The sequence below is a fragment of the Flavobacterium sp. LHD-85 genome (assembly GCF_030929595.1).
Taxonomy (GTDB): Bacteria; Bacteroidota; Bacteroidia; order Flavobacteriales; family Flavobacteriaceae; genus Flavobacterium.
This window is the reverse complement of sequence record NZ_JAVFVR010000020.1, coordinates 1-44,713: the sequence shown is the minus strand read 5'-3', so window position 1 is coordinate 44,713 and position 44,713 is coordinate 1. Positions and strand designations below refer to the sequence as shown.

Here is a 44,713-nt window from a genome sequence, read left to right as displayed (position 1 = left end):
GGCGCGACAAGCGTTTCTAACGCCTCCACGGCAAACAGCCTGACCACTACTGTAAACGGCGTTACGGGAGCCGGCGTGAATATGGTCAACAGCAATGCTTCGTCATTGAGCGGATCCAGTCTGGTTACTACTGTAAACGGCATTGCAAGCGCAGCTTTGGATTTGACTCCGGCAATAGCCGCATCAGAAACCACAACAACACTTGCGCAGAGCACCAGCACGGGAGGGATCACTTATACCAATGAGGACGGGACAGCCCAGACTGCGTCAGTTAGAAGTTCGGATTCAGGCAATATCATCACTGTTGGCACAGACGGAGGAAATTTTATTAATGCGGCAGTTATTAAAGCAAATGAAACGCTAACTACATTAGTGATAAATTCGACAACAGGGACACTAGACTATCGAGATGAAGCTAATGTTTTAAGATCATTGAATTTAAGCTCGGCTGTAAAAGAGCCTTGGTACAGTACGGCTACAAATACGGGTGCAACGCTAAATACTGAAAATATTTATACTGGTGGCTGGGTTGGGGTTGGGTTTACGGCTCCATCGGCAGTTCCAAATGAAAAATTGAGGGTAAATGGAGCAATAACGACGGTTAATAGTTATTATGCTGATTATGTTTTTGAAGATTATTTTAATGGATTCTCCAAAATTAAAAAGGATTATAAATTTATGCTTTTATCTGATATAGAGGAGTTTATTAAAAAGAATAAGCATCTTCCTGGCATAACTCCAATAAATGAACTTGAAAAAACAAAGGATGGTTACTCATTTAATATCTCAGAGTTGTCAATTCAGCTGTTAGAAAAAACGGAAGAAATTTATCTTTATATTATAGAGCAAAATCGAAAAATGATGGAGCAAAATAAAGAAATTGAGGCTAAGGGCATGAAAATAAAAGAACTAGAGAAGTCTTCTGAAGATCTGAATTTACGTCTTGTAAAACTTGAGAAAATAATATTAGGAAATAAATAAATTAAGTAAGTGTATTTAGAGGCATGATTCTTATCGCGAGGGAGGCAATTATTAGTGGGAGTAAAACTGAAACAAAAAGGAGTAAGTTAATAGAATGTTTTAATATGCTTATTATTTAAAGAACCCAAACCATAGAATTTTGGAAGTGTTAACATAGCGCAGAGTTTTAAGTTAAGGGTATAAATATCGATCAAGGTGTATGGGGCTGGCAGCATTACCATAAAAAGAATTTAAAATGCAGTAATGTTTGGTATATAGAAATAAAAGATTAATCTGATTTTAAGAAAAAAAATGAAAAAGATAGATATAAAAGCATGCATTTTATCCATTTTTTTGATGGGTAATGTATCAGCCCAAACCGTAAATTTAGGTGATTTATCAATAGGACCTGATACGGAGTTCGCAACGCTGTTTGATTTTGATAATAAAGCTGGTGGAGATTTGTTAAATGACGGTAGTTTTTTTGCTTATGGAAACTTCAAAAACGACGGATTAGTTACTTATAGTAATTTAAGTAGAGGAAACACTTCTTTTATTGGCAATAAATTACAGTTAATTGAAGGGGTTGAAATTGCTCATTTTCAGAACATTGTTTTCGATAATACATCAGCATTAGTTCCTTTTCATTTATCTACTACAATTGAGATAGGTAATAATTCAGCATTTAAAAATGGAATTATTGATGCGGAGAGTTTTAATGGGAAGATGATTTTTGATCAGGATGCTTTTCATACAGATGCCAGTAATTTAAGCTTTGTTGATGGGAAAGTGGAAAATATTGGAAATTTAAATTTTGAATTCCCTGTTGGAGATGATGTATATTTTAGACCATCTTTACATGATAAGGCTGCCGATGTAAAAAATATTTATACAACACAATATTTGTTTAAAGGTTTGGGATCTACAAATCCTTACACAAGCAAGGAGCAAACGATTTTATCTATTGACGAAAAAGAATATTGGAATGTAACCCAAGATCAAGGGAGTGAAAAAATTGTGCTGAGTCTTACCCTTAATAGTAATACAACCCCAGAATTATTTTTTAAAGAAGACCCTTCGGCAAAATTAGCGATAGTGCGCTGGGATGAAACCACGGCAAAGTGGATTAATGAAAATGGCGAAACTGCCGATTTGCTCCAAGGTGCAAATTATACAAAAATGGTGACAACCCAAGTTAGCGGATACGGAATTTTTACAATAGCAGTGGTCGAGAAAGATGATCCTGTACCTCCAACAGGGGATTTAATAATATATAATGCTATTTCACCTAACGGGGATGGTGTAAATGATAGTTTTCATATAAAAGGAATTGATAAATATCCAGATAACAGAGTGGAGATATACAATCGTTGGGGAATAAAAGTATTTGCGGCTGATTCTTATAATGAAAGCGATATGATGTTCAGAGGATATTCCGATGGGAGGGCTACTCTTAAAAGAGATGCCGGGCTTCCATCGGGCACTTATTATTATATTCTAACCTATAAAAAAGGTGAAGAAAAAATTAAAAAAGCTGGGTATCTATATATTAATAATGACTAAGTTGACCCAAAAAACAACGATTTAAGATTAGAATAATAAATTTCTACTATGAGAACAAAATTCTTTTTCTTCGTCTTTATGTTTGCAGCTTTAGCAGGTTATGCGCAGCAGGATGCACAGTATACCCAGTATATGTACAATGCGATAAATATAAATCCCGCCTATGCAGGATCTCGTGGAGCTCTAAGTGTTTTTGGTCTGTACCGTACCCAATGGGTTGGTCTGGATGGAGCACCAGAAACCAGCAGTTTCTCTATCAACACACCAATAAATAATAGTAATTTGGGTATAGGGCTTTCGCTGGTCAATGATAAAATAGGCCCTACTAATGAAAACAACATCTCTGCCGATTTATCATACTCCATACAAACTTCGCCAGATTTTAAACTCTCTTTTGGAATTAAAGGAACGGCTAATTTGTTTAATTTAGATATTAATAAACTCAATCCAGAGCATCAAGGCGATCCACAGTTTCAAGATCTAAACAATAAATTCTCACCAAATGTGGGAGCTGGTGTTTACTGGCATTCAGACAAAGCTTATATTGGTTTATCTGTACCCAATTTTATCGAAACCAATCGTTATGATGATAATGATGTGGCTATTTACAAAGACAAAATCAATTATTATTTAATGGCTGGTTATGTGTTTGATCTTGATAAACTGCAATATATCAAATTCAAACCTGCTGTACTAGCCAAAGTGGTAGAAGGAGCTCCTTTACAGGTTGATATTTCAGCCAACTTTATGTTTTTTGAAAAATTTGTGGTTGGAGCTGCTTATAGATGGAGTGCTTCTTTAAGCGCAATGGTTGGATTTCAAATCACAGACGGACTTTATTTAGGATACGGTTACGACCGAGAAACAACAAACCTAAACAATTACAATTCTGGATCTCATGAGATATTCCTGCGATATGAATTCTTCAAGAAAAATGGTAAAATGACTACTCCTCGTTTCTTCTAAAACTTATTATTATGAAAAATTATACACTACTTTGCTTAATAATATTAAATATTTTTAACAGCTATTCACAGCAGTCAAAAGTCAATTCAGCTGATAAAAAATACGACGGATATGCCTATATTGATGCCATTAAAACCTATGAAAGGGTGGCCGAAAAAGGTTATAAGTCTGAGGATTTATTTAAAAAACTCGGGAATTCTTATTACTTCAATTCAGAATTTGAAGGTGCAGCTAAATGGTACGGAGAACTCTTTGCTATGAATCCTTCACCAGAGGCCGAATATTTTTACAGATACGCACAATCTTTAAAATCAACAGGACAGCTTGCCAAAGCTGATAAAATTCTCAACGAATTTAATACAAAATACAAAAACGATTCTAGAGGTAAACTTTATAAAGAAGATGCAAACTATCTTGATCAAATCAAATTAAACTCGGGACGCTATAAAATTGAAGATGCCGGGATTAACTCTAAATATTCTGACTACGGAAGTTTTATATACGACAATAAAATCTATTTCGCATCAGCCAGAGATACGGGTAATTTCAGCCAAAGAAAGCACAAATGGACAAATGAATATTTTACCAACATTTACAATGCTGATATTGATGCTGAAAGCGGAAGTTCAACTAAAGTGAATAAAATAAAAACAGCTTTAAATACAAAATTTCACGAATCTTCTCCAGCATTTACCAAAGACGGAAAAACGGTTTATTTTACTAGAAACAATTTTATAGACGGCAAAAAAGGAAAAGATGATAATAAAGTTACTTTAATCAAAATATACAAAGCGACACTTGAAAACGGAAAATGGACCAATATAAGCGCTCTTCCTTTTACAAGTGACAGTTTTAGTACGGCTCATCCTGCTTTGAGTCCCGATGAAAAAACACTCTACTTTGCATCTGATATGCCTGGAACCATCGGACAATCGGATATTTATAAAGTAAGCATCAACAGTAACGGGGGTTACGGCACTCCTGAAAATTTAGGAAAAACAATTAATACCGAAGGAAAAGAAACATTTCCTTACGTAACCAGTGAAAATGAAATTTATTTCGCCTCTGATGGACATCCTGGTCTTGGCGGACTTGATGTATTTGTTGGGCAATTACAGAATAACGGAACGGTTAGCGATATTCAAAACCTAGGGGCAGATGTGAATTCACCAAATGATGATTTTGCCTACATTATCGACCCAGCTACTAGAAGAGGTTATTTTAGTTCAAATAAAGCCGGCGGACAAGGTTCTGATGATATTTATAAATTTCTAGAAACTAGAAGACTAAAATGTATTCAAGAATTAATAGGTGTAATTACAGATGCTGAAAGCGGTATAATACTGCCGGGAACAAAACTTACTTTATATGACAGCCAGCAGGTCGTAGTAAATACAATCCTTTCAGATGCCGAAGGAAAATACAGTTTCGCAGTTGAATGCGGTAAATCATACAATGTAAGAGCAGCAAAAACAGATTATGCTACTAAAGAAGTAATGGTAAATATTGGAAAAGTAAGCGGAAAAACCGATCTGCCGATTGCTTTAGACAAAATCATTTGTAAAGTCGCTATTGGTGACGATTTAGGAAAATGCTTCGGAATAAAAATGATTTATTTTGATCTTGACAAATCAGATATTCGTACGGAAGCTGCTTTAGATTTAGAGAAAATACTAGATGTATTGAATCAAAATCCAACCATGAAGTTAGATATTCGTTCCCATACAGACAGCAGAGCCACTCATCAATACAATGAAGCTTTATCTGACCGAAGAGCAAAATCAACTATCGATTGGCTTGTTAAAAAAGGCGTAGCTAAAAATCGTCTGACAGGAAAAGGTTATGGAGAAACACAGCTCGTAAACAAATGTTCTGACGGAGTGCCTTGTACTGAAGAAGAGCATCAGATGAACAGACGAAGTGAGTTTATTATTACTGTTATTTAGTTTTTTTATATAAAGGACAATATAAATAGACAAATTAATCGTTGTTATTAAGTACAACGATTAATTTGTATCTGGAATTTCTTTATTTTTTAAAGATTACTTTTCCATCCTTATTAAGTTCTATATTTTCCCCTTTCCCTCTTAATTGATACTGCTCATTTTTGTAAAATATTCCTGATGCTGTTTCTTGGCCATTTAAATTAATTTCAGTCCCATCTAAATACACAGTAGCTGTATTTGCCGTATTGTCAAAGATCATTTCAAGGGTTTGATTTTTATCGTTTTTTATTGTGGTGATTACAATTTTGTCATTGTTTGTGAAAATTAGCTTTCCATCTTTTTTTAGTTCAACAATATTTCCTTTGCCTCTTAACTCGTAGTGATCATTCTTGTACCAAATTCCTGACGCAGGTTTTTGTCCGGTTAGTTCAATATTATCACCGTTAAAGTTCAAAAAAACCATGTTCTTTGTATTGTTGAATGACATCTCTAATTTTTTGCCATCTTTGGAAACTGCATAATTTGTTACAATTTCATCGTTAGTTTGTTCTGTTTTTTTTGTCTCGGCAGCCTCTGTTTCCTTTTGTTTTGGGCTTTCTTTACAAGAATTTAAAAATAGTATTATCAGTATTGCGGATATAATTTTTTTTGTTTTCATTTTTTATTTTTTTTAGTGTTTATAAAAAAGTTAAGGGTTATAGATTTTACTTTGTGTGAAATTTAAAACTCAATTTAAATTAGTTTAAGATAAGAATAATTTTTGAAAGAAAATAGTAGCCACTTGTTTTTATATGTGTTTTAAATTAGACTTCGCATTTTTTATATTAACAGGATGACAATAACTTTGGCTCAGATGTTTTTTTTAGCGTAAGTTTCTAATTGAGCCGCATTATTTTCAAAACGGATTCGATTGGTAATCATTGTTACGATCTCCTGAGCGCAGCCCCATGAAAAAGTAACACCGGAACCCCCATGGCCGTAGTTGTGAATTATTGACGAGTTCTCTTCCCAAGCTAAACGAACATTTCCTTTTCTTAAAGGGCGTAAACCCACTCTTACGGGTTCATTTTCATCGAGTTCTGCATCCTCGAGTATAGGAAGGAATTCTTTACAGCGTCTGAACATTTCTCGAATTGGTTCGTAATTTTCAAGATTAATATTTTTATCCCATTGATCTTCTTCCGCAAGGGCTCCTAAGATAACATGATTTTCTCCTCTCGGCACAATAAAAACTATATTTTGCTCTTGAGTTTTTTGATCAAATGAAACACAATAGGCTTTGTTTAAAACAGCAAATTTTACTCCATTATTTTTGATTCGTACTAAAGCGCCTCTTAAAGGGTGCATAACTTCATTCGCTAATTTTATTGAACCTAAACCAGTACAGTTTATTATATAATCACACTGATATTGTTTTTTGAGTTTTTTTTCGACTGAAATTAAGTCTGAATTAACATCTCCCTGAATGACTTCTGCTCCTAATAAAAGAACTTGCTGCATAATCCATTCCATATAGGTATCAGTATCAACCATTGGGGCTTCATAACAATACGCATCTACCAAACCTATATTTGGATTAATTCCTTCTTTTTCGATAAAAGAAGCATCATGATCAAATCCTTTAGTATTTTTTTTAATTTCATTCATTTTTTGCAATTGAAAAGCATCGTTTTTTACCAGATCTCTAAAAAAGAAAAATGCTTGCCGAAGGTAAACACCAGTTTCTTTTTGTTCCGCCAATTGATAAAACTTATCATAACTTCTCATACACCATTCTTTTGACCGTTCAAGAGAAACCAGATCACTATGGTACCCGCAAACAGCGGGCGGCCATTCCCAAAGTGCTCCAGCAACATTTGAAGTTATGTCTGGTGAAAATTCTTTAGAAAGAACTTTAACTTTGTAGCCTGCTTCAGCTAAACAATATGCAGTTGTCAGACCACTGACTCCGGCACCAATAATTAAAACTTTTTTCATATTTATAAAAGATTAATGATTTTTTTAGTCAGCATCCCTTGATTTTAATGTGCTGCAGTCTAAGAGATGATATAATTTGCATTTTAGAATAGGAATCAGTTCTTAAGCGTAACAAAATAATGCCCGTATTCATTTTTATGATCCGTTACTGTGCATTTGTAAGTTTTCAGATTCTTTAGTAAATGTTGAATTTTAATATTAACTTTAAAAATGGTGTTTACAGGCATTGCTCTGTTTAGAAAAACCTCTAAGCTGTCTATTTCAACTGGTTTTGTTTCAGCATTACTATTATTAGAAGCTGTTCGAAAAACATTTCTTAAAATGCATTTTGCAAGAAGTACAGCTGGTACAATTTGATAATTTTCGAAATGACCTTTACAATGATTGCGGGTAAATTCGTCTACAGTAATATTAAATTCGTTTTCATTCAAATACTCAAATGAAGTTTCGGGCAGTATACCGGAAAAGTTATGATCGCTTTCTTCATTGTAATGAGATTCAAATATTTTCTTAAAAGATTCTTCATTTATGATAAAATAATCTATTTCCATTTGGAATAGTTTGGTATTCTCATCCCAAATTTCAATTAACGACTTACCTTTTTGATCGTTTTCTAATTGCGGACTTATTTTTGCTACTAAAAGGCCTGATGGGTGACTATGATAAATTTTTCTTATTCTTAGTTTTTCAGCCAGGAAATAATTTTTTTCATGTTTTTCCATTTTTCTGGCTAAATTCAGGCTTCCTATTGTTGTTAGTATTTTCATAAGGTCACTGAAGTTTTCACGATCGAAAGACTCAAATGTTTGGTTGAGCGGAAATTCTGTATGTCCGTCATTAAATGTGATTTTATCTGCATTCTCGAACAAATAAGGGGATGTTTCTCCAATTAGTTCTACTATTTTTTTTTGAGGATGTGGCATCATAATATTATAGATATTTAATGTTATACACAGATTTTATATTAAAATTATGGTCAATTTTTTCAAACGTGCAGTCTATTTGACAAGGGATATTTACAATTTCTTTAATACCTTCAACAAAAGGCAAAAAAGTTGGAATAGTGAGATGTTTTTCGATTCCCAGTTGGGTGAGTATTTTTAGATATCGATCAACTCCTGTCAGTTCTACTATGGTATTTTCAGGGGTATACTTTATGATTCTAAAGTTGTACTCAGGACTAGAGTTGTAAATTGCATAAATAACTACTGCCGCAAATGTTCTGGTATCTTTTTCTAGAGCGGGATATATTTGAAAAGCCTGCATTGTTTTGAGTTTTCCTAATTCATAAAATAGTTTTTTAGAATGTTCATCCATTTTATCATTGCCAAAAGCGGCACCAATATTTTGTAGCAGCAATCCATAGAAGGCTGCCGTTACACTTGATAAATTTTGGGTAAGTGCAACTGCATTTTCCGGAAAAAAAGCATTGAGCATTTCGTCTTTTATCTCGGATGATGGAAAGACATCTTTATTTCTGCTTAGGTCTAAATTTTTCAGTAACGTTTGTCCCATTGATATCAATTATTAAGTGAATAGATTTAGTTATCTGCAATGTTTTTGTTATCGATATGCTTTTGTTTAATCAACTGTTATTCATTGTATTGTAGTGTCAAATGTAATGTTTGTTTTGTTAAAAAAAAAAATTATTAGAAATATTTTTGAAAGTAATTTCACTCAAATTAAATAATGGTTAATAAAACATTAGCTGTATATGATGAAATATTTAGAAGCGTACTAATTTTAATGCTATAAAAATATGCTTGTTGATCTTTATAGTTTATCTAATGCTTGAACAATGCCCATTTGTATAGTTAGGAATTAAAATGAAAACAAAATTTAGACAGATTTTCTATTATGGGGGGCATATTCTTTTGGCTGATGGGAAAGAAGTTCTGATTTAAAGAAAAATTGAAGTATTTTTTTTTGATGCTCAATTGATGCCCGGAATCGAGTATAAGTGATATTTTATTATTTAATTATTGTTTTTGTAAAAGATTGTTTTTTGCCTTGACTTCTGAATGGTTTTAGGTTTTATCTGCTGTAATATTGGTTTTATCTGCAGAAAGAATGTCAGTTTTTTTTGAACAATAATTTCCAGGCAGGAAGTTTAAATATTAAATGACTCGTTTTTTTGAATGGAACTTGTGAGAGAAGTGCTTTTGGTGAAAAAAAAATAATTTAGTTTTTTTTTGTAAGATTTTATATGTATAAATTTGTATATTTATATTTGAAATTTGTTTGTGTAAAAAAAAGTATTAGAAAGAAATGGAGCTTGTAAATTTTTGTTTGGGATCGATTAAAATACTCTTAATTGATCTATTGGGCTAAGTTTTGATAAAAATGAAATAATTGATATTGTTGAAAACTAAACTAAATTAAACGATGAGTATAAGATTATATTCAAATTTTCACAGGGTCATGATTATTGACAATGATCAAATAGATAGATTTATTTTAAAGCATCTAATAAGTAAAAATAAATTTAGTGATATTATTTTAGAATATGATGATGCAAATAAAGCATTAGATTATTTGATTGAAAATCAAAATCATCTTTTTTTACTTCCGCAAATTATTTTTATTGACATTAGGATGCCAGGAATGTATTGTTTTGAATTTATGAAAGAATATGATAAGCTTTCTTCCATTTTAAAAAGCACTAGTAAAGTGTTCATTACATCTTCAATTGGTATCAGTAGTATAGACCGGTCTAAACTCGATGGTAAAAATATAGGTTCTTTTATTGATAAACCTGTAACGCAGGATTATTTAGAAGTTATAAAAAGCCTTTTTTGTTAGTGTTTAGACCATGAAAGATGAGTTTTGTCCATATGAAAATGATAATTTTTTAAGTTTAAATGTTTCATTGTCTTTGTTATAATAGTACAGATTATCCGGAGATTAAGCCATCGTTTTAAAAAAAATATTATTGAATGATTTGTTATATAGGAAAGGCGGTATTATATTAGGAGAATTGTATTTTTTTAAGAGTTTTTCGTTTAAAATTGAAATGAATTAAGAAAGAAAAAATAACTTTTTTTTAAAGGTATAAATTCTCGCAATGTGTTGAAGTGAAGAATAATTTGTTTTGATTGAAAATGCTGAAATTAAATTTTATTGTATCGAGATGAGCCTAGGAGTTATGAATTACCTAAAAATCTGCTGATACTGTATATTGAATTCATAAATGATTTTAAATATGGTACAGTTGAAATGTAAACTATAGAATTAACTATTTCATGAATTGCTGAAAATTATGAATGTGCAGGTGGTAAATTTATCATCTAATTTTAAACTTGAGGTGAATTAATATAATTTAAAAGAATTAAAATGCAGACAGGAGTTAAACTACAAGTTCGTAAAGAATTAAATGGTAAGCAACAATTGAGTATAATAAAATTAAAAGGGAGTTTGATTTCTAGAGGATATACTGAAATTATTCATATTAATGATCAGGATGAAGATTTTCACATAAATTCATTTGAAACTGCGGTTGAGAATCGAAATGAAGTTCATAATTTTATTAAAACATTTATAAATCAAGCAGAACTTACTGATTTAGTTATACTTTTAGGTAACAGAATTAATAAAGGAATATAATAGTCTTTTTTATGGATTTTTTTGCTGGAAATTGCAATTTTGTTGCATACTTGTTATTTTGCAAAAAAAACTTAAGTATATTAAAATATAGTAATTTTTCAATCAAAAATAGATGAGCACCAAGTCGTATTTTTTGCATTACTAAAATAAAACAAGATTAATTTTTTTAAAAAGGAATATGGGGGAGATTTTGAGAATAGACATAAAAATGGAAGATTATGTTTATTATGGGCGCCCGTCTGATACGTAAAACGTATTTGGCGGGTTTTTTTATTGAATTTTCAGCATATTTTATAAGTTTGGCAGCAGCTAAACCAGTTATTAAAGAGTATATTTATGATCTTGTCCAATAAAGCATCGGAGGGCGTTTGGATTTTGATTCCTATCTTTGTGTAAAATTAACGCTAGATTTAATGAAACGAATTTTATTTTTTATTATCTAATTTTATTATGCTTGGCCTAAAGAATTGTCCTCTATTGATTCATTAATAAAGTGCTTAAAATTTTCCTTAGTATATACTACTCATAGCTATTAATAAACTATAATGGCGTATAATTAAAATTATTATTTAAACACTATATTAGAATGTTGTTTAAGCATGCAGTTGATTGGATTGAAATCAAAAACGGATTCATATTTTTCTATCCGATGCTGTAAATTTTGTGCTTTTCAAACCAATTGTTCAAGGCTTCAAAAAAGGCATTGGTTTCTTTATTAATATGTTGATATTGAGTTTGTATCAGGGGTATTTTGCTTCTTATTTAAATCAAAAGAATTCCTCGAGGCTCTGCCTCGGGGTGATGCGCAAAGATTAGTATATTTGTTTGATGAGTGAACATATTTTCAAACGGCATAATAAAAGCTTATTGCTTTATCATTTGGTTTGTCCGATAAAATATCGAAGAAATGTTTTATCAGAGGAGGTTGAAATGAGTTTGGTTGAAGTTTGTAGAAACATTTCGGAACGGTATGAACTTCATTTTGTTGAAATAGGGGCAGATGAAAATCATGTACACTTTTTGATACAAAGTGTACCGAAGATTTCCGTTGAAATTATTGTCAGGACTGTGAAGAGTATTACTGCCAAAGAGATTTTTCGGTTGCATCCAGAAGTTAAAAGTAAGTTATGGGGTGGTAATTTTTGGACGAGTGGATATTATGTAAATACGGTTGGTCAGTATGGTAATGAGGATGTGATTCAGAAATACATTCAAAATCAAGGAGAAGAAAAAACGGTTTACAAATCGTTTAACAAAAATCAGCTACGGTTGTCTTTTGAGTAACGCGATACCTCGAGGCTCTGCCTCGGGGTAATTCATTGTTCTAAATTTAAATTCATCAATATTTTAATTTTTTAATTGCCGTGATAGGTTGCCAAAATATCTTCTAAAAATTTTATGCACTTTTTCACAATACCTACAAAATGGACTTGTAATGATTGTTATTTCTATATTGCTTTTCTCATTACCTAGAATGGTTAAGCTATCTGGCAGATTAAAATTATCAGTTGCTAGAAAAGTGTTTTAAAAAATTTCAAAGTTACGCATAAAGCGATTACCTGTTAATTGAAATTCTTTTAATTCTTTTTGATTGTTTAAGGATTGACCACAACCAAATACAGCCTACAAACAATAATCCAAAAGCGACAATATTGTATAAGTTAAAATTAAGGCAATAAAAATATGCAGCATGAATCTATTCTAGGATTATTATACCGTATATCATCAGGCAGATCAGACTCAATTTTTTTTTGGGTAAGATATCCAAAGAATCACTATGGAAAGAGCAAAAGTTAATAGTACTTTTGAACACTGAATTAAGTATTTATATCTGTGAGAAAAAGAAATATTGCTAGTGAGAGAATTTGGGAGCTAAAAAAGACAATACTCAAATCACCAAAGTTAAAAATTTCAAGAAAAAATCCACTTTCTAGAACTTATCACAGCTTCACAATCAGTTGCAAGAGTAAGATTGTAGCTATTGTCAAAAAAGAGACTCTTAGTGCCAAACAATTTGTTGAGTACCATTACAAAAAGCATAAATTCATTAAAGAGAATAATAAGAATAAGAGGTCTGGCGATTTTAACCAAACAGCTTTAGAGTAATAAAAAAAGTGATAAAAATAAATAAGGCAAGAACCAAAAGAATCTGCTTTTTTAGTATATTCAATCTGCGAGTTCTCTATAAGTAATACTAGATTATCCTATCTCGATTCTAAATCTTTTCTAATTACTACGGTACTTTTATTTCCAGTTAAATTATCCGTTAGAAATTATTTGCGTCAGAATGAAGTAAAATTTTAAAAACACTTGCATTGAAAGGAGTAAATTTCGTCGTATTATTATAGGTTGTAAGAAGAATTTGAAAGGCAGTATCATTTTAAAAAGGTGCTGAAAAAAGTCTTTCGAATAAGGGAAATAACTAAAAGGATAGAAAACAATAATGTTTTTTGTTCCTTTTAGTTATTATGAACCCTTTTAATCTATGAAGGCAAAAATTTTATTTCATAAATAGGTATAGATTGTTTATGAATAGCCAGATTTCGGAAAATAGAGATTTTTTCAAAGATCTCGTTCAGCTTAAGTGTTTTTATCATTAACATCCCATTTAAGTCTGCAATAATTTTGAACAGAGAGTACTATCTTCCAAGCGTTTGGTGAGCGGCCGTAAATTGCCCTGCAGACATAGCCGCCAAAATTGAAATTTCTCCAGTTAGGCATAAGGCCGTCGCAATTTCAGCAAGTTTACCGCTTTTACCTGCTCCGTAGCACCCCATTAACTCAAGGCATTCTTTTTGTGTCGGAAATGAAGTGCCACCACCTACTGTTCCGACAATAATGTTGGGCATCGTAATAGAGCAATACAAATCACCGTTTTCATCAATTTCCATCCTTGTAATAGCGGTAGAAGCTTCACCTGTACAAGCAACATCTTGTCCGCAAGCTATAAATAAGGCCGCTAGGGCATTTGAAGGATGCATCCCTGTACCGATAGTGCCTGTTTTTGCAGGTCCAGAAGAGCATATTTTCCATTGCTGCTGAAGTAATGCTGGGGTTGTCTTAAGGACTGTGCCAACAACCTCTTTTTTTAATGTAATTTCAGCAGTTATTTTTCTTCCCCGAACTCTTGTGACTAATGAGGTTGCTTTTTTGTCTCCCGAGGTATTACCTTCAATAGTCCAAAAAACAGCTTTAGTAGGGCAATTTTCTAAAATATATTTACAAATTTTATCGGTACATATCGTTACCATATTTTGACCTGATGCATCACCTGAACTATATTCGAATCTTAAAATTAGAATATTTCCTTCTATATTTATACTTAAATCATTCAAGATCGCATAATTGCTCGTTTCTTTAGTAATTGAAACAAAAATTTCTTTATGTTTTAATACCCATGATGTAAAATTGCCTAAATCAATTAAATTTTTAAACTTAAAAGTAGGTGTCCTTTGTACTCCTTCTTGCAAAGTAATTACAGTAATAGCTCCCGATTCCCTACAGGCTTTTGAGCCTCTGTTGTAAGATGCAAGGAGTGCCCCTTCTGTCGTTGCAAGAGGAACATAAAAAGGACCTTGAGCCATACCTCCATTTATTAATATTGGTCCAATAATACCGGTTGGAATTTGACTCATTCCAATGTAGTTTTCTATATTGCCTTTCAGACTTTGGTTATCATCGAATATTTTTTCGCCCGAAAGATAATCTACATCAATTTTTAAATGTTGACGGATAAAATTTAAACGCAATTTTTGACCGTTTACACTATATGGATCTTGCGCTGGAATTTTTTCAAGATCTGAAATGGGCTTTTGTGCATAAGATTTTAATTTTTCTAAAACTGATGAATCAATAAAATCATACTTTGCGCGACTGATATTACTAGGTAAATTCTTCATATGTTTTTTTTTGTTTTTATATATAGCTAAGTTATTACAAATAAAAAATATAACAAGGTAATTTCTTACTTTTTAACAATAATTATTTAATTATCAATAATTTATGGTTAAATTGAGAAAAAAAATAAAAAAATAAAAAAAAAAAGAGTTTAGCAAAAAAAAAGGGAATTATATCGTTGATAACCATTTGTATATAGGTGATAAGCTGTTATCATAAATGAATTTTTATAGTTTTTTTTAGACTTGAATGAGAACTTATATTAGGATGAAATTAGTGATCAGTTTTTGGACAATGAGTTATCTATTTGTTTTTTTGTAAGTTTTTCATTTGCCGTTTAGTTTTTTTAGAAATAAGTCGATTTTTGGACGCAGTTGAGTAACAATTAATAGGTGAAAATAGGAGAGTGGTTAATTAAATTTTAGCCATTTTAGTCTAAAAAAATGACGCCAATTGTCTTCAATTGATGCCATTTGGCGTTGTGACAGGACAAATTTCAACATCTTTTGGATGATTTGAAGAAATGGCGTACTATATGTAAATGTATGTTTTTCATTGGCTTTGTAAATGTGGTTTAGATCCTGTTGGGTATTGATGCGAAAAAATGTAAAAACTCAATAGGTTTATGCCAGTAAACTAACATATAATTCTACAAATATTATGGAGGATTTAAAAAAATAGTTCTACTTAAGGCAGAGCTGTCTTTTTTTGGCTCTGTGAATTGCTATCTGGGATTTTATATTAATGATTTTTAGGAGCTCTTCCCGCTATGCGTTCCAATATTTTGTGCCGAACCCCGGCGCCAAAGGATTTGCACTGCTATCGGGGCTAAAAAGTTAAAAAGACAATTCTTAATTGTAAAATGATTGGCCATTTTCTAAATGAGATTACATTATTAGCCGTTAAATACAATTTAGAAGAATCTGAAACTCACTTTTCAGCTTTATTCTTGGTGTTGGAATCCTGTTAAGTTATCTAACTATAAATTTTGAATTTTTATTACTTATCCTGCTAATAAGTGTTTTCTATAGTTTTTTCTGAAAAATTTAAAAAGAAAATAAAGCAGAATCGAGCATTGATAGGGGATATAAAAAAATGATGCCATTTGGCGTTGTGACAGGACAAATTTCAACATCATTTATGGCTGATTTGAAGATATTGGCTTACTATATGCAGTTTCTGTGTTTCATCGGCTTTGTGAATTCGGTTTGGATGTCCTGTTGGGATTTGCGAAAAACTCTTTTTAGTTTATTCATGGATTCTTTATAAATTATAATCTGATAAAATGGAATTTTATTTTCAAATTCAAAAACATGTACGGCACTATTCTGGCACAATTATAGGGACTGAAGCTTTTTCTCGCAGAAAAGAGCAAGTTCGGAAATAGTCACATAGAAAATACTTCAAATTTTTTATTCTATACTTCAAGTGACGGAAAAGTTAAAATAAACGTAATAGTTGATGATAAAAATGAAACTGTTTGGCTAACCCAGCAGCGAATAGCAGATTTATTCAATGTTGACAGAAGTGTCATTACAAAACATTTAGGCAATATATATAGCGAAGAAGAATTAGATAAAGATTCAACAAGTGCAAATATTGCACAAGTTCAAACAGAAGGGAAAGGACAGGTTAAAAGGAATATAGAGTTCTATAATTTGGATGCTACTATTTCTGTAGGATATCGGGTTAATTCTGTTCAGGCTACACAATTTAGAAAATGGGCCACATCAATACTTAAAGATTACTTGGTAAAAGGATTTATATTAGATGATGATAGGTTAAAACAAGGAAAGAATATTTTTGGCAGAGATTATTTCGATGAATTATTAGAAAAAATTCGTGAAATACGAGCGAGCGAAAGAAGGTTTTGCCAAAAAAATAACAGATATATATGCTACTGCTGCAGATTATGATCCAAAATCAAAAACCACACAAGTATTTTTTTCTACAGTTCAAAATAAACTTGAATTTGCAATTACACACTTAACAGCTCCTGAGATAATAAAACAGCGTGCGGATTATAACAAACCAAAATAAGCTTGTTACTATGTCCGAATGGGTTGATAAATTGGACACATTTTTAAGGTTTAATGAGTATGATATATTAAAAAATTCAGGTAAAGTCAGATCTGACGTTGCTAAAAAATTTGCAGAGAATGAATATGAGAAATTCAGGATAGGGCAAGATCAAGAATATAGATCAGATTTTGATAAAGTTATAGAAAGCATTAAATCAACTGGAGAACTGCCAAAAGAGCCGCAATTCATTACAGTAAATCCTTTGTCAATAAAATCGGTGAAAACATTATCAGATTTTAATGGCAAATTAAAGCAGGGATTAAATCATAATACAAAAGAAAATAAATAAAGCTGTATATTTGGGCTGAAAATATAAAATATTAGCGCTGGGAGCCGTCTGAAAAATCAGGCACATCTTCCCAATGGGAAATCTGCCGGTGCTTTCTCTTCTAAACTGCTATAAGATAGGAGGCCTATACTGCGGATGGAGTCCCGCGCCTTCTTTTAAAATATCCCGCTCAGTCTGACTTTTTTGAGCTGTTTCTGCAGTTTGGCTGTTTCTTTTTTATCTGAACCTGCTCTTATCCTCAAGGTGAGCTTTCCGTTGCGGAAGAGATTTTTCCAGTGCTGCAGGCTGTTTTTTATTGATCCGCAGCTTATCGCAGGCAAAGCCGACGCTTTTATGCTCTATGCAGCTCTTAATGGCCAGATTTTAAGGTTAATGCTGTATTTTTTCTGGTGTTTTTCATTCTGTCAAAAGTCAGCGCTATTCTGCTGCAGGGCAGTAAAATGGGCAGGATATTTTTTCTGAATTTTTTAAACGGATTTAAACAGAATTGCGCCTTAACTTCCTGTGGCGTTTTTGGAGGCAGTTCCAAAGTCAAGCGTGTAAAAATACACCCTTAGCTTTTTAAATTTTTTAATAGATTTTTCTTTTCTTGTTTTTTTTTTGAAAATTATTGCATTTATGCAGGAAAATGTAAACTGCTGATGCTTTGGAATAAACTAAATGAGGTTAATGCTTCAAAATATTAAGGTCATTTAAACTGAATTCCGGTTGTTCTTCATTGTGATGAAATAGGGGCAAAGGCAGTGATTTTTGCAATGAAATTATAAGATGGGATATTTTAGCAGCGTTAGAATAGCTATTAGAATGAAAAAAAATAACTTTAAACTTAATATCCCAGCTGGTAACAATTTGACGGGACAAACGTCTTATCATAAAACCAACTAATATGAAACCAGCAAAAATTAAAGCTTCTCCCCAGTTTTATGCCAGAATAGCGGGACTCCTGTATTTAATCATTATCCTGACGGGAATGTTCTCTGAGGTTTTCGTCAGAAATAAACTGTTTGTTTTTGGAGATGCGAATGCCACGGCAGACAATATTATCCGCTCTGATTTTTTATGGAGACTGGGTATTGGTGCAGATCTGATTATGCAGATTTGCGATCTGCCCGTAATGATTATATTTTATTATCTTTTTAAACCGGTAAATAAAGGGCTTGCTTTGCTTAATCTGTCTTTTAACTTGATACAGACTGCTGTTTTGGCCGCTAATAAACTAAATCTTCTGGCAGCTTTATTTTTCTTGACCGATGCCGGATATCTAAAATATTTCAGCCCGGATCAATTGCATGCGCTTGCTTATTTTTCTATAAAATTGCATGGATATGGCCTTGGCTTTGGTTTAATCTTTTTCGGTTTTGTCTGTCTGATCGAAGGGTATCTAATCTATAAATCAGGATATTTTCCAAAAGTTTTGGGAATTTTAATGGCAATCGCCGGCTTTTGCTATTTGGCAAATAGTTTTGCATCAATACTGGCTCCTGAATTATCTGGTTTTGCATTATTATTTCCTTGTATTGCCGCTGAATTGGGTCTCACTTTATGGCTTATTTTTAGGGGTGTGAACCTGAGAATCTGGAAAGAAAGATCAGCGGTTTATAAACTATGAAATCATTTTTAGCCTATGATAAGGAGGATCCATCTGTTCCAATAGGGATAATCACGCTGTCTTCAACCTATGCCATTTATAATTTGGGCGAGTTTGGAACAATGGCGGAATTTTATGCTGTTCCAGAATACCGATCCAAAGGTCTGGGAAACGTTTTAATGGAAGAAGCTAAGAAATTTTGCGCAGCAAGGAAATGGAAGAAGCTGGAAGTGGGCGCCCCAACGGAAAAAAACTGGCCTAGAACCATTGCGTTTTACCAAAATAATGGATTTAATAAAAAAGGCCCTAAACTAAGGCTTGATATGTGAGTTTGAAAAAACTCTTTTTTGTTTCTGAAAAGAATATATTCCAAAGAGACTCCCAAGGGTCCTCTGCAGCGTCAGCCGTTTATTTTTTCCTTATGGTAGCGCGAGAGCCATTTTTGCATTTTTTCAAGCAAGCGGATCTGCTCGGGATCGCCTGACGGGTCGATGAGTCCTGTGATGGTCCTGTGGTAATGGAATTTTTTATCCTCAAATGCGCAGGTGAACCTGGGAAACTCATTGTGGGATACCAGCCATTGGTTCTGCTCTGTCTCTTTTATTTCAAACTTTTTCATTTTTCTTGATCTGCCCAAAAGCTGCATTTGCTTTGGCATGGCTGCTGTTTTGCGTTGTTTATGCTTGTGGATTTTAAACTGTAAAAATAGAATATTATTGCAGGTGTGGAGTGTATAATTTTAAAGTTTAATTTTTTTTGGAGCTATTCCCGCTATCCGCTCCAATCTTCTGCGCCGAACCCCGGCGCAGAAGGATTTCCGCTGCTATCGGGGCTAGGCAGGTGATTTTATGGTTTGGGAATAAACCAACTTTTTGCTTCAGTCGAGCAACAATTTATATTTAATAAAAAAATGATCACAATTGTCTTCAATTGTCGCCATTTGGCTGAGTAGCATGGACAGGATAAATTTCAACATCTTTTTTGGATGATTTGAAGAAATTGGCTTACAGTATTAAAGGAGGAACGGTTATTCCACCAACATTTAGCATGTTTTGTGGCCTCAGGGTGATTTGAACTATGAACCCTGCTTTAAATAAAAAAAAAGGTTAAAAAAAGCGGTATCAAGTGTTCAGTTTGAATAGAAGACGATGATCCAAATTAAAAATTATAACTTTGCACTAATGAAAATTTTAGTAATAGAAGACGACCAAAGAGTAGCTGAACTGATTCAAAGAGGACTTGAAGAGCAGGGATTTATAGTTACACTAGCTTATGATGGCCTTTCGGGAAAGAAGCTGGCATTTAATAATGACTATAATCTGGTTATCACAGATATTATTTTACCAAAACTTGATGGACTCGATTTAAGCAAAGAAATCCGCAGAACTAAACCAGAGCTGCCTATCATTATGCTGACCGCACTTGGCACAACTGATGATAAAGTGGAAGGATTTGACGCCGGTGCAGATGATTATCTGACTAAACCTTTTGAAATGAGAGAGCTTTTAGTCCGTATAAAAGCATTGTTGAAACGAAGCAATAATACAGTCCATAACATTGGATTTATTCTAAAATATTCTGATCTTGAAATGAACCTGCAGACTAAAGATGTGAAAAGAAATAATTTAGATATAAGCCTTACTCCAAAAGAGTTTAAACTTTTAGAATATATGCTTCAAAATACGGAGCGCGTTTTATCGCGAACAGAAATTGCAGAAAAAGTCTGGGATACAAACTTTGACACAGGAACAAATTTCATTGATATATATATCAATTATCTGCGAAAAAAAGTTGATAAAGACTTTGATAAAAAGCTCATTCATACCAAATCGGGAATGGGATTTATTTTAAAAACAGATGAAAATTAGAAATCGTCTCAGCCTCTTGTTTACATTTATTACGGCCTCTATTTTATTGGCATTTGCTTCTGTTATTTATCTTTCAGCAATAGAAAATAGAGAAAAAGAATTCTATGCTTCCTTAAAAAAAGAAGCGGTTACTAAAGCCAACTTATTTTTAAATGCAAAAGTAGATTCCAAAACACTGCAGAGCATCTATAAAAATAACAGGGCTACTTTGAATGAAGTTGAAGTTGCTATTTATAATACATCATTTAACCTGCTTTATCACGATGCGGTAAATATAGACGTAGTTAAAGAAACGAAACCGATGCTGGATAAAATTATTCAGCAGAAAGAATTGCAATTTTACCAGAAAGACTGGCAGGTAGTTGGTTTAAAATATAAGTTCCAAGAAAAAAATTATGTTATTACTGCGGCGGCTTATGATGAGTACGGTTATAAAAAACTGCAGAATCTGCGCCAAAATATTATAATAGTTTTTATAATATCTATTCTCTTCATATATATTGCCGGCCGCTTTTTCTCAAAAAAAGCATTTGAACCACGGTGCCGCCAATGTAAACATTGAACAGGAGGGAGAACAGGAACAATTGGCAATAGATATTGACCGGCAGCAGGCCGCACGTTTTGGAATTAATGTTGCCGATATTCAGAATATGATTGAAGCAGCGATCGGCGGTAAAACGATTTCTACTTTATATGATGGGACAAAGCGTTACGATATTGTAGTCCGTTTTTTGCCGGAGTACAGAAATTCTATCGATGCAGTAAAAAATATTCTGGTGCCCTCATCAAATGGTGCCTTGATACCAATGGGCCAGCTCGCCAATATACATTTTGTGGAAGGGCAAACGAACATCTATCGTTATGGAAGCAAACGTATGATTACCGTTAGAACAAACATAAAAGGAAGAGATCAGGGAAGTTTTGTAAAAGAGCTGCGACAAAAAGTAGATAAAACTGTAACAGTGCCCAAAGGATACAGTATTATTTATGGCGGACAGTATGAAAATCTCGAAAGAGCGGGAAAACAATTGGCATTTACCATTCCTCTCACAATTATTATGGTCTTTTTATTCCTGTTTATACTGTACAAAAATTTCCAGCATACCATGATAACTATGAGCTGCATATTGTTTGCTTTAGGCGGCGGCATTGTGGCTTTACTCCTTAGAGGGTATTACTTTAATGTTTCTGCCGGGGTTGGATTTGTGAGTATTTTTGGTATTTCTGTAATGGCAGGAGTACTGCTTGTGTCGGCTCTTAACAGAAAAACGATATCTAAAGAGGATTTTCATAACAATGTATTAACGGCGTCAAAAGAGCAATTAAGAGCATTACTGTCCATTCTTATTGTTGCTATTGTCGGATTAGTTCCGGCTGCTGTTTCGTCCGGTATAGGTTCAGATGTACAAAGACCGCTGGCAACAGTAATTATAGGCGGATTGACAAGCACATTGTTTTTTGCACCCATATTAATTCCGCCTTTATATCTTTGGATCAACAAGAAGAAATTGATGTAAAAAAATCTTTATTGGGGATTATATCATAAAAATAATACTATAGTTTTTACCTAATGATAGATGGTGCTCAATCCCATTTTTCTTGAAAACAGTACGGCTTCTATATTTTAAAGACCTATATTGTAGTCTTCCAATGAGTGATCCTTAAGAAGGCTGAGTGGGTTTTTATTATAAATTAATTAAATCGGAACGGGATTTCTCTTGTTCCGATTTATTTTTTTAATATGTTTTGGTGCACGAACCTGCCGTGCCTCCTTTAGGGATTAATCCCCCCGAATCTGCCTGTTCTTCCTTATTGGCCGCTGTTTCTTTTAGGCTGTCCCGCTCCGTTTTTTTTTCTTTTTATCAGAGAGCCTGCAAAGCTGCCCTATCCGTCTATTTTGTCCTTATGGTATGCTTTAAGCCATTTTTCCATTTTATCAAGCAGCTGTATTTCTTCCGGATCTCCCGAAGGGTTGCAAAGGCCTTTGACGGTCCTGTGGTAATTGAATTTTTTGTTTTCAAACTCGCAGGTGAATTTTGGAACCTCGTTGTGCGAGACGATCCATTTATCGGGAGCCGTATTTTTAATTTCAAATTTTTTCATTTTTCATAATCTCCCGAGCAGCTGCAAGCGCTCAGATAGTATTGCTGTTTTATGCTGTTTTTACTGCTTGATGGCAAACTGCAAAATTAGCGGATTATTGTCCTTATTGGATGCTTTAAATGTAGGGATTATTTTTTTGATTGCACAAAAGCGGGCAGAGTTCAGAAGGGCTTGAATAATGGGGTGTTAATAATTCTTGCAGGAGTTTAATTTTGAATGTCCAGCATCGTTAATTATATTTAATATTAGTTTTTAGGAGCTCTTCCCGCTATACGCTCCAATCTATGCGCCGGAGCCCTCGGCGCATAGGATTTGCTTTGCACATGAGCAAAGCGAACTGGCGAAGCAATCGGGGCTAGGGATGCTGCGGGACCTATTTTGCGATGGAGAACTGCATATTTGAAAAGCATAATTGCAGGAACGGTGTATAAATAGGTTTGTAGAAAATTAATATTAAATTGTATTGTTTATTATCAGTACAATCTTAATCTGTTTTATTCAGGACCCGCCTGAAAAATCAGGCACATTTTCGCAGGTTGACCTTTCCTTCGCTGAAGATATTTTTCCACTGTTGCAGACTGTTTTTGCTGATCTGCTGTTTATCGGCCGCAAAGCCTCGCACTTTTATGTTCTATGCAATTCTTGACGGTTCAGATTTTAAAGTTAATGCTGTTTTTTTTCTGATGTTTTTCATTCTGTCAAAAGTTAGCCGCGTTACCCTGCAGCAGCAGCCTTAGCGGTAAAGAAGAAAAAACAGAAGGCAGCAGGCCATCTTGGATTATTATAGTATTTTAGCATCCGCATCTTAATTTTTTCTTTGTCCGCATAGCCGCTCATGGAAGTGCCAAAAAAACGCTAAATTTAAAGTGCTTTTACTAGCCGGCAGTAAGGAGAAATATATGTTAGGGAATAAAAATACCAGCTGTACGCTCAAACAAAAAACAAATATTAAAATGGATAACAAGGGTTTTCATAAATGGCTGCGTGCCAAAAATTGCTTTGAATATTCAGAAATGAATATTGAATTTGCACAGTCAGATGCTGCAATTTCATTGATATATAAGGATACAAGAGGCAAAGCGGCCTTCGAAGAATATTTATGTCATAAAATAGCATTCAAACTTGAACAGATCAATAGGATTTATTCCTTTGAGAATAATTGGTGCGATGAGGAAAAAAAGCACAAAACAGCTGAGGCAGATATGTCCATTGAGGATTTTTATTTAAAAATGAGCGGTTCGGATACTTTTGCGATCCAGCCGATAGAAAATAAATGCGCTGTGAGGATCGAGAATTGGTGGCAGGATTTTAGCGCTGTAATTGATTATGAAAATTTCTCAATCATAACAGATGAAGTCGAGGCAAAGACAATCGAGCCAAAGCTGTCGGAAGATGTCTTTGATTTCAAGTACAAATCAGGAAATGTGCCAAAATCTAATTTTTGGGTCGATACATTGGCTACAGAAGGAATGCAGGCGTCTTTCATTGATTATTTCTGCAATCCGGTTGATATTGACCAGGTTTGCCCGGACAATTACAGCGGCTGGTCAATTCGTCCTGTCATAGAAGGCACCTGGGGCCTGGGCGCTAAAATTTGCATAATAGATGATGCTGATGATTTTAAAACTGTCAGGTTTGACTTTATTGAGAGGAAAATAGCAGATTTTATTGATAAAATAAAACAAATCGTTTTAATTTCCGAGGTTGAAAATATAAAATGCGGAAATGTGGTTTTCAGCAAAGAACAATGGAAAAAATATGTGTTCGAAAGCATTATGCCCGAAATATAAAACCCTGGAGCTAACTCCCGGTTTCTGCTAATGCCTCTTACAGGCATTTATTTTTGTCAAAAATCGCTTCAAGCTGGTCAATCGCCGGTTTTACTTTAAAATCAGTTTTTTCTATAGCTTCTATAATTTTTGGACAGTCCGCGAATGCTTCTTGGGACATTTTTTGAATCAACGAATCTGTACCAATTGCCAAATCGCTTCCTGCTGATTTGGCATAGCCAAAAAACAATTCTTCGGAATTCTTTTTTCCAAAAAAGTAAGAAGTGCTTCCATTGGTAATTACCCTGCTGGTCCCGCCTGCATTAGGTCTGTTGCTGCCTTGCTCTGTGATGTAGCCTATTTTTGCACTTTTATCATAAATAATATACAGCCATCTTTTTTTGCCTGATCTGGAGAATTTTCCGGTTAGAAGATTGGCTGTTGTAGCATACAATCTCTCGGCGGTAAATTTTACATTATCATCATCAACAAATTCGATTTTTTTGATGTCGGCACTCGATATTTTCTCTTTTTTAGCTTCTTCGCTGGTTTTAAATTTTACTTTAGAATCGTTGTATTCTACTTTTTCTGCCAGTCCTTTTTTCATAGTTCCATCTTCCATGTATAAGACCGCCTTAACGTATTTTGCTTGAATTGTGGCGGTAAATAATAAAAGGACTGCTAAAAGTAAAGTCGTGTTTTTCATGTGTTTTTTAAATATTTATAGTAAATGTAATACAATTTATTTGTGATACCCAAGCAAATGTATAAGTAATCCTGAAAATAAATATTACCTGTAATCAGGCATATAATCGGATTTTTTGCTCCTTTTATCGGATTTTTTTAATTGCAAGCTAAAATTAATACATATATTCGCAGAAATTTTTGCTAATGAAAGTAATATTACACTTAATAATTTTTAGTTTTTTTTTTAGTGCCCCAATCTACAGCCAGAACGAAACTAACATTACCTACGGATTAAAATTTGGTATTCTGCATTCCACCTTCAGTAATCTTCCAGAGAGCATAAAAGGGAGAGATAATACTTTTGATAGCAGTGTTATGGAAAGTAAGGGAAAATTTGGCTTAGAAGGCGGTTTCTTTTTAAATTTTAAACTTCATGATACGCGAGTTGCCATTCAGCCGGAAATCTTATTTAGACAGTCAGGAGAAAAAGTGACTTACAAAGATGCCGTTGGAAAAGAATTCGAACTCGGATTAAATTATGCTTTTCTGCAAATCGGTGCTTTATATAAAGTTTATCCTTATGAAGGTTTAAATTTTGGTGCTGGCGCTTTTTATGGCATCAATTTATCTCCCAACGATATAACATACAGTTCCAATGAAGCAGGCGGTATGTACGATGTTGCCACGAGACAGTTTTATAAAGATGGTCTTGATGGAGACGATGATTTTTCGTTGTGCTTTGCATTAGGCTATGAACTTCATAAAAGCATACATTTTGACTTTCGCTATTATCTAGGCGTAAAGGACATGATTAAGAGTAATGCATCATCTTTTCAGTTTATCGAAAATCAAAATAAAAGCAGTGTCTTTTGTTTTTCGTTAGGCTACAGTTTTCATCAATGGTAATTTATAAAAAAATGAAAAAAATTATTTTGCTTCTTTTACTAGTAAGCACAAAATCTTTATTGGCACAGGGTGATCGAGAAATTACGTATGGTCTTTTTGGCGGCGGAATTTATTCTAAAATGTCCAATCTTCCAGATGTGATAGTGCCGAAAGGTATTTATGAAGGCTATACCCTAAAAGAAGAAGGCAAGTTTGGCGGAATGGGCGGTTTCTTTATTAATTGGAAATATCCTTATGCAAAAGTTGCTATTCAGACTGAAATCTCCTATTCAGGTCAGGGAACCGATTTGAATTACGAAGATGTAAAAGGACTCAAATATAAAATGACTTTTGGTTATAGTTATATCAATGTCGGAGCGCAGTTTAAATATTATCCTGTCGAAGGATTTTATATTGGCGTTGGGCCTTATGTAGGATTTAATATTGCTAGTGATAATATAAAATACTCCTCAAACGCACAGGAATTGTTTGCAGATTCTGGTGTTTATTTTGAGCCAGATGCCAATGTTCAGAAAGTATTGAAAGAATCTTTGACGGGTAAAAATTATTTCTACGGAGTTTTATCTGCAGGATATGAATTTGGCAATAATCTTTCTATTGGAGCAAGATACTCTTTGGGGCTTACAGATGCTTTAATGACCGAAGAAAATGGGCATCGTTACAGCGAAAACAAAAATAAAATCAATAGTATTTCACTAATTATTGGTTATTCATTTGACTTTGATGATTTAGGAAATTTCTAAAAAAACATCATCATAAAAATCACTTTAGAATATGAATAAAAGGATTTTTTTATTGGTAAACTTAACAGCATTTCTAATTGTGAATGCTGTCTTTTCGCAGGAAAAAATAGTTCCAGGAGCAGTTTCAGAACCTTTTTTTTGGATTAAATCCAGAAATACGGGAGAGAGTTACTATTGGGAAAGTCTCGTAAACAATAAAGAGGCAAAGGTGCCTGTAAAGAAATACAATGGCGCTGCTTTTAATTTTAATCCCAGTATCGTCATTGATACGGATCAGGATTCTTTAATTGTGCCTCTTGGCTCAGATAGTAAAAGGCGTCAGACACTTTTTATGGTATACAAAGTAAAGGACAGTCTGAAAGAACAATTTTTATGGACGATTAATGATCCTCAAAAAATAATCTCGGCTGCGACAAACAAACGTTTGGTTGACTTAAAAAAATATTCTTACCAGTCTTATCAGGAAAAGATCAAACCTCATAAAGCAAATATTCATTTTTTTCAGCAGAATGTAACTGATAGCGTTGCAAAACTGTCTTCATTAACTATTGGCCAGAAATCAAAAATGGAGAAATTGCCGCCAGAAGATTTTAAAGGAAGCATAAGCGAAATTTTGATTTACAACCGCGTTTTATCTGGTTTAGAAACGCAGAAAGCGGCGAGTTATTTAGCCATAAAATACGGAATTTCACTTTCTCAGTTTGACAATAAAAACTATTTAAACAGTAAAGGAGAAAAGATCTGGGATGCCGAAAAACACAAAGGATTTGCCTCGTCAATTACCGCAGTCGGACGTGACGACGCGAGCGGTTTGCTGCAAACCAAAAGCAGCAATATGATAGAAGAAGGACTGATGACGTTTGAAGTAAAAAGTAAATCGGACAGGATTCCTAATGATTATTTTGCTTTTTGGAGCGATAACGGAAAGAATCTCTTAGTTAAAAAGCAAGAGCAAGGAGAACCAATCGGAGTTTCTAGAGAATGGCAGCTGGATTATGCAAACCCAAGCGATCTTAGTTTAGACTGGACATTTAATCCTGCTTTTATAAAAGGAACACTGCCAAAAGACACTTATTATTGGCTTTTAGTTGATTATTCTGGAAAGGGAACTTATGATGAAAACGATTCAGAATACATTCGTTTAGGAAGCACTGCCAGTACAGAAAAATTGGTTTTAAAAGATTTTGACTGGAATAAACAGAAATCTGGGACAGCAAAATTTACCTTAAAAGTAGCCCCGCAAATGTTCAGCAGAGTTTGGATAACCGAAGCACTTTGTGGCGTTTCAGGATCGGGCGAATTAAATTATACCATTGAAGGCGGAGAAGCTCCTTTTACCGTTACAGTTAAAAAAGAAGGCAGTGTAGCAGTTGTAAAACAATGGAGTCAAGCTGCAAAAAGCCAGACCGGCGTGCAGCTTTCATCAGGAACTTATGATTATATCGTAAAAGACAAAAAAGGAAATCTGTATTCAGAAACCGTATTTGTGGCAGATAAGGAAGGAACTTTTCCTAATCTAAAATCAGATTATCTGCTGACAGATGGAAATGCGCTTCTTTTGGATGCCAGTGCAGCTCTGCCGTCTGGAAATTATCAATACCAATGGTTTTATGAAGGGAATTTTATAGATGACAATCCGAAGATATTAATCGATCAGCCTGGTAATTATGAGCTTCGATTAATAAACGGGCAGGAATGTAAAACGTCTAAAATGATTGCTGTAGCGACAGATGGAAAAGAAATTACAGATTCTAGTATCCTGATTTTATATCCGAATCCAACCCCAGACGGAAAGTTTGCAATTGCGATGCAGTTTCCTAAAAAGTCCGACGCAACGATTCGCATTTATTCTCTGGCGGGATCACTTTTAAAAGAGAAGAAATACAATCAGATCGAAACCTATCTGCATGAAGATAATATAAAAGAACCGTCAGGAATGTATTTGGTTAATGTGAGTTCAGATTTTGGAAATAAGACTTTTAAAGTAATTGTGAAATAACTAGACAAAGAAAGTATTTGTCAAATTCAATAATATAAACCGATTGCCTCAAATCGATTTAATCTACTTATGAAAAATAGAATTATAGTATTGGTATTTTTAATAGGAGCATTTTTGTTTGCCGCTAATATCAGCGAATATAAAATAGCTTTTCTGTTTTCTGAAAACACAGTGGAAGAAAAGGGAGTTTTAGTCTCTGATTCTACGGTTATTCAAAAAAATGAAAATAAAACCGCAAAGTTATTCGCAGCTGATATTAAAGAAGGTATAATTGGGGTTGACAATCCTGAGGATATTGATGATGCCTACGATAATGTTTTTCATTTAAAAGTAGATGAACTTCCCGCACAAAATGAAAACGCTTATTTAGAATACGAATTATTCGGTTACGATCAAGCAGCCTCAATTTCCAGAAGTTTAAACAACCAGCCCAGTATTGGAGGGCAATTTTTGTCTTATAACAAAGCATGGACTAGTCAGTCTGAATTATTATCTGAAAAATCATTGCGAAAAGGAGATAACGTGCTTTTGTTTACAGCGCCTGAAGGAATTGCGAATAGATACAAAATTAAAAATGTACGAATAGTATATAAAAACGGAAATCAGAATTCCAATTTTACGCTTTTAAAAGCAGCTGATAAATTATATATCAAAGGAACTAATTTTCCTTCTCAGTTAAAAAAAATGACTATTGCCGGAATTTCGGTAGATGTCACTCAGCCGGAATTTGAATTGGTTTTGGATGCTGAAAAGATCGGAGAATCTGTCTCAGTTTTAAAAGAAACTGCTTCGGGGGTTATTCTAAATGAAGAAATAAAAGTAAAGCAATTTTCTAATGTAGAAAGTTTCAGACCAATTGAGAGTGCAAAAGAACGTGTTTCAAAAATCATCAATTTTGAAACAGCCAATGCTTTAGAATATAAAGATTTCTTGGCCGTTTTTCCTGCCGGCGCTTTAAAAAATAATGTAAAAGTATCGGTAAGCGGTTTACGTAAAATTGATATTGCGCCATTAAACTCGGCAATGGTAAATGTGACCGCTGTAAATGCAGGTTTTCGTTTACTGCCGCACGGAACTATTTTTGAGAAAGCCGTAACACTTTCACTTCCTTACGATAAAAAAACAATTCCCGAAGGTTATACAGAAAAAGACATCAATGTATTTTATTTTGACGAGAACAAACGACTTTGGCAGGAAGTAACCAAAGATTCTCTTGACATCAAACAGGGAATTATTAAGGCCAAAACAACCCATTTTACAGATTTTATTGCGGGAATTATCAAAATGCCCGAATCGCCTGAAACTTCGGGTTACACACCAACAAGCATTAAAGATCTAAAAGCCGCCAGTCCCTTGGTAGGAATCCAATCTATTGCACCGCCTTCGGCAAACGGAAGAGGAACCATGAGTACAGGTTTTTCCATCGTTATTCCGAATGGGCGAGGTGGTATGCAGCCTTCTTTTAACTTACAGTATGATAGTGACGGCGGACACAGCTGGGCAGGAATGGGCTGGGATATTTCGGCGCCGGCAGTAAGTATTGAAACACGCTGGGGAGCGCCAAGATATGATGCAGTTAATGAAACAGAAAGTTATGCTGTTGCAGGAGAAGCTTTGATTCCGAACTCACATAGAGCAGAATGGATTGCCAGAACTGCTGATAAGCAGTTTTATCCAAGAAGAGAAGGTGCTTTTCAGCAGATTATCCGTAAAGGATCATCGCCTAAAAATTATTATTGGGTCGTAAAAGATAAGAGTGGTGTTGCGAGTTATTATGGAGGAACACAATCCGGACTTGCGGTTAATAGTGTTTTGCAGGACGCAAATGGAAATATCGGACATTGGGCACTTTGTCTTCAAGTCGATTTAAAAGGGAATACAGTGGAGTACGAATACGACAAACGCGATGGCGAATTGTATCTTAAAAAAGTATATTATACTGGTTCTGGATCGCAAAAAGGAAATTACAGTGTCACTTTCGTAAAAAACTCAGATCTTGGTGAAGCAAACCGAACAGATGTTCAGGTTTCGGCCAGATTAGGTTTTAAACAGCTGAACAATCAATTATTACGAAAAATAGAAGTCCGCTACAAAAATGACTTGGTTCGCAGTTACGAATTGAAATTTAAAGAAGGTGCTTTCAAAAAGGCTTTGTTAGAGTCCATTTCGGAATACGATTCAGAGTCTAAACTGTTTTATACGAATAAATTAGATTACTTTGATGATGTTCGTGACACATCAGGAAAATACAGTCCGTTTGGAGCGGAACAAGTTTGGAATGTTCCAAATGATAATTTAAAAAATAGCTCGATTCCGGCTTTCAGCGATGTGCTTTTTTCAGGAAAACACTCTTTAGTCAGCAGTTCAGAAGGAGCTACAAATGGCGTAAGCTACCGTCTTGGAATTGGTTTGGCAACTAATGCAGGAAGTTTGAAAGGCTTTACGGTTGGAGGTCACGGAGGAAACAGTTGGGGATCATCTGATACGGCAGTAAGTCTGGAAGATTTAGATGGTGACGGATTGCCAGACAAAGTTTTTAAGAATAAAAATGGTGTTTATTACCGAAAAAACTTGGCTGGTTCTCGACAATTAGGTTTTGGTGAACTGCAGGAAATTAATATTAGCGATGTTGGATTTTCAAAATCAACTTCATTCAATTGGGGAGTCGACTTAAATCTGAAATATGGAAATATCGGTTACGATCAGCAAAGATCTACCAATAAAACTAAAGCGTATTTCATGGATTTTAATGGAGACGGTTTAGTTGACTTTGTTAAAAATGGACAAGTATATTATAACCGATTAGAGAATGGTGTGCCAACTTTTAGAAATAGCAGTACAGGAACGCCTTCGCCTGTTTTTGGGGGAGGAGATATTACGATTCCAGGTTTTACCACGATTTCTGCAGAAGAAATCGAAAAACAGAATCCGCTTCATGATGTGGTGCGCATGTGGGAAGCACCTGTAAAAGGAATAGTGTCTGTTTCGCATCAATACCAATTAATTGAAGATACCACTCCTGATGGAATAAAAGCGCGAGCAGCGTACGTAAATAATGCAGGAAATGATAAAGCAGACGGTGTTCGTTTGTATTTTCAAAAAGGAAACCAATTGTTTTGGAATGAGGCGATCGGTCCAAAAGATTATGCCATTAAAACGAAACAGAACATTGGAATTGCTGTAGAGAAAGGAGAACGACTCTACTTTAGGGTAAGTTCGGTAAAGGATGGAAATTTTGATGCTGTAAATTGGAATCCTGTTGTCACTTATTCGCAAGTAAAACGTTTTGACCGCGGTTTAAGTGGAAATGTAACGGAGAGCGATTTTATAATTCCTGCCACTTTAAATGATGTCAATGGGTATTCTTTGGCTTCATATAATGCAAATGCAGATTTTTTCAGCAGTTCTGTTGCAGGAAAAACAGTTGCTGCTGCTGGAAATGTTGTATTAAAAGGAATCTTAAACAAACCGGTAACATCAGATCATATTAAATTGGTTATTACTAAAACCTATTTGGAGCAGACCAATCCAGCTGTAGTTGTTTTTGAAAAGACTTTTTTAGCTAATGAAGTAGCATCATTTAATTTAGCGTCAGTAAATCTTCCTGCATTTGAAGCCGAAACGCAGATTAGTTTGGCCCTTCGAACCGAAACCAACATCAATTGGCAAACTATTTCTTTTGCTCCAACGGTTACAGTGCCAGCTTATGCAGGTGGTGTTGCAGAAGAAGTTCCTATGGATGTTTCACATACTTTATACAATAAAAGAGAAGGAAATTATAATATTCCAGGAATAACTTCAACAGTAAGCGGAAAAGTAAAACTGAGCATATTGCCACAGGATTTAGTGTTGGCGACACCTTTCCAATATCCTGGAAATATTAATAATTATAATGGAGATGTAATTATTTCGGCTAAACAAAACAATGTTTTATTGGCACGCAATCGTTACAGAATCACAGCAGGAACTATGGTTTTAGCGAATAATACCTTTGATGATGCGGTCAACTATCCTGATGCTGTTTTACGAACTCCAATTCAATTGGAAATGACGGTTTCTAATGCGCAGTCGATTACCATTATTAAAAACTATCCAAAAACCAATGCCTTAAATATTCAAGTTCAAATTACCGATTTTAAAGATGTTGCAGATCTAACAGATGATATAGTTTTAAACACCACGACAGATGATTTTGCCATTTATAGTCTTTTAAACGCTGATGAAAGAACATTCGGTTTGTCCCATCGTCAATGGGGCGGATTTGTTATTAACGGAAATCTGGCTTCCAATACTATAGACCAGAATCAATTAAAACAATCTGATGCTTACAATACAGAACCTGATTTAAACAATACAGATCCTGATAATTATGATGGTAAAGGATATGAAATTGCTGACAGTTATTTTGTATCATTAAATCCGTCTTACAGTAAATACAAATGGGAAGGTCTGGAAGAAGGAATTTACATTAAAGGGCAAACCATCGGAACATCGAGATTAGGAGAAGATGATATTGCCGATTATACCGATTTTACTCTTCCAAATCTGCAGGGAGGAAGCACTTCTGCTTTAGATATGATTAGCGAAAGTAAAAGTAAAAGTATTTCTGGGGGAGTTTCTGCAGGAGGTTCAGCAAGTTTTGGATACAGTAAATCTATAGATGGAGACTCGTATATGACCCAGACCATGAGCGATTTTAATGGTGACCGCTTTCCAGATTATATTCGTGGAGGAAATATACAATTGACAGCGCCTGTCGGGAAAGTTTCGGACCAAATCGTAAATATTGGAGATAATTTCAGCCATTCTAGAACAAGCTCTGAAGGACCAAATTTTGGCGGAAGCTACAGTCACGGTGCGCCATCCAACTCTATGAGTGTTACGGTAGCAAAATCGAAAGTAAAAGCAGATTCAGCAAAAGAAACGGCCTCAAAAGAAGCAGAAAAAGGAGGGAACAGCATTTCTGTGAGTGCTTCACAGGGTAAAGGTGAAGACCGTTCTGTACTGATTCATAGCGATATTAATGGAGATGGATTGCCAGATAAAATAACAGAGTCTGGAGATGTATTTTTAAATACAGGTTACGGCTTTTTGCCAGCAGAAAAATGGAACCTTGCGAGTATCAACAAAGGAAATTCTACAGATTGGAGCGCAGGTTTAGGATTCAGCATTAAACAGGGATCCATTTCTGGAGGAGCTAATTATGCCAGATCGCAGTCAGATAGTGATGAATCTTTTATGGATATTAATGGTGACGGACTTGCAGATAAGATTAGATATGTAGGCAGTACAATGCTGGTTTCTTTAAATTTAGGAAACTCGTTTGATACGCCGGTTGTATATCCGAGATTTCCGGAAATGAGCCAGAATAAAGGGGTAAGTTATGGTCTGAATGCCAATGTCTCAATTGATATTATTGCTTGGCTATTGCGTATTACGCCTACCATTGGAGGAAGTAAAGGATGGAGTACCAACCGTTCTGAAGGCACTTTTATGGATATTGATGGAGATGGAAATTTAGATTATGTGGTTTCGAAAGATGATGGTCATTTAACAGCACAGTTATCCAATATCAAAAGAACCAACAAATTAAAAAGCGTTAAAAACGGTGCAGGAAATAGTTATACAGTAGATTATGAACTGTTGAAACCAAGTTACGAAAACCCTTCAGCGAAGTGGGTTTTACAAAGTGTTGATGTTTTTGACGGACATACTGGTGACGGTATCGATCATTCTATTGCAAAATTTAGATACGAAGACGGTTATCAGGATCGTCGTGAAAGAGAGTTTTACGGATTCGGAAAAGTAACTCAGGAACAGATTGATGCTGCGGATAATTCGGTTTTTATGACCACAGTGCAGGAATTTTACAATCAGGATTATTTTAGAAAAAACCTTTTAAAATACAGCTACACTTTAGACAAAAATGGAAAAATGCGCCAGGAGTCTGAAAATGAATATAGTTTTATAGATGTGGCAACACAGGCGAGCGTTCCCATTTCAGAATTGAACTTGCCTTCTTGCGATGCCAAACGTATTTTTGTTGGACTCGTTCATGCCAATCAGAAAGTCTATGAAGGCGGTAGCGATTATCTGGAAACGAATACTTTTAATACGTATGATGCTAACGGAAACATTATTCAATACGAAGATTTAGGCAACGGTGCCGCGGCTGATAAAGTAACCGCAAAAATCAGTTATTACGAAAGTACAACGCCTTATTATGGTGGTATTCCAAAACAATTAGAAGTATTTACAGCCGATGGTCTGCGCCGTAAAAGAGCGACAACCATCAATACGACAACTGCCGAAGTGACGCAGATTAAAAATTACGCATCAGCAGATAAAATTGCAGTGACTAATATTGAATATGATGGATACGGAAACTTGCAGAAAATTACAGGTCCTTCAAATCACAAAGACCAGCGTATGACTTTAGAATATGTATACGATGCAGAAAATCATCAGTACATGACGGAGATTAAAGATGCTTTTGGTTATCAAAACAAAATGGAATACAATTACCGTTTTGGAGTACCAGTTAAAACAACAGACCGTAACGATCAAAGTACAGATTATACTTTGGATGCAAAAGGCCGTATTGCAACGATTCGTGCACCTTATGAAATTGCTTTGGGTAAGTCCTATACGATTGCTTATGAATATTTTCCCGATGCGAAAGTGCCGTATGCCAAAACCAGAAATTACGATCCAGAATTGGACAAAGACATTGAGACTTATACCTATACAGACGGATTAGGAAGAGCTTTGCAGGTTAAAAAAACAGCAAGTTTGTTTACCGCTGCAGGAAGCGCCGATCAAGAAGCGCATATTATTTCTGGAAAAATAATTTATGATGGATTAGGAAGAGCCATAACCAGTTATTACCCAACCACAAGTACAACTTTAGACAATAATTTCAATACGGCAGTTTCTACTGTCGCACCAACGAAAACAGACTATGATGAGGTAAACCGCCCCATAAAAGTAACCTTGCCAGACGGAAGTTCCAATACTACAGTTTTCGCTTTGGAAAGTTATGATGGTCTTCCAGTATTAAAAACTACACAAACCGATGCATTAAACAAAACCAATACGACGTATACCGATGCTACAGGACAGAATGTAGCCAGTATGCAAAACGATTTGACAACGAAATTTGATACTAATGCATTAGGCGAAATGATCAAAGTTACCGATGCCATGGATCATATCACCAAAAGTACGTACGATTGGCTCGGAAGACGCATCGAATTTACGCATCCAGATGCGGGAACAACGAAAATGGAATATGATTTAGCAGGTAATTTGACTACTCGTATTACACAAGACATTAAAAATACAGTTCCTAATGGTGGCGCTATACAATACGTGTACAATTACAACCGTTTAGAGAGTATCAAATATCCTAAAAATCCGCAGAACAACGTGCAGTACAATTATGGTAAAGCAGACGGCACACCATCTCGCCGAGGCAGATTGTGGTTTGTACAAGATGCCAGCGGTGGTCAGGAATTTTTCTATGGTAAACTAGGAGAGGTGGAAAAAGAAATTCGAACCCTCCGTATTACACCTACAGATATACAGACTTATATTTCGCAATACGAATATGATACTTGGAACAGAATCCAGAAAATGACTTATCCAGATGGTGAAGTGGTAGAATATACCTATAACCGCGCAGGAAACCTGCAAAGCATGCAGGGTAAAAAAGAAAACCATACCTACGATTACATCAAACAATTAAGTTATGATGAATTTGAACAGCGTAAATATCTAAAATACGGAAACGACACCGAAACCAATTATACCTACGATCCTGTTATGCGCAGATTACAGCAGTTGCAAGTGCAAAGCGGTTCTAGACAAGTCATGAACAATGCATATGGATACGATTTGGTAGGGAATGTTTTGAGCATAAAAAACACCGCTCCAATTGTAAACAACACATTGGGAGGAATCTCTTCGCACGAATACCAATACGATGATTTCTACCGTTTAAAATCGGCAAAAGCGTCTTACCATGGAGAGTTTACCAAAGCCAATTATGAGCTGAATATGAGCTATAACAAAATGCATAATATTACCAAAAAAGATTTGGTGCATATTGTAAATAATGAGCAGAAAGGCTATGTATTAGACTATAATTACGACAACGAACTGCACCCAAATGCACCAAATAAAATTGCAGAAGCAGGAAAAGTACAGCCAAGAGAATATGTGTATGACGGAAACGGAAACCCAACAAGCTATACCGAAGAAAAAAGCTTCAGAAAAATGACTTGGGACGAAGAAAATCGTTTAATGGGAATTAACGATAACGGAAGAATTCACCAATATACTTATGATGCGGGTGGAGAAAGAGTAATAAAAAGTTCAGGCGATTCGCAGAATGTAGCCATAAACGGTGAAACTGCAGCAACCATTGTTCATACAGATGATTACACAGGTTATGTTTCGCCATATTTTGTAATAAGCAAAGGGAAATTTACCAAGCACTATTTCGAAGGAGCAGGACGTATCGTGAGTAAACTGGGGAACGGAGCTTTTGCACAGCCTTTAAAACTAACAGCAGGAGGAGTAAATTACGGCAAGCTTACAGCAGAACAGCAAAAAGCATTAGACACCTATGTGAGGAGTTTAGGATTGCCTCCCGGACCTCCAACGCAACAAGGCATTTATGCCACGCCAGAATTTACAGGTGATCCTTATCCTAGTGAAGTTTTAAAACCGGTTGAAGAAAACCAAGAACCGCCCGAAGGCTGGCCAAGAAATCCAGTTTTCAATGCACCTGGAGATGTGCCAGGACCACCAGTACAATTTGGCCCGCCTATAGAACCAGAAATCGTAAAATCTGGTGAAGGTTTTACAGGAACAGGAATGCCAGAGAATGATATTTTCTATTTTCACCCGGATCATTTAGGAAGTACTTCGTATATTACAACCAAAAACGGTTCTATTTCGCAGCATGTGGAGTATATTGCATTTGGGGAGGTTTTGTTTGAGGAGCATAGTTCTACTTTTTCAAGTCCTTACTTGTTTAATGGGAAGGAATTAGACAGGGAGACGAATTTGAGCTATTATGGGGCTAGGTATTATGACGCGAAGACTAGTTTGTGGTTGAGTGGAGACCCATTAGCTGAAAAATATCCTAATGTAGGTGCATACGTTTATTGTTTGAATAATCCGATTGTTTTTGTTGATCCCGATGGAAAAGATCCTATCACAGGTATAATAGACGCTGTATCGAGTTTTGCATTAGATGTAGGTATGGATTACTTTGGAGGTATGTTAATTGAAGGTAAGTCATCTCAAGAAGCATATAATGATATCGGGTGGGCTTCTGCTACATGGGGGGCAGTTGGATCATATGCGATTTCATCTGTTACTCCAACTGGAACAGCTACCGCTATTAAAATCCAAAAATTTGCTAAATCAAGAGCAGGTAAGATGATAATAGGTACAGTAACTAAAATGACTACTAAAATTATTGATAATTACAGTAAAGGTAAATATGACACAGATGGGCATTTTGATATGGATAAATTAATGGAAGGTGAAGATGGGTTAATGAATATATTTTTAGAGTCATCAATTGAAACTTTAGTTGAACAAGGGTTTGGCAATAAAGCAGAAGAAATGCTAGGCAGTTTGAAGATTGAAAATAAGGCTTTAATACGTAAAGTAAATAAAATGCTAAATAAAGTTGAAAATGGCGAATCCCCTACCAGAATTAAAAATTATTTTAAAAAGGTAAAAGAACAAGGAAACAAAGCATTAAAAGGTACAAATAACCTTTTACGACAAAAGACAAAAGATGCTGTTCAAAAAGGAGCCATTTCAAAAAAAGCAAATCAATATAGAAAAGATAAACAAAAAGAAAATGATAAATAAAATTTTAAAGAGTAAATGGATTTATTTTTTACTGCTAATAGGTATAGTATTATATCTACGAGACAATCAATTAATATTAAACCCTCCTAAATATATTTTTTGGATATTATTCTCATTATCCTTTATTATATTATCTGTATTAGAGATTAAAGATAAAATTAAAATAACAAAAAGCATTTGGGACTATTTTTTCGTAATGATAACGGTTTCTTTTTTTTCCATTTATATCGCTTTAATTTTAAAAATTCCAATCAATGAATATATAATATTTAAAAGCCAGAATGAAATTTTTGAAAAAAAATGTAAAATATCAAATTATATTTCTGGTCGATCAGATAGATTACTTTTTTATTTTGATGATAAAGTTTATAGTGTAGGATTTCAAAATCATAAACATTTGGAGAGAAAAAATATTATTGATAATTATTTATTAAGAGTAGAATACAAAAGATCTATTTTTAATACTTATGTAGTACAGGAATATGAGTTAATTAAAAAATAGAATATAGAGAAGACATTAAATTATTAATAACACAAAAAACAAATCTAAATGAAAAATTTTATTCTTTATTTTTTCTTCTTTTTTGCACTTCAGATTAATTCTCAATCTTTTGAAGGCAAGCTTGAATACGTTGTAAATACTACTACTTTAGGTGATACTTTAATAAATGGGATAAGTAAGAATAATTTAATTGAGAATTTGAAAAAACAAGGTGAGATACCAGTTGATACAATAACTTATATGTTTACAAGTAAAGGTAACTTTCTTAATATTTATAAATATAAGGACATAGAGATTATAAATACATATTTACAAAAGAATAATTTGCTTTATCGATTTGTAGACAATTCAAGTATTGTCTCTGCTGTAGATGTTTCAATAGATTTGGAAGAAATACTGGGAAATGAACCTATTATTACAAAAAAAGAGAAAAAAGAAATGGTAGGAGAGATTAATTGCTCTATAGTTGAAGTGGTATGGAAAACAGGGGTTTATCGATATTATTATGCTGAGGGACTTTTGAGTGTAAATCCAGATCTTTTTAAAAATTATAAATATGATCAATTTTATGAATTTCTTAAAATTTCTCACTCATTACCAATAAAACTTGAGAAACTGGTATATAATTTTTATAAGTCAGTATATGACTTAAAAGCATATAATAATGAGCATATTGATGAAGAATTGTTTGTTTTGCCAAAAATGAAGGAAAATAAAGAGCTGGGTAGCATGCAATCAAATAAAAAGATTTTTATAATTAAATAGTTAATAATTTACTGATTCTGAGTTAATGGTATGAGTTTCTAAAATTATAACTAAAATAAAAGAGAGTCAATAATTTAAAGATGAGCAGTAATGCTCATCTTTTTTGTTTCAATATTTCAATGCGCCGGGCGATGTGGCAGGACCGCCAGTACAGTTTGGTCCTCCTGTAGAACCTACAACCGTAAAAGGTGGAGAAGGATTTACAGGAACTGGAATGCCTGAAAATGATATTTTCTATTTCCACCCGGATCATTTAGGAGGTACTTCGTATATTACAACCAAAAATGGAAGCATAAGCCAGCACGTGGAGTACATTGCTTTTGGTGAGGTTTTGTTTGAGGAGCATTCGTCTAGTTTTTCTAGCCCTTATTTGTTTAATGGCAAGGAGTTAGATAGGGAAACGAATTTGAGCTATTATGGGGCCCGGTATTTGGATATGAAGACTAGTTTGTGGCTTAATGTTGACCCACTCGCACTTTATAATCCTATGTTTGAGGATGAGTTTTATTTTGATGGAGATCATAATGATGGAGTTTATAACTCTGGAAATTTATCAAATTTTAATTATTGTTATCAAAATCCTATCAAATATGTTGATCCAAATGGTAAGCAAAATGTAGCAGGAGTTTTATTGGGAGCTGTAGTTGGTGGAGGAATTGAATTAGGGACACAATTACTTTCTGGAAAATCTCTAGATCAAGTAGACTGGGCCGATGTTGGAATTGAAAGCGCTAAGGGAGCTATGATAGGATTTAATCCCGCATTAACAGGAGTTGCAGAGACTGCTGCTATTGCTCTTAAATCTACGACTGATTATACTAATGAAAAAGGCTTTAAAACTATAGGGGGAGTTATTGGTGATAAAAAAGATATTGGAGAAGTTGTGTATGATGCAGGAGCAGATTTTATAGGTGGTAAAATAGGTGATTTTGGTATGAAAAAAGTTGGTAAAATGGCTGAAGGTTCTGTGAAAAAAATGATAAAAGCAGAAACAAAAGCGGTTAAAGAAGTCGTTAGGGCTGAAAACAAATTTATAAAAGCAACTAAAGGAGGTACAAAATTTACTAGCGATGCCTCCAAAAGAGCTGTAAAAAGATTAGATGTTGCCAATTCAGCCGCAACCGTAGCAAGAAAAAAGACCGTTAGAGCACAAATGATTAAAGGTACTATTGATTCTCCTGTTGGAGGAGCAGCTAAAGGTGCTGCACAAAATACAATGACAGATAAAATAAAAGATTTTTTTGGTATAGGAAATTAATAAATTATGAAAAAGATAAATAATTATAAGACAAGCGTTAATATGCAAAAAAAGATAGAGATTCAAAGTGTACAGAAAATGAAAAAAAGAGATTATATAAAGTTGTTTCTTATTTTATTTGGAATAGCTTTAATTTTTGCTTTCTTTTTTAGTAAAATGGATAAAAAACGTAAAAATGAGCATAATTTGATAAAATCTGATTATAAAGTAACGAAAGGGATAATCACAAAAAAGTTCGTTTATAAAGGAAGTACAATTAGTGTTAAATTTAAGATAGGAGATACTATTTATGAAGGTAGTGATGCCTTGGATATTGGCAAAGACAAGAAAGTTGGAGATTCTCTATTGATTAAGTATTATCCGAAAGACCCTAATCTTTTTATTACTGAAGTAAATTCAGAATGGGAGAATTAATGAGATGAATCGGAAACTCCTCGCTCCCATACGAATTCTTTCGTGTGGTGCAAAGATAATCGATAGAGAATAGCTAAAAATAGAACCTCGCAAGTTGCGAGGTTTTTTGTGCTTTATAGTTAGGCTTATTATTTTCCTCCAACACAACAAGGTATTTATGCCACGCCAGAATTCACAGGCGATCCATACCCAAGTGAAGTTTTAAAACCCGTAGAAGAAAACCAAGAACCGCCAGCAGGCTGGCCAAGAAATCCAGTTTTCAATGCACCGGGCGATGTTCCTGACCCGCCAGTACAATTTGGCCCGCCTATAGAACCAGAAACCGTAAAATCTGGTGAAGGTTTTACCGGAACAGGAATGCCAGAAAATGATATTTTCTATTTTCACCCGGATCATTTAGGGAGTACTTCGTATATTACCACCAAAAACGGAAGCATTAGCCAGCATGTTGAATATATTGCTTTTGGAGAGGTTTTGTTTGAAGAGCATTTATCATCTTTCTCTTCACCTTATTTGTTTAATGGGAAGGAATTAGACAGGGAGACGAATTTGAGCTATTATGGGGCTAGGTATTATGACGCGAAGACTAGTTTGTGGTTGAGTGTTGATAAGATGGCGGAGAAAATGCCTAATTTTGGAACTTTTGTTTTTAGCTTTAATAATCCTATAAAGTTTGTAGATCCAGATGGTAATACGCCATATCCTATAACAATAAGATCATTTGCTCCATTTAAACATTTTGGAGGTGGATTTCATGGTGACGATAGAAGTTTTTCTACTAATCCAAATGCTTCGGCAAGAGTACATCAGAAAATTAATTTTGATACAGATAAAGAAAATATTAGTCTTAGAACGTGGAGCTCTAATACTTATCATACTGCCGCACCTTCAATAAAAGCTACCGCAAGTCCATCGGGTACTTTTACTTCGGGTTTTGGTGTTTACAAAGAAGGTTCTGATAAAAATTTCACATTTAGTACTTCTTATTCAGGAGCTAATCCATTAACTCCTGGTGCACCAAATATAGATGTATCTGCAAGTTTTTATATTAATGAAAATAAAGAAAAAGGATTTTTATCAATAAGAGGAAATTTAAAGGGAGATAATTTTCCTAGTACTGAGGCATTTATTACTGATCCAAGCGGGCAAAGTGTCTTTATTGGAGTAGGGTATTATGAAGGAAGTCCATTTTCAAGTCTATGGGGTAAAAATGAAAGACCAATTTCTGAGTTTAGTTTTAATATTATGATAGATAAAAAAGGTAATTTTACTGGTGTGCAATCTACTGATGGTAGCAACAAGGTGTATAGTTTAAAGGAATGGAACGCCCTTTTTGAAAAGGCAGACCCACATAAAAATGAAAAGAATGAATAAAATGAAAAAATTAGTAATTTGTTGTCTAATAAGTTTTTTAGTTATTTTTCTATTATCTTATTTATCTGGATTTAACGATGATATTTTTAGAGAAAAATATTATGAAGGAATATGGTATAAAGATTTAATAAATTACTTTATATATTACGTAATGTGGGTTTTACCATATTGGTGGCTTATATTACTGCTGGGGAGTATGATTTCAGGCATAGTCATGCTTTTATTTGTAATAGTTTGTAACAGAATATTCTATTATTTTAGATCTCGATCGCGCTGATTTGGAACTCGATCGCATAGATTTGCAATCTGTGCCCGAGAAGTAATTTCGTCAATAGTAGTTTGATAAGGAATTACTCTGCATTTTAATGTTTTTAGATGTTTTATTATTTTATTATGAAGCGCTAATGATATACATTTTTAAATTTATAACTCATTAAAAAAGAGTGAAAATTATCAAATTATAACTTAGAGATGAGCAGTAATGTTCATCTTTTTTGTTAGAAAATCTGGAGAAGGTTTTACCGGAATAGGAATGCCGGAAAATGATATTTTCTATTTTCATCCCGATCATTTGGGAAGTACTTCCTATATTACAACCAAAAACGGAAGCATTAGCCAGCATGTGGAGTATATTGCTTTTGGGGAGGTTTTGTTTGAGGAGCATAGTTCTACTTTTTCAAGCCCTTACTTGTTTAATGGGAAGGAATTAGACAGGGAGACTAATTTGAGTTATTATGGGGCTAGGTATTATGACGCGAAGACTAGTTTGTGGTTGAGTGGAGACCCATTAGCTGAAAAATATCCTAATGTAGGTGCATACGTTTATTGTTTGAATAATCCGACTGTTTTTGTTGATCCCGATGGAAAAGATCCTATCATAGGTATAATAAAAATTCTTCATATAAATATGTTTTTGTAAAATAGCAGCCGTTTTTTTTTTATATTAAGCCAATTGCCCAAATCCAGTGCAGCTGCCGTCTGCAGCGTTTTCTTGTCAGCAGTTTAGCTGCCAGCCGCTCTTTTTTTTATTTTTTTTGCCGCATTGATCTCTATACAGCCAAGGGCGAAGATAATTGCGGTTTCAATCAAAAAATAGGCCCTCCCGATGAGTGTCAGCAAATGCCAGCATTTAATCACAAGACCGATTGCCAGGATGCAGTAAAGAAGGTTAGCAGCGCCGATAAGGCTTATGAAAAGCGCCCGGCGCCCTTTTAAAAACAAAAAGCAGGCGGCCGAATAAATGCCAAAACAGACTGCTATTGCCCAAAGGCAGGCCAATGCAGCTTTTGGCATTCCAAAATATCCGCTGAAGTGCCGCCATATTGCAAAGAGGAACAATGCTGTCAAAACTGCCCCTAAAGAGTCAATAAGGAAAAGTTTCCTTGGGTTCTCTGCCAGATGGCCTATAAGATTGTTTAGTATTTTATTCACTTGAAATGTTGTTGTTGTTGTTGTTGTTGTTGTTGTTGTTGTTGTTGTTGTTGTTGTTGTTGTTGTTGTTGTTGTTGTTGTTGTTGTTGTTGTTGTTGTTGTTGTTGTTGTTGTTGTTGTTGTTGTTGT

At 34.4% G+C, this 44,713-nt stretch carries 32 protein-coding genes and 2 pseudogenes; 25 read left to right on the top strand and 9 right to left on the bottom strand.

The annotated features are described in order from the left end of the window. From RB618_RS22460 to RB618_RS22445, 4 genes and pseudogenes are all read left to right on the top strand, one after another. Window positions 1-981 (top strand): annotated as a pseudogene (locus RB618_RS22460) (hypothetical protein); the annotation flags it as partial. Window positions 982-1,272: 291 nt separating this feature from the next. Next, on the top strand, window positions 1,273-2,523 hold the full coding sequence (locus tag RB618_RS22455; protein WP_308070866.1) for a gliding motility-associated C-terminal domain-containing protein: 1,251 nt from the start codon (window positions 1,273-1,275) through the stop codon (window positions 2,521-2,523). A gap of 48 nt (window positions 2,524-2,571) precedes the next feature. After that, a complete protein-coding gene (locus RB618_RS22450) occupies window positions 2,572-3,489 on the top strand; it encodes a type IX secretion system membrane protein PorP/SprF (RefSeq protein ID WP_308070865.1) in 918 nt (305 codons plus the stop codon). 11 nt (window positions 3,490-3,500) lie between these two features. Further along, window positions 3,501-5,435, top strand: a complete 1,935-nt coding sequence (locus RB618_RS22445; RefSeq protein WP_308070864.1) for an OmpA family protein — start codon at window positions 3,501-3,503, stop codon at window positions 5,433-5,435. A gap of 82 nt (window positions 5,436-5,517) precedes the next feature. On the opposite strand, the gene RB618_RS22440 is transcribed toward RB618_RS22445, so the two are convergent. From RB618_RS22440 to RB618_RS22425, 4 genes are all read right to left on the bottom strand, one after another. Then, window positions 5,518-6,093 carry an MliC family protein gene (locus tag RB618_RS22440; RefSeq protein WP_308070863.1) on the bottom strand — a complete coding sequence of 192 codons (576 nt, stop codon included), beginning with the start codon at window positions 6,091-6,093 and terminating at the stop codon, window positions 5,518-5,520. Between the two features lie 191 nt (window positions 6,094-6,284). Beyond that, entirely contained in the window at window positions 6,285-7,412 is a 1,128-nt protein-coding gene (locus tag RB618_RS22435; RefSeq protein WP_308070862.1) for an FAD-dependent oxidoreductase, read from the bottom strand. A gap of 95 nt (window positions 7,413-7,507) precedes the next feature. Then, a complete protein-coding gene (locus tag RB618_RS22430; protein ID WP_308070861.1) occupies window positions 7,508-8,338 on the bottom strand; it encodes a hypothetical protein in 831 nt (276 codons plus the stop codon). Window positions 8,339-8,342: 4 nt separating this feature from the next. Next, entirely contained in the window at window positions 8,343-8,927 is a 585-nt protein-coding gene (locus tag RB618_RS22425) for a hypothetical protein (RefSeq protein WP_308070860.1), read from the bottom strand. Between the two features lie 870 nt (window positions 8,928-9,797). Here RB618_RS22425 and RB618_RS22420 point away from each other — a divergent pair. The 3 genes from RB618_RS22420 (at window position 9,798) to tnpA (ending at window position 12,299) form a co-directional block, all read left to right on the top strand. Continuing rightward, on the top strand, window positions 9,798-10,214 hold the full coding sequence (locus tag RB618_RS22420) for a response regulator (RefSeq protein ID WP_308070859.1): 417 nt from the start codon (window positions 9,798-9,800) through the stop codon (window positions 10,212-10,214). Window positions 10,215-10,745: 531 nt separating this feature from the next. Beyond that, entirely contained in the window at window positions 10,746-11,015 is a 270-nt protein-coding gene (locus RB618_RS22415; RefSeq protein WP_308070858.1) for a hypothetical protein, read from the top strand. 828 nt (window positions 11,016-11,843) lie between these two features. Continuing rightward, window positions 11,844-12,299 (top strand): IS200/IS605 family transposase, encoded by a 456-nt coding sequence (gene tnpA, locus RB618_RS22410; protein ID WP_308070857.1) that lies wholly within the window; start codon window positions 11,844-11,846, stop codon window positions 12,297-12,299. A gap of 1,355 nt (window positions 12,300-13,654) precedes the next feature. Here the strand turns inward: tnpA and RB618_RS22405 are convergent. Beyond that, window positions 13,655-14,914 (bottom strand): hydroxymethylglutaryl-CoA reductase, encoded by a 1,260-nt coding sequence (locus RB618_RS22405; RefSeq protein WP_308070856.1) that lies wholly within the window; start codon window positions 14,912-14,914, stop codon window positions 13,655-13,657. 1,344 nt (window positions 14,915-16,258) lie between these two features. Between RB618_RS22405 and RB618_RS22400 the strand changes: the two genes are divergently transcribed. The 4 genes and pseudogenes from RB618_RS22400 to RB618_RS22385 all read left to right on the top strand — a co-directional run bounded on the left by RB618_RS22400 (window position 16,259) and on the right by RB618_RS22385 (window position 19,200). Next, on the top strand, window positions 16,259-16,828 hold the full coding sequence (locus tag RB618_RS22400) for a RhuM family protein (RefSeq protein ID WP_308070867.1): 570 nt from the start codon (window positions 16,259-16,261) through the stop codon (window positions 16,826-16,828). Further along, a pseudogene (rhuM, locus tag RB618_RS22395) lies at window positions 16,755-17,283 on the top strand (RhuM family protein). The gene RB618_RS22400 and the pseudogene rhuM overlap by 74 nt, the downstream one beginning before the upstream one ends. Window positions 17,284-18,169: 886 nt before the next feature. Next, window positions 18,170-18,892 carry a DUF4386 domain-containing protein gene (locus tag RB618_RS22390; RefSeq protein ID WP_308070855.1) on the top strand — a complete coding sequence of 241 codons (723 nt, stop codon included), beginning with the start codon at window positions 18,170-18,172 and terminating at the stop codon, window positions 18,890-18,892. Further along, window positions 18,889-19,200 carry a GNAT family N-acetyltransferase gene (locus tag RB618_RS22385; protein ID WP_308070853.1) on the top strand — a complete coding sequence of 104 codons (312 nt, stop codon included), beginning with the start codon at window positions 18,889-18,891 and terminating at the stop codon, window positions 19,198-19,200. Before RB618_RS22390 ends, RB618_RS22385 begins: the two co-directional genes overlap by 4 nt. A gap of 71 nt (window positions 19,201-19,271) precedes the next feature. Here the strand turns inward: RB618_RS22385 and RB618_RS22380 are convergent, their stop codons facing one another. Then, window positions 19,272-19,529, bottom strand: a complete 258-nt coding sequence (locus tag RB618_RS22380; RefSeq protein ID WP_308070852.1) for a hypothetical protein — start codon at window positions 19,527-19,529, stop codon at window positions 19,272-19,274. Window positions 19,530-20,052: 523 nt separating this feature from the next. Here RB618_RS22380 and RB618_RS22375 point away from each other — a divergent pair. From RB618_RS22375 to RB618_RS22365, 3 genes are read left to right on the top strand one after another with little or no spacing between them, the layout of a single operon-like run. Beyond that, on the top strand, window positions 20,053-20,739 hold the full coding sequence (locus tag RB618_RS22375) for a response regulator transcription factor (RefSeq protein WP_308070851.1): 687 nt from the start codon (window positions 20,053-20,055) through the stop codon (window positions 20,737-20,739). Continuing rightward, on the top strand, window positions 20,729-21,301 hold the full coding sequence (locus RB618_RS22370; protein WP_308070850.1) for a hypothetical protein: 573 nt from the start codon (window positions 20,729-20,731) through the stop codon (window positions 21,299-21,301). Before RB618_RS22375 ends, RB618_RS22370 begins: the two co-directional genes overlap by 11 nt. Beyond that, complete coding sequence (locus tag RB618_RS22365; protein WP_308070849.1) at window positions 21,270-22,256, top strand: efflux RND transporter permease subunit; 987 nt, start codon at window positions 21,270-21,272, stop codon at window positions 22,254-22,256. The genes RB618_RS22370 and RB618_RS22365 overlap by 32 nt, the downstream gene beginning before the upstream one ends. A gap of 367 nt (window positions 22,257-22,623) precedes the next feature. On the opposite strand, the gene RB618_RS22360 is transcribed toward RB618_RS22365, so the two are convergent. Continuing rightward, complete coding sequence (locus RB618_RS22360; protein ID WP_308070848.1) at window positions 22,624-22,842, bottom strand: hypothetical protein; 219 nt, start codon at window positions 22,840-22,842, stop codon at window positions 22,624-22,626. A gap of 866 nt (window positions 22,843-23,708) precedes the next feature. Here RB618_RS22360 and RB618_RS22355 point away from each other — a divergent pair. Then, the gene (locus RB618_RS22355; protein ID WP_308070847.1) at window positions 23,709-24,632 is read left to right on the top strand and encodes a hypothetical protein; all 924 of its coding nucleotides are present in this window, start codon (window positions 23,709-23,711) and stop codon (window positions 24,630-24,632) included. A 37-nt stretch (window positions 24,633-24,669) separates the two neighbouring features. Here RB618_RS22355 and RB618_RS22350 read toward each other — a convergent pair whose 3' ends face one another. Next, complete coding sequence (locus RB618_RS22350; RefSeq protein ID WP_308070846.1) at window positions 24,670-25,317, bottom strand: hypothetical protein; 648 nt, start codon at window positions 25,315-25,317, stop codon at window positions 24,670-24,672. Window positions 25,318-25,502: 185 nt separating this feature from the next. On the opposite strand from RB618_RS22350, the gene RB618_RS22345 reads away from it, so the two are divergent. From RB618_RS22345 to RB618_RS22300, 10 genes are all read left to right on the top strand, one after another. Then, window positions 25,503-26,204: an outer membrane beta-barrel protein gene (locus RB618_RS22345; RefSeq protein WP_308070844.1), complete on the top strand. Its 702-nt coding sequence runs from the start codon at window positions 25,503-25,505 to the stop codon at window positions 26,202-26,204. An 11-nt stretch (window positions 26,205-26,215) separates the two neighbouring features. After that, a complete protein-coding gene (locus RB618_RS22340; RefSeq protein ID WP_281631300.1) occupies window positions 26,216-26,947 on the top strand; it encodes an outer membrane beta-barrel protein in 732 nt (243 codons plus the stop codon). 31 nt (window positions 26,948-26,978) lie between these two features. Beyond that, the gene (locus RB618_RS22335; protein ID WP_308070843.1) at window positions 26,979-28,946 is read left to right on the top strand and encodes a T9SS type A sorting domain-containing protein; all 1,968 of its coding nucleotides are present in this window, start codon (window positions 26,979-26,981) and stop codon (window positions 28,944-28,946) included. 69 nt (window positions 28,947-29,015) lie between these two features. Then, window positions 29,016-38,840 (top strand): SpvB/TcaC N-terminal domain-containing protein, encoded by a 9,825-nt coding sequence (locus tag RB618_RS22330; protein ID WP_308070842.1) that lies wholly within the window; start codon window positions 29,016-29,018, stop codon window positions 38,838-38,840. Then, complete coding sequence (locus tag RB618_RS22325) at window positions 38,830-39,342, top strand: hypothetical protein (protein WP_142479132.1); 513 nt, start codon at window positions 38,830-38,832, stop codon at window positions 39,340-39,342. The genes RB618_RS22330 and RB618_RS22325 overlap by 11 nt, the downstream gene beginning before the upstream one ends. Before the next feature lie 48 nt (window positions 39,343-39,390). Beyond that, complete coding sequence (locus RB618_RS22320) at window positions 39,391-40,107, top strand: hypothetical protein (protein WP_308070841.1); 717 nt, start codon at window positions 39,391-39,393, stop codon at window positions 40,105-40,107. Between the two features lie 103 nt (window positions 40,108-40,210). Beyond that, the gene (locus RB618_RS22315) at window positions 40,211-41,365 is read left to right on the top strand and encodes an RHS repeat-associated core domain-containing protein (protein WP_308070840.1); all 1,155 of its coding nucleotides are present in this window, start codon (window positions 40,211-40,213) and stop codon (window positions 41,363-41,365) included. Window positions 41,366-41,371: 6 nt separating this feature from the next. After that, entirely contained in the window at window positions 41,372-41,779 is a 408-nt protein-coding gene (locus RB618_RS22310; protein WP_308070838.1) for a hypothetical protein, read from the top strand. 357 nt (window positions 41,780-42,136) lie between these two features. Continuing rightward, window positions 42,137-43,153 carry an RHS repeat-associated core domain-containing protein gene (locus RB618_RS22305; protein WP_308070837.1) on the top strand — a complete coding sequence of 339 codons (1,017 nt, stop codon included), beginning with the start codon at window positions 42,137-42,139 and terminating at the stop codon, window positions 43,151-43,153. A gap of 481 nt (window positions 43,154-43,634) precedes the next feature. Then, window positions 43,635-44,072 (top strand): RHS repeat-associated core domain-containing protein, encoded by a 438-nt coding sequence (locus tag RB618_RS22300; RefSeq protein WP_308070836.1) that lies wholly within the window; start codon window positions 43,635-43,637, stop codon window positions 44,070-44,072. Window positions 44,073-44,155: 83 nt separating this feature from the next. Here the strand turns inward: RB618_RS22300 and RB618_RS22295 are convergent. Continuing rightward, window positions 44,156-44,713, bottom strand: a 558-nt coding sequence (locus RB618_RS22295; protein ID WP_308070834.1) for a hypothetical protein, incomplete at its 5' end; no start/stop codon positions are given.

What these genes read in the sequence shown, in the direction of transcription:
- RB618_RS22455 (WP_308070866.1), top strand. Translation starts at nt 1,273, where the DNA reads ATGAAAAAGATAGATATAAAAGCATGCATTTTATCCATTTTTTTGATG.
- RB618_RS22450 (WP_308070865.1), top strand. Translation starts at nt 2,572, where the DNA reads ATGAGAACAAAATTCTTTTTCTTCGTCTTTATGTTTGCAGCTTTAGCA.
- RB618_RS22445 (WP_308070864.1), top strand. Translation starts at nt 3,501, where the DNA reads ATGAAAAATTATACACTACTTTGCTTAATAATATTAAATATTTTTAAC.
- RB618_RS22440 (WP_308070863.1), bottom strand. Translation starts at nt 6,093, where the DNA reads ATGAAAACAAAAAAAATTATATCCGCAATACTGATAATACTATTTTTA.
- RB618_RS22435 (WP_308070862.1), bottom strand. Translation starts at nt 7,412, where the DNA reads ATGAAAAAAGTTTTAATTATTGGTGCCGGAGTCAGTGGTCTGACAACT.
- RB618_RS22430 (WP_308070861.1), bottom strand. Translation starts at nt 8,338, where the DNA reads ATGATGCCACATCCTCAAAAAAAAATAGTAGAACTAATTGGAGAAACA.
- RB618_RS22425 (WP_308070860.1), bottom strand. Translation starts at nt 8,927, where the DNA reads ATGGGACAAACGTTACTGAAAAATTTAGACCTAAGCAGAAATAAAGAT.
- RB618_RS22420 (WP_308070859.1), top strand. Translation starts at nt 9,798, where the DNA reads ATGAGTATAAGATTATATTCAAATTTTCACAGGGTCATGATTATTGAC.
- RB618_RS22415 (WP_308070858.1), top strand. Translation starts at nt 10,746, where the DNA reads ATGCAGACAGGAGTTAAACTACAAGTTCGTAAAGAATTAAATGGTAAG.
- tnpA (WP_308070857.1), top strand. Translation starts at nt 11,844, where the DNA reads ATGAGTGAACATATTTTCAAACGGCATAATAAAAGCTTATTGCTTTAT.
- RB618_RS22405 (WP_308070856.1), bottom strand. Translation starts at nt 14,914, where the DNA reads ATGAAGAATTTACCTAGTAATATCAGTCGCGCAAAGTATGATTTTATT.
- RB618_RS22390 (WP_308070855.1), top strand. Translation starts at nt 18,170, where the DNA reads ATGAAACCAGCAAAAATTAAAGCTTCTCCCCAGTTTTATGCCAGAATA.
- RB618_RS22385 (WP_308070853.1), top strand. Translation starts at nt 18,889, where the DNA reads ATGAAATCATTTTTAGCCTATGATAAGGAGGATCCATCTGTTCCAATA.
- RB618_RS22380 (WP_308070852.1), bottom strand. Translation starts at nt 19,529, where the DNA reads ATGCCAAAGCAAATGCAGCTTTTGGGCAGATCAAGAAAAATGAAAAAG.
- RB618_RS22375 (WP_308070851.1), top strand. Translation starts at nt 20,053, where the DNA reads ATGAAAATTTTAGTAATAGAAGACGACCAAAGAGTAGCTGAACTGATT.
- RB618_RS22370 (WP_308070850.1), top strand. Translation starts at nt 20,729, where the DNA reads ATGAAAATTAGAAATCGTCTCAGCCTCTTGTTTACATTTATTACGGCC.
- RB618_RS22360 (WP_308070848.1), bottom strand. Translation starts at nt 22,842, where the DNA reads ATGAAAAAATTTGAAATTAAAAATACGGCTCCCGATAAATGGATCGTC.
- RB618_RS22350 (WP_308070846.1), bottom strand. Translation starts at nt 25,317, where the DNA reads ATGAAAAACACGACTTTACTTTTAGCAGTCCTTTTATTATTTACCGCC.
- RB618_RS22345 (WP_308070844.1), top strand. Translation starts at nt 25,503, where the DNA reads ATGAAAGTAATATTACACTTAATAATTTTTAGTTTTTTTTTTAGTGCC.
- RB618_RS22340 (WP_281631300.1), top strand. Translation starts at nt 26,216, where the DNA reads ATGAAAAAAATTATTTTGCTTCTTTTACTAGTAAGCACAAAATCTTTA.
- RB618_RS22335 (WP_308070843.1), top strand. Translation starts at nt 26,979, where the DNA reads ATGAATAAAAGGATTTTTTTATTGGTAAACTTAACAGCATTTCTAATT.
- RB618_RS22330 (WP_308070842.1), top strand. Translation starts at nt 29,016, where the DNA reads ATGAAAAATAGAATTATAGTATTGGTATTTTTAATAGGAGCATTTTTG.
- RB618_RS22325 (WP_142479132.1), top strand. Translation starts at nt 38,830, where the DNA reads ATGATAAATAAAATTTTAAAGAGTAAATGGATTTATTTTTTACTGCTA.
- RB618_RS22320 (WP_308070841.1), top strand. Translation starts at nt 39,391, where the DNA reads ATGAAAAATTTTATTCTTTATTTTTTCTTCTTTTTTGCACTTCAGATT.
- RB618_RS22310 (WP_308070838.1), top strand. Translation starts at nt 41,372, where the DNA reads ATGAAAAAGATAAATAATTATAAGACAAGCGTTAATATGCAAAAAAAG.
- RB618_RS22305 (WP_308070837.1), top strand. Translation starts at nt 42,137, where the DNA reads ATGCCAGAAAATGATATTTTCTATTTTCACCCGGATCATTTAGGGAGT.
- RB618_RS22300 (WP_308070836.1), top strand. Translation starts at nt 43,635, where the DNA reads ATGTTCATCTTTTTTGTTAGAAAATCTGGAGAAGGTTTTACCGGAATA.